The 55,093-nt window shown below is 64.6% G+C and carries 58 protein-coding genes (1 of these 58 cut by a window edge); 28 read left to right on the top strand and 30 right to left on the bottom strand.

Annotation, left to right across the window (positions count from 1 at the left end; genetic code table 11):
* From ptsP to MKI88_RS12740, 3 genes are all read right to left on the bottom strand, one after another.
* Positions 1-2,164 carry the 5' portion of a phosphoenolpyruvate--protein phosphotransferase gene (ptsP, locus tag MKI88_RS12750; RefSeq protein ID WP_241631763.1) on the bottom strand. 320 nt of this gene lie to the left of the window's left edge, so the window shows 2,164 of its 2,484 coding nt (coding positions 1-2,164); it begins with the start codon at positions 2,162-2,164; its stop codon lies off the left edge, out of view.
* On the bottom strand, positions 2,161-4,428 hold the full coding sequence (locus MKI88_RS12745; RefSeq protein WP_241631762.1) for a family 20 glycosylhydrolase: 2,268 nt from the start codon (positions 4,426-4,428) through the stop codon (positions 2,161-2,163). The genes ptsP and MKI88_RS12745 overlap by 4 nt, the downstream gene beginning before the upstream one ends.
* 77 nt (positions 4,429-4,505) lie before the next feature.
* The gene (locus MKI88_RS12740; protein ID WP_241631761.1) at positions 4,506-7,172 is read right to left on the bottom strand and encodes a TonB-dependent receptor; all 2,667 of its coding nucleotides are present in this window, start codon (positions 7,170-7,172) and stop codon (positions 4,506-4,508) included.
* Positions 7,173-7,406: 234 nt separating this feature from the next.
* Here MKI88_RS12740 and MKI88_RS12735 point away from each other — a divergent pair, with 234 nt between their 5' ends.
* From MKI88_RS12735 to MKI88_RS12710, 6 genes are all read left to right on the top strand, one after another.
* The gene (locus MKI88_RS12735) at positions 7,407-8,147 is read left to right on the top strand and encodes a GntR family transcriptional regulator (protein ID WP_241631760.1); all 741 of its coding nucleotides are present in this window, start codon (positions 7,407-7,409) and stop codon (positions 8,145-8,147) included.
* Entirely contained in the window at positions 8,144-9,181 is a 1,038-nt protein-coding gene (locus MKI88_RS12730; protein ID WP_407073350.1) for an SIS domain-containing protein, read from the top strand. The genes MKI88_RS12735 and MKI88_RS12730 overlap by 4 nt, the downstream gene beginning before the upstream one ends.
* Entirely contained in the window at positions 9,181-10,323 is a 1,143-nt protein-coding gene (gene nagA / locus MKI88_RS12725) for an N-acetylglucosamine-6-phosphate deacetylase (RefSeq protein WP_241631759.1), read from the top strand. The genes MKI88_RS12730 and nagA overlap by 1 nt, the downstream gene beginning before the upstream one ends.
* Positions 10,324-10,498: 175 nt before the next feature.
* Positions 10,499-10,897 (top strand): 50S ribosomal protein L21, encoded by a 399-nt coding sequence (gene rplU / locus MKI88_RS12720; RefSeq protein WP_241631758.1) that lies wholly within the window; start codon positions 10,499-10,501, stop codon positions 10,895-10,897.
* 30 nt (positions 10,898-10,927) lie between these two features.
* A complete protein-coding gene (gene rpmA / locus MKI88_RS12715; protein ID WP_119765261.1) occupies positions 10,928-11,197 on the top strand; it encodes a 50S ribosomal protein L27 in 270 nt (89 codons plus the stop codon).
* Between the two features lie 285 nt (positions 11,198-11,482).
* Positions 11,483-12,043: a GNAT family N-acetyltransferase gene (locus tag MKI88_RS12710; protein WP_241631757.1), complete on the top strand. Its 561-nt coding sequence runs from the start codon at positions 11,483-11,485 to the stop codon at positions 12,041-12,043.
* 147 nt (positions 12,044-12,190) lie between these two features.
* On the opposite strand, the gene MKI88_RS12705 is transcribed toward MKI88_RS12710, so the two are convergent.
* Positions 12,191-12,727 (bottom strand): GNAT family N-acetyltransferase, encoded by a 537-nt coding sequence (locus MKI88_RS12705; protein WP_241631756.1) that lies wholly within the window; start codon positions 12,725-12,727, stop codon positions 12,191-12,193.
* 91 nt (positions 12,728-12,818) lie between these two features.
* Positions 12,819-13,679 carry a metal-dependent hydrolase gene (locus MKI88_RS12700; RefSeq protein ID WP_241631755.1) on the bottom strand — a complete coding sequence of 287 codons (861 nt, stop codon included), beginning with the start codon at positions 13,677-13,679 and terminating at the stop codon, positions 12,819-12,821.
* A 43-nt stretch (positions 13,680-13,722) separates the two neighbouring features.
* Here MKI88_RS12700 and MKI88_RS12695 point away from each other — a divergent pair, with 43 nt between their 5' ends.
* From MKI88_RS12695 to MKI88_RS12675, 5 genes are all read left to right on the top strand, one after another.
* A complete protein-coding gene (locus MKI88_RS12695) occupies positions 13,723-14,313 on the top strand; it encodes a TetR/AcrR family transcriptional regulator (RefSeq protein ID WP_241631754.1) in 591 nt (196 codons plus the stop codon).
* Between the two features lie 44 nt (positions 14,314-14,357).
* Positions 14,358-15,410 (top strand): GTPase ObgE, encoded by a 1,053-nt coding sequence (gene obgE / locus MKI88_RS12690; protein WP_241631753.1) that lies wholly within the window; start codon positions 14,358-14,360, stop codon positions 15,408-15,410.
* Positions 15,395-16,537, top strand: a complete 1,143-nt coding sequence (gene proB / locus MKI88_RS12685) for a glutamate 5-kinase (protein ID WP_241631752.1) — start codon at positions 15,395-15,397, stop codon at positions 16,535-16,537. Before obgE ends, proB begins: the two co-directional genes overlap by 16 nt.
* Positions 16,534-17,448 carry an NAD(P)-dependent oxidoreductase gene (locus MKI88_RS12680; RefSeq protein ID WP_241631751.1) on the top strand — a complete coding sequence of 305 codons (915 nt, stop codon included), beginning with the start codon at positions 16,534-16,536 and terminating at the stop codon, positions 17,446-17,448. Before proB ends, MKI88_RS12680 begins: the two co-directional genes overlap by 4 nt.
* Before the next feature lie 75 nt (positions 17,449-17,523).
* Entirely contained in the window at positions 17,524-18,324 is an 801-nt protein-coding gene (locus MKI88_RS12675) for an aspartate/glutamate racemase family protein (protein ID WP_241631750.1), read from the top strand.
* A gap of 16 nt (positions 18,325-18,340) precedes the next feature.
* Here the strand turns inward: MKI88_RS12675 and MKI88_RS12670 are convergent, their stop codons facing one another.
* Positions 18,341-19,288, bottom strand: a complete 948-nt coding sequence (locus MKI88_RS12670) for an EamA family transporter (protein WP_241631749.1) — start codon at positions 19,286-19,288, stop codon at positions 18,341-18,343.
* A 39-nt stretch (positions 19,289-19,327) separates the two neighbouring features.
* Positions 19,328-19,870: a Pycsar system effector family protein gene (locus tag MKI88_RS12665; RefSeq protein WP_241631748.1), complete on the bottom strand. Its 543-nt coding sequence runs from the start codon at positions 19,868-19,870 to the stop codon at positions 19,328-19,330.
* A gap of 104 nt (positions 19,871-19,974) precedes the next feature.
* On the opposite strand from MKI88_RS12665, the gene MKI88_RS12660 reads away from it, so the two are divergent.
* Genes MKI88_RS12660 through MKI88_RS12650 form a run of 3 tightly spaced genes read left to right on the top strand, consistent with a single transcriptional unit; the run spans position 19,975 to position 23,494 of the window.
* The gene (locus MKI88_RS12660) at positions 19,975-20,217 is read left to right on the top strand and encodes an acyl carrier protein (protein WP_241631747.1); all 243 of its coding nucleotides are present in this window, start codon (positions 19,975-19,977) and stop codon (positions 20,215-20,217) included.
* Positions 20,218-20,224: 7 nt separating this feature from the next.
* Entirely contained in the window at positions 20,225-21,427 is a 1,203-nt protein-coding gene (gene spt / locus MKI88_RS12655) for a serine palmitoyltransferase (protein ID WP_241631746.1), read from the top strand.
* 48 nt (positions 21,428-21,475) lie between these two features.
* The gene (locus MKI88_RS12650; RefSeq protein ID WP_241631745.1) at positions 21,476-23,494 is read left to right on the top strand and encodes an ATP-binding protein; all 2,019 of its coding nucleotides are present in this window, start codon (positions 21,476-21,478) and stop codon (positions 23,492-23,494) included.
* On the opposite strand, the gene MKI88_RS12645 is transcribed toward MKI88_RS12650, so the two are convergent.
* From MKI88_RS12645 to MKI88_RS12635, 3 genes are read right to left on the bottom strand one after another with little or no spacing between them, the layout of a single operon-like run.
* Positions 23,451-24,317, bottom strand: a complete 867-nt coding sequence (locus tag MKI88_RS12645; RefSeq protein ID WP_241631744.1) for a hypothetical protein — start codon at positions 24,315-24,317, stop codon at positions 23,451-23,453. The genes MKI88_RS12650 and MKI88_RS12645 overlap by 44 nt on opposite strands.
* Positions 24,314-25,288 carry a diacylglycerol kinase family protein gene (locus MKI88_RS12640; protein ID WP_241631743.1) on the bottom strand — a complete coding sequence of 325 codons (975 nt, stop codon included), beginning with the start codon at positions 25,286-25,288 and terminating at the stop codon, positions 24,314-24,316. Before MKI88_RS12640 ends, MKI88_RS12645 begins: the two co-directional genes overlap by 4 nt.
* 7 nt (positions 25,289-25,295) lie before the next feature.
* Positions 25,296-25,823, bottom strand: a complete 528-nt coding sequence (locus tag MKI88_RS12635) for a DUF2141 domain-containing protein (RefSeq protein WP_241631742.1) — start codon at positions 25,821-25,823, stop codon at positions 25,296-25,298.
* 132 nt (positions 25,824-25,955) lie between these two features.
* Between MKI88_RS12635 and lptF the strand changes: the two genes are divergently transcribed.
* The 4 genes from lptF to MKI88_RS12615 all read left to right on the top strand — a co-directional run bounded on the left by lptF (position 25,956) and on the right by MKI88_RS12615 (position 30,407).
* Positions 25,956-27,161: an LPS export ABC transporter permease LptF gene (gene lptF / locus MKI88_RS12630; RefSeq protein ID WP_241631741.1), complete on the top strand. Its 1,206-nt coding sequence runs from the start codon at positions 25,956-25,958 to the stop codon at positions 27,159-27,161.
* A complete protein-coding gene (gene lptG / locus MKI88_RS12625; RefSeq protein ID WP_241631740.1) occupies positions 27,162-28,256 on the top strand; it encodes an LPS export ABC transporter permease LptG in 1,095 nt (364 codons plus the stop codon). It abuts the gene before it with no gap.
* A gap of 97 nt (positions 28,257-28,353) precedes the next feature.
* Positions 28,354-29,148: a sterol desaturase family protein gene (locus MKI88_RS12620; RefSeq protein ID WP_407073352.1), complete on the top strand. Its 795-nt coding sequence runs from the start codon at positions 28,354-28,356 to the stop codon at positions 29,146-29,148.
* A gap of 107 nt (positions 29,149-29,255) precedes the next feature.
* Positions 29,256-30,407 (top strand): N-acetyltransferase, encoded by a 1,152-nt coding sequence (locus tag MKI88_RS12615; protein ID WP_241631739.1) that lies wholly within the window; start codon positions 29,256-29,258, stop codon positions 30,405-30,407.
* A gap of 40 nt (positions 30,408-30,447) precedes the next feature.
* Here MKI88_RS12615 and MKI88_RS12610 read toward each other — a convergent pair whose 3' ends face one another.
* From MKI88_RS12610 to panB, 6 genes are all read right to left on the bottom strand, one after another.
* Positions 30,448-30,873 (bottom strand): Hpt domain-containing protein, encoded by a 426-nt coding sequence (locus MKI88_RS12610; protein ID WP_241631781.1) that lies wholly within the window; start codon positions 30,871-30,873, stop codon positions 30,448-30,450.
* 90 nt (positions 30,874-30,963) lie between these two features.
* Positions 30,964-31,179, bottom strand: a complete 216-nt coding sequence (locus MKI88_RS12605; RefSeq protein ID WP_241631780.1) for a sulfurtransferase TusA family protein — start codon at positions 31,177-31,179, stop codon at positions 30,964-30,966.
* A 16-nt stretch (positions 31,180-31,195) separates the two neighbouring features.
* Complete coding sequence (der, locus tag MKI88_RS12600) at positions 31,196-32,563, bottom strand: ribosome biogenesis GTPase Der (RefSeq protein ID WP_241631738.1); 1,368 nt, start codon at positions 32,561-32,563, stop codon at positions 31,196-31,198.
* A 110-nt stretch (positions 32,564-32,673) separates the two neighbouring features.
* Positions 32,674-34,047 (bottom strand): PQQ-binding-like beta-propeller repeat protein, encoded by a 1,374-nt coding sequence (locus MKI88_RS12595; RefSeq protein ID WP_241631737.1) that lies wholly within the window; start codon positions 34,045-34,047, stop codon positions 32,674-32,676.
* Positions 34,044-34,745 carry a tetratricopeptide repeat protein gene (locus MKI88_RS12590; protein WP_241631736.1) on the bottom strand — a complete coding sequence of 234 codons (702 nt, stop codon included), beginning with the start codon at positions 34,743-34,745 and terminating at the stop codon, positions 34,044-34,046. Before MKI88_RS12590 ends, MKI88_RS12595 begins: the two co-directional genes overlap by 4 nt.
* Before the next feature lie 67 nt (positions 34,746-34,812).
* Positions 34,813-35,673, bottom strand: coding sequence for a 3-methyl-2-oxobutanoate hydroxymethyltransferase (gene panB, locus MKI88_RS12585; protein WP_241631735.1), 861 nt, complete (start codon positions 35,671-35,673; stop codon positions 34,813-34,815).
* 242 nt (positions 35,674-35,915) lie between these two features.
* Between panB and MKI88_RS12580 the strand changes: the two genes are divergently transcribed.
* On the top strand, positions 35,916-36,932 hold the full coding sequence (locus tag MKI88_RS12580) for a phosphatase PAP2 family protein (RefSeq protein WP_241631734.1): 1,017 nt from the start codon (positions 35,916-35,918) through the stop codon (positions 36,930-36,932).
* Here the strand turns inward: MKI88_RS12580 and MKI88_RS12575 are convergent.
* The gene (locus MKI88_RS12575) at positions 36,892-37,869 is read right to left on the bottom strand and encodes a glycerophosphodiester phosphodiesterase (RefSeq protein WP_241631779.1); all 978 of its coding nucleotides are present in this window, start codon (positions 37,867-37,869) and stop codon (positions 36,892-36,894) included. The two genes, MKI88_RS12580 and MKI88_RS12575, sit on opposite strands and share 41 nt — an antisense overlap.
* Before the next feature lie 158 nt (positions 37,870-38,027).
* On the opposite strand from MKI88_RS12575, the gene MKI88_RS12570 reads away from it, so the two are divergent.
* Both MKI88_RS12570 and MKI88_RS12565 read left to right on the top strand, forming a co-directional pair.
* Positions 38,028-39,002 carry a YeeE/YedE thiosulfate transporter family protein gene (locus tag MKI88_RS12570; RefSeq protein WP_241631733.1) on the top strand — a complete coding sequence of 325 codons (975 nt, stop codon included), beginning with the start codon at positions 38,028-38,030 and terminating at the stop codon, positions 39,000-39,002.
* 130 nt (positions 39,003-39,132) lie between these two features.
* A complete protein-coding gene (locus MKI88_RS12565; protein ID WP_241631732.1) occupies positions 39,133-40,431 on the top strand; it encodes an MFS transporter in 1,299 nt (432 codons plus the stop codon).
* 5 nt (positions 40,432-40,436) lie between these two features.
* Here MKI88_RS12565 and MKI88_RS12560 read toward each other — a convergent pair whose 3' ends face one another.
* Together MKI88_RS12560 and MKI88_RS12555 are read right to left on the bottom strand one after the other, a co-directional pair.
* Complete coding sequence (locus tag MKI88_RS12560) at positions 40,437-40,793, bottom strand: ArsC family reductase (protein WP_241631731.1); 357 nt, start codon at positions 40,791-40,793, stop codon at positions 40,437-40,439.
* A 31-nt stretch (positions 40,794-40,824) separates the two neighbouring features.
* A complete protein-coding gene (locus tag MKI88_RS12555; RefSeq protein ID WP_241631730.1) occupies positions 40,825-41,064 on the bottom strand; it encodes a hypothetical protein in 240 nt (79 codons plus the stop codon).
* A 180-nt stretch (positions 41,065-41,244) separates the two neighbouring features.
* Between MKI88_RS12555 and MKI88_RS12550 the strand changes: the two genes are divergently transcribed.
* Genes MKI88_RS12550 through MKI88_RS12535 form a run of 4 tightly spaced genes read left to right on the top strand, consistent with a single transcriptional unit; the run spans position 41,245 to position 42,969 of the window.
* Positions 41,245-41,568 carry a metalloregulator ArsR/SmtB family transcription factor gene (locus tag MKI88_RS12550; RefSeq protein WP_241631729.1) on the top strand — a complete coding sequence of 108 codons (324 nt, stop codon included), beginning with the start codon at positions 41,245-41,247 and terminating at the stop codon, positions 41,566-41,568.
* Positions 41,569-42,060 (top strand): SRPBCC family protein, encoded by a 492-nt coding sequence (locus MKI88_RS12545; RefSeq protein WP_241631728.1) that lies wholly within the window; start codon positions 41,569-41,571, stop codon positions 42,058-42,060.
* A gap of 29 nt (positions 42,061-42,089) precedes the next feature.
* Entirely contained in the window at positions 42,090-42,764 is a 675-nt protein-coding gene (locus MKI88_RS12540) for a DUF998 domain-containing protein (RefSeq protein WP_241631727.1), read from the top strand.
* Positions 42,754-42,969 carry a DUF4287 domain-containing protein gene (locus tag MKI88_RS12535; protein ID WP_241631726.1) on the top strand — a complete coding sequence of 72 codons (216 nt, stop codon included), beginning with the start codon at positions 42,754-42,756 and terminating at the stop codon, positions 42,967-42,969. The genes MKI88_RS12540 and MKI88_RS12535 overlap by 11 nt, the downstream gene beginning before the upstream one ends.
* A 3-nt stretch (positions 42,970-42,972) precedes the next feature.
* On the opposite strand, the gene MKI88_RS12530 is transcribed toward MKI88_RS12535, so the two are convergent.
* A complete protein-coding gene (locus tag MKI88_RS12530) occupies positions 42,973-43,356 on the bottom strand; it encodes a RidA family protein (protein WP_241631725.1) in 384 nt (127 codons plus the stop codon).
* 289 nt (positions 43,357-43,645) lie between these two features.
* Here MKI88_RS12530 and MKI88_RS12525 point away from each other — a divergent pair, with 289 nt between their 5' ends.
* Complete coding sequence (locus tag MKI88_RS12525) at positions 43,646-44,308, top strand: VOC family protein (protein ID WP_241631724.1); 663 nt, start codon at positions 43,646-43,648, stop codon at positions 44,306-44,308.
* A 76-nt stretch (positions 44,309-44,384) separates the two neighbouring features.
* Positions 44,385-44,864 carry a cupin domain-containing protein gene (locus MKI88_RS12520; RefSeq protein ID WP_241631723.1) on the top strand — a complete coding sequence of 160 codons (480 nt, stop codon included), beginning with the start codon at positions 44,385-44,387 and terminating at the stop codon, positions 44,862-44,864.
* 101 nt (positions 44,865-44,965) lie between these two features.
* On the opposite strand, the gene guaA is transcribed toward MKI88_RS12520, so the two are convergent.
* The 5 genes from guaA to MKI88_RS12495 form a co-directional block, all read right to left on the bottom strand.
* Positions 44,966-46,525, bottom strand: coding sequence for a glutamine-hydrolyzing GMP synthase (gene guaA, locus MKI88_RS12515; protein WP_241631722.1), 1,560 nt, complete (start codon positions 46,523-46,525; stop codon positions 44,966-44,968).
* A 306-nt stretch (positions 46,526-46,831) separates the two neighbouring features.
* On the bottom strand, positions 46,832-47,233 hold the full coding sequence (locus tag MKI88_RS12510) for a hypothetical protein (protein WP_241631721.1): 402 nt from the start codon (positions 47,231-47,233) through the stop codon (positions 46,832-46,834).
* Positions 47,234-47,577: 344 nt separating this feature from the next.
* Positions 47,578-47,835 carry a hypothetical protein gene (locus tag MKI88_RS12505; protein WP_241631720.1) on the bottom strand — a complete coding sequence of 86 codons (258 nt, stop codon included), beginning with the start codon at positions 47,833-47,835 and terminating at the stop codon, positions 47,578-47,580.
* A 154-nt stretch (positions 47,836-47,989) separates the two neighbouring features.
* The gene (locus MKI88_RS12500) at positions 47,990-50,173 is read right to left on the bottom strand and encodes a prolyl oligopeptidase family protein (RefSeq protein WP_241631719.1); all 2,184 of its coding nucleotides are present in this window, start codon (positions 50,171-50,173) and stop codon (positions 47,990-47,992) included.
* Between the two features lie 211 nt (positions 50,174-50,384).
* A complete protein-coding gene (locus MKI88_RS12495) occupies positions 50,385-50,969 on the bottom strand; it encodes a glutathione S-transferase N-terminal domain-containing protein (protein WP_241631718.1) in 585 nt (194 codons plus the stop codon).
* Between the two features lie 287 nt (positions 50,970-51,256).
* Between MKI88_RS12495 and MKI88_RS12490 the strand changes: the two genes are divergently transcribed.
* Entirely contained in the window at positions 51,257-51,787 is a 531-nt protein-coding gene (locus tag MKI88_RS12490; protein ID WP_241631717.1) for a DUF4136 domain-containing protein, read from the top strand.
* A gap of 72 nt (positions 51,788-51,859) precedes the next feature.
* On the opposite strand, the gene MKI88_RS12485 is transcribed toward MKI88_RS12490, so the two are convergent.
* From MKI88_RS12485 to rpsM, 5 genes are all read right to left on the bottom strand, one after another.
* Positions 51,860-52,306, bottom strand: a complete 447-nt coding sequence (locus MKI88_RS12485) for a DUF1508 domain-containing protein (protein WP_241631716.1) — start codon at positions 52,304-52,306, stop codon at positions 51,860-51,862.
* Positions 52,307-52,516: 210 nt separating this feature from the next.
* Complete coding sequence (rplQ, locus tag MKI88_RS12480; protein WP_241631715.1) at positions 52,517-52,939, bottom strand: 50S ribosomal protein L17; 423 nt, start codon at positions 52,937-52,939, stop codon at positions 52,517-52,519.
* Between the two features lie 162 nt (positions 52,940-53,101).
* Positions 53,102-54,163: a DNA-directed RNA polymerase subunit alpha gene (locus tag MKI88_RS12475; RefSeq protein ID WP_241631714.1), complete on the bottom strand. Its 1,062-nt coding sequence runs from the start codon at positions 54,161-54,163 to the stop codon at positions 53,102-53,104.
* Positions 54,164-54,260: 97 nt separating this feature from the next.
* Positions 54,261-54,650: a 30S ribosomal protein S11 gene (gene rpsK, locus MKI88_RS12470; RefSeq protein WP_119765343.1), complete on the bottom strand. Its 390-nt coding sequence runs from the start codon at positions 54,648-54,650 to the stop codon at positions 54,261-54,263.
* Between the two features lie 13 nt (positions 54,651-54,663).
* Entirely contained in the window at positions 54,664-55,032 is a 369-nt protein-coding gene (gene rpsM / locus MKI88_RS12465; RefSeq protein ID WP_241631713.1) for a 30S ribosomal protein S13, read from the bottom strand.
* Positions 55,033-55,093 lie beyond the last annotated feature (61 nt).

The following is a 55,093-nucleotide window of genomic DNA, read 5'->3' as shown; positions in this document are numbered from 1 at the left end:
CGGCGGCAAGCGCGTACTGGGTAAGGTCGTTGGAGCCAATCGAGAGGAAATCGGCCTCGACGGCGATGCTGTCAGCGAGGATCGCCGCCGACGGCGTCTCGATCATGACACCCAGTGGCACGCGCTCGGTCAGCCCCACGGTCTTCGCTGCTTCATCAAAGATCGCGCGAACCGTACGCAATTCCCCCGCGTCGACGATCATCGGCAGCATCACGCGACACTGCGCGGCGGGCACGCCGGCGAGGATCGCGCGGAGCTGCGTCGCAAGCAATTCGGGCTTCTGCAGGCCCAGCCGCACGCCGCGATTGCCCAGTGCCGGGTTGTCCTCATGCGGGAAGGGCAGATAGGGGACGGGCTTGTCGCCCCCGATGTCGAGCGTGCGCACGATCAGCGGTCGCCCCTGAAGCGCCGCCGCGATCGCGGCATAGCTTTCGCGCTGTTCCTCCTCCGATGGCGCGTCGGCGCGGTCGAGGAACAGGAATTCGGTGCGCAGCAGTCCGCAGCCCTCCGCGCCAAAGCGCACGGCGCGCTCGGCCTCCTCGGCGGAGGCGAGATTGGCGAAGATTTCGATGCGCGTGCCATCGGCCATGATGCAGTCGTCCGCCGCGGCCGCGGCTTCGGCGGCATGGCGCGCGCTGTTGGCAAGCAGCCGCTCCGACGTCTGCTGAAGGCGTTCGGAGGACGGATCGCCGTCGAGCGTGCGCGCATCGGCATCGAGGATCGCGGTGCGTCCCTCAGCTATTTCCAGTACGCCCGCGCCTGCCGCGACCAGCATCGGGACACCCGCGGAGGCCGCGAGGATCGCGACATGCGAGGTCGGCCCGCCGCGCGCGGTTGCGACCCCGCCGAGCCGCGCCGCGTCCAGCGCCATGAATTGCGAGGGGAGTAGTTCGTCCGCGATCAGGATCGCGCGATCGGGCAGCCGGGGCATTGCGGGCGCAGTATCGCCCATAAGCCTGGCGATCAGCCTCCGCTCGATATCTATGAGGTCCGCGATACGCTCGATCAGCAACGGATCGCCGGTCGCGCGGATCGCGTCGGACTGCCCGCGCGTGGCCATTCGCCAGGCATGGCCCGCGCTCTTGCCGCGGCCAAGCCAGGTCTGCGCGCTTTCGAGCAGTTCGGGGTCCTCGAGCAGTGCGCGGTGTGCCACCGCGATCTCGCCCGCCGGGCCATTCCCGGCATCGTCGAGCTCAGCCGAAAGCGCCTGCATCGCGCCATCGAGCGCGGAGGCTTCGTGGACAAGTCCCTGCCCCTGTTCGGGCACATCGGCATCGGTCGCGCGGAACTGCACGATGGGACCGATCGCCAACCCCGGCGCCGCGCGCACGCCGCGGAACAGCGGGCCCGTCTGCGCAGACGCTGCAGCGGCGGGACTGGCGGGGACGGCGGCGGGTTCCGCATGCGCCTCACCCATGCCCGTCTCGATCAGGGCCGCAACCGCGGTGACGGCGGCGCGCGCATCGGCGCCCTTGCCCGTGATGCGCACATTGTCGCCATGCTTGAGCGCCAGTGTCATGAGCGCCACCGGGCTGCGCGCATTGGCCTCGCGTCCATGCGCGGCAAAGCTGACCTGCGCCGCAAAGGGCTTCAACGTGGCGGCGATCCGCGCCGCGGGCCGCGCGTGCACACCGTTCGCCATCGGAATGCCGACCTCGAGCACCGCGGTATCGTCACCGACGGGAAGAGTGCCGGTCTCGGTCGCCCTTTCGGCAATCACCTCCATCAGCGCCTCGCCTGCCGCCACCAACCGGTCGCACGCGACCAGCGAGACGCGATAGCCCTCATTTGCGATGACAATCGGGGTGATCAGGCTTTTGGCACCTTCGGCAACGCTGTCGAGATCGAAGGCGATGAGCGCATCGCCTGCCTTCACGTGCGCGCCGTCAACCACCCTGGCGCTGAACCCCCTGCCCCCCAGCCCCACCGTCTCGAGCCCGATATGGATCAGCAGCTCGGCACCATTGGCAAGCCTGAGCGTCACCGAATGGCTCGTGGGGGCGACCGCAATCACCTCGGCATCCGCGGGCGCGCGCAGTACCCCGTCAAGCGGGTCTATCGCGACCCCGTCGCCCATCATCCGCTCCGCGAAGACGGGATCGGGGACCTCGTCGAGACGCGCCGCCCAACCCGCAAAAGGCGCCGCAAGGCGGACCGTCGTCATGGACGCGGGATCAACTGGACCGCGTCGATCGCCCACATCGGGCTCGGTCCTTTCGCGGTGTAGGTGAAGCAAAGGTCATGGCTCCCTGAGCGCGGCGCGACCACCGTCTTGAGCGTGGTCAGCGCGGGATTGCTGGCAGCAGGTTTCAAAGGCAGCACCGCGATGCGCTCGCCCTCGCAGCCATCGATGCGGACCTCGACCTCGCCTTCGGGCGTGGCGGGCGGACGGAAGACGATCTTCTCGATATCCTTGCCGATCTGGAAGTTGAATGGGATCTGCCCGACATCCACTGCGATTTCGGTGATACCGTCAAGCGATGCGTCCTCGTAAATCCAGCAGGGCTTCATGATGTCCAAGAGGAACGCGGCGCGCCGGCCCTGTGCGGGTGCATCGTCTTCGAGCTGGAGCGCGATGTCATTCGAGCACAATTTGAGCTGCGTATCATCCCGGCGGCGCACCGAAAGCGCGTCAACCTTCTGATCGAGGCTGCCGGGCAACGCCATGCTGTGCCTGAAGGACGCCGCACGCAGCCGCGTCGGCATGGCCAGCGTCAGCGGCCCGGCATAGAGCGGCGAACCTGCGCGCGGTTCGCTGCCATCAATGGTGTAGCGGATCTCCGCGCCGATCTGGTTGGCGAGCGTAACCTCGCCCTTTCCGTTGGCCGCCGGCCGTAGCGCTGCGGAAGGCGTGAAGGCGCTGTTCGAAGCATCGAGTCCCATCGGCTTCAGTCGCGCCATTTGCGGTACGAGCCGATCGACAAAACCACCAAAATCGCGTTTGTCTGCCGCCGCCCAGCCGAGTTCGGCGACCGCCGATGCGCGCGGAAAGGCGCTGTAGGCGACGCGCTGCTCGGTCCGCATATGCTCGGTCCACAAATTGGCCTGAAGCCCGAGGATATGACGCTGCTGATCATCGGTCAGCGTGTCGGGTGCGGGATCAAAATCGTAGACGCGCCGGAGCGTCACCTGTTCGCCGCGTCCCGGCGGCTCCGCGGACGTGCCACCCTGACGGTGATTGAGATAGAGCACGGGCTGCGGCGAGAGCACCGCGTCATGCCCCGCCTGAGCCGCCGCGACCGCGCCCTCGATCCCGCGCCACGACATCACCGTTGCGTTGGGCGCGAGCCCGCCCTCCAATATCTCGTCCCAGCCGATCAGGCGGCGGCCCTTGCTCGCAAGAAAGCGCTCCATCCGCTGGATGAACCAGCTCTGCAGCGCATGCTCGTCCTTGATCCCCAGCGCCTTCATCTGCGCCTGGATGCGCGGGCTTGCCTTCCACTGGTCCTTGACCGCCTCGTCGCCGCCGACATGGATGTATTCCGACGGGAAGAGCGCCATCACCTCGGTCAGCACGTCCTGCAGGAATCCGAAGGTCTGGTCCTCGACGTTGAACAGATAGGGGAACACGCCCCAGTCGGACTCGATGCCCCTGGGCGGAACGACGCTGGTCCCGAGTTCGGGATAGGCGCGGATCGGCGCGAGCGCATGGCCCGGCATCTCGATCTCGGGAACGATCGTGATGTGGCGCGCCGCGGCATAGGCGACAATCTCGCGGATCTGCTCTTTCGTATAATAACCACCCGTTTTGGGCAGTATCGGTGCGCCCGGCGCGGATGCGGGCGTCCGCCACGCGCCCGCCTCGACGAGCTTTGGATATTTCCTGATCTCGATCCGCCAGCCCTGATCGTCGACCAGATGCCAGTGGAACGTGTTGAGCTTGTGGAGCGCCATCCAGTCGATGAAGCGCTTTATGAATTCGGGCGACTGAAAGTGCCGCGCGCTGTCGAGCATCAGCCCGCGCCAGCGGAAGCGCGGGGCATCCTCGATACGGACTGCCGAAATGGCCTCCTTGCCGGCTGTCGCGAGTTGCCAGAAGGTGACCGCGCCATAGAACAGCCCGGCATCGTCGCTGGCCGTGATCGTCACGCTGCCCGGGGTCACTTCGAGGCGGTATCCCTCGGCGGAGATGCCCCGCGCGCGGGCAAAGCGGATCGCGTTTTTGGCAGGAGTTTCGACGATCGCGGGCCGAATGCCGCGATTGACGCCGAGCAGTGTGACCAGCCTTTCGGCGGCCGCGCGTGCGCCTGCATCCCCCGGGGGAACCACGACCACGCTCTGGTCCGTCAGACGGAAGCTGCCCTGTGACGGCGCGATGGATTGGGGAAGGGGAAGCAGGGGCGGTGCGGCCGCCGGCGTCGCAACCGCGGCGGAACCGCAGGTTGCAAGCAGGGCACCGGCTACGAGGAAGGTAAAACGCTGGTTCATGACGCTCGCGCCGGAAGTCATTTTGTGTCCCTGGTCAGAAACGGGGCGGGCCTCGGATGCGACCCGCCCCATCCTGGTCAGAACTTCATGCGCGCGCCAACATAGAACTGGCGACCATTGTCGTAGATCGCGCGCGGCTTGTCGGTCGTACCCGAATATTGCTCGATCTTCTCGTTGGTCAGGTTCACCGCATCCGCGGTCAGCGCGATATTCTCGGTGACGTTGACGCTGAATGAAGCGTCGAGCGAAGCCAGCGCCTTCTGGTTGAGCGGGGCCGCACGATCGATGTCGATGAAGAACTTCGAGCGATAATTGTAGGACAGCCGGGCGCTCAGCAGGTCGTCTTCGTAATAACCCGTCAGGTTGAGCGTGTGCTTGCTGTTGCCGGGGATCGGATCGCCGTTGCTCGCCTTCGCATCGGAGAAGGTGTAGTTCGCAGTGGCGCCGAACCCGCCCCAGATCGGACGCGAGATCTGGATCTCGAAGCCCTGGTTGCGCCCACCCGGGCCATTGGAACGGCGGTTGATCTGATACGGACAGTCGAACAGGTTGGGATTGCTCCCCGCCGCCGGCACGCAACCCGCAGGCTGCGAACCCGGTACGAACACGCTGGGCAGGATCTCGGTCGAGGTCGTGTTCACGATGTACGACTGGATGTCCTTGTAGAAGGCGGCCAGCGCGACGATCGTCTCTCGATCGGGATACCATTCGATCGACAGGTCGTACTGGTTGGCGCGGTACGGGTTCAGGTCGGGATCGCCGCCTCGGCCCGTGAGCAGCGTACCGTTGAGATCGACGCCCGGCGTGATGTCGACGAAGTCGGGACGCGTGACCGTCTTGCCCGCGGCGAAGCGCAGTACGACCTGATCCGACAGATCGACCGCAAGGTTCGCGCTCGGCAGGACGTCGGTATAGGAACGCTCCGCCCTGGTCGGGGTGAAGCCGCCAAACGGGTTGGTGAATTCGGGATTGGCGCCCCCGATGATGAAACCTTCCGAGGTCTGGTCGGTCTTCACGACACGCAGGCCGACATTACCGCGCCAGCCCTCGCCCTTGAACTTCGCCATGGCATAGCCGCCATAGGTCTTTTCGTTGATCGAGTAGGTGTTGCCCGGAACGAGGAAGCGCGTCGTGATGGCATCCGACTGCGAGCCGAAGATCGCGCGCAGCTTGCTCGGGTCGACACGCCAATAGTCATCCAGCGTGCCGGGTGCCGAGATATTGTCGAGGAAGTCCTTGGGCATGCCGCCGCCGGTCGCGAAATCGGCGGAGGTGCAGGCCACGCCGTTGCAGCGCAGACCGGGCGTGAACACACCGCCATTGGTCGCGAAACGCTCGGCTTCGCGGTCGTGGTCGGTGTATTTGAGGCCAACCTTGATCGCTTCGAGCGGTCCCCATGCGACATCGTGCTCGAGGTCGAGATAGACGTATTTCTCTTCGTCGTCGTTGGTCACCGACTGCATGCGCGCGAAGTCGGGACGCACGCCCGCCGGGTTGAGCGGATCGGGATTGACGAAGCTTACCTCGGGCACGCCGCTGCGCAGGTCGTAACTGAAGGCGCCGGGCCCGGCGAACTCCATGAAGTTCTCGTTGCTGGTGTCGCCGCTCGCCTTGGTCCAGCCCGCCTTGAAGTGAATGTCGAGCATGTCGGATGGATGGTAGTTCAGGTCGACATCGGCTGAAAACGTCTCCGCCACGGCCTTGCGGTCGATCGCGTCATAGACGACGCCGAAGCCTTCGGTTCCGCCATTGCGCGACGCGATATTGCCCGCGACCGCGACGCCGTTCTCGACGATCGCATTGGTGATGGTGCCGCCGCCTGCCAGCGCCTGCTCGCCCCAGGCGATATAGTTCTGGTTGAAGTTGTCGGCGCCGAAACGCGAATAAAGGCCGGTGACGTTGATCTCGAGCTCGTCCGAGGGGCGGAACTGAACACCGATATTGCCGCCGTAGCGCTCGCGCTCCTGCTTGAACATGGTCGAGCCGATCAGCGTCGGGACGAGCGCATTCTGCCCGCCGCCCACAGCAAAGGAGCGATAGCCGAAGATCTCGAGGCCGTCGCGGCGCGTCTGGCGCTTCTGATAGATGCCACCCACCAGGATACCGAAGGTTTCGTCGGCATTCTTCCAGCTGAACAGACCCGAGACCTGCGGGTCGAACTTGCCCGAAAGATCCGAATAGACGCCCTGGACCGAAGCCGAGATCGACATGGGGTCCAGATCGAGCGGATTGCGCGTGAGCACGTTGATCGTGCCGCCCACGCCGCCCTCCTCGACGTCCGCCTGCGGGCTCTTGTAGACCTCGAGACGGCCGACGATTTCGGCGGGCAGCGTCAGATAGTTGAAGCTGCGCGTCGATGCGACCTGGTCGAGAATGAACCAGTCGGCGGTGGCGACCGAATGGCCGTTGAGCAGCGTCTTGGTCAGGTTGGGCGCGGTGCCGCGCAGCGAGACGCGCTCGCCCTCGCCGAACTCGCGATTGACGACGATGCCCGGGACACGCTGGAGCGCCTCGGCGACGTTCTTGTCGGGAAATTTGCCGATATCCTCGGCCGAGACGACGTCGGCGATGACGTCGGAATTGCGCTTCACGTCGATCGAGGCGGCCTGTGACGCGCGGAAGCCGGTGACGATGATCTCGTCGCCTTCCGCACCAGCCGCAGCTTCCTGCGCCCATGCACCCGAGGCGCCGGCCATGAAGGCAAGCACGCTCGCCGAACCCGCAAGGAATTTATGCAATGTCATCTCAGCGTCTCCCCTTCCCGGCATGCCCTGTTTGAGCTTCATGCCAATCTGTTACCAATGACAGACCAATAACAAGACCATCAACGAGACCAATCCGTCCGTCAAGTGTCTTCATGACAATTTTTTTGCAGTTTTCGAAATTATCTGTTGGCAAGAGGTAATCAATTGGTCTTATATAAAGTGGCAGGGGGCGCTCACGCCCGGAAACGACAAGACACTGGGAGACCCGAGGCGATGAGCCTGGCCGAGCAGATCGGATCGCTGGACAGCAACGGCCATGCGCCGCTTTATCAGCGATTGCAGCAGGCACTTCGCCGCGCGATCGAAACGCAGTTGCTCAAGCCCGAAGAAGCGCTGCCGCCCGAGCGCGACCTCGCGACCGATTTCGAGGTGTCGCGCATTACCGTGCGCAAGGCGCTCGACGGGCTCGTCCAGGAAGGGCTGCTGACGCGCCGCCAGGGCGCAGGGACCTTCGTTGCCGGACGCGTCGAAAAGCAGTTTTCCAAGCTCACCAGCTTTTCAGAGGACATGGCGACGCGCGGCCGCAGCGCGCGCAGCGAATGGCTGAGCAAGTCCGAGGGCGCGGTGACCCCCGACGAATCACTGACACTGGGCCTCAGCCCGGGCACGCGCGTCTTCCGCTTCAACCGCATCCGCTACGCCGACGAGATGCCGATGGCGCTCGAATATTCCACGATCCTCGGTACGGCGCTGCCATCCGTCGATGCGGTCGATGCGTCGCTCTACACGGCGCTCGAAGCCGCGGGCAATCGCCCGGTGCGCGCGCTCCAGCGCCTGCGCGCGGTCCTGTTCAACGCCGAGCAGGCGAAACTGCTCGAAATCGAGCCCGGCGCGCCCGGACTTTTCATCGAACGCCGCGGCTATCTCGAAGATGGCCGCCCCGTCGAGATGACGCACAGCTGGTATCGCGGCGATGCCTATGACTTCGTGGCCGAACTGAACGCACTCGCATGACGATGCCCGTTCCCGAATCCACGAGAATGTTTGCCGAGGCAGGTGAATCCGCGGCAGTGATCGCCGCACAGCGCGCCGCCAACGCCGATCGCATCACCGAACTCGCCCGGCGCCTGCGCAGCCAGCCGCCTGCTGCGGTGCTGACTTGCGCGCGCGGCAGCTCGGATCATGCCGCGACCTTCGCCAAATATCTCATCGAGACGCGACTGGGGGTCGTCACATCGTCTCAGGCGCCTTCGATTGCCTCTGTCTATGGTATCGCTACCCGTGCCGCAGATTCGCTGTGCCTCGCCATTTCGCAATCGGGCAAGAGCCCCGATCTCCTCGCGACGGTGGAAGCCGCCAAGAGCGCGGGCGCCTATGCCGCAGCGCTCGTCAACGTCGCCGATTCGCCGCTCGCCGCGCTGGCCGACGGTGTTCTCCCGCTCCACGCCGGCCCCGAGATCAGCGTGGCCGCAACCAAGAGCTATATTGCGGCGCTTGCCGCACTGGTCGATCTGGTTGCCGCATGGAGCGGCGATGCAGAACTCTCGGACGCGCTCGCCGCGGCGCCCGCACAGCTCGAATCGGCATGGATCGCCGACTGGTCGCCAATGGTCGACCGGCTCAAGGACGTACGCGGCCTGTATGTCATCGGACGCGGCCTTGGCCTTGGCATCGCGCAGGAAGCCGCGCTGAAGTTCAAGGAAACCTGCGGACTCCACGCCGAAGCTTTCAGCGCCGCCGAGGTAAGGCATGGTCCGATGGCGCTCGTCGGCCCCGGCTTCCCGCTGCTCGTCTTCCGTCAGTCCGACCAGACCGAGAGCAGCATCGACGATCTGGTGTCCGAGGTCGTCGGACGTGGCGGAGAGGTGCTCGTTGCCGGCCCCGGTGCAAAGGGGGCGATCTCCCTGCCCTGGGTGTCCGCACATCCAGCGATCGAGCCGATGCTCCAGATCCAGTCATTCTACCGCGCGGCCAACGCGCTCTCGATCGCGCGCGGCTTCAACCCCGACACGCCACCGCATCTCGCCAAGGTTACGGAAACCATCTGATGGTGTTTGCCCTCGTCAATGCCCGCGTGCTTACCGATGCGGGCTTTTCTGAAGACAGCGCGGTACTGGTCGATGGTGCGAAGATCGCCGCCGTCGTGCCAATGGCAGATATTCCCCCGGGCACGGTGTCGCACGACCTTGGCGGACAGGCGCTCGTTCCCGGCTTCATCGATTCGCAGGTCAATGGCGGCGGCGGCGTTCTCTTCAACGATTCGCCGACTGTGGAGGCGATCGCCGCGATCGGCGAGGCACACCGCGCCTATGGCACCACGGGCTTTCTGCCAACGCTCATCAGCGACGACCTCGATGTGGTGCGCCGCGGCGTCGCCGCGGTCGACGCCGCGATCGAGGCGGGCGTTCCCGGCGTGATCGGCATTCATATAGAGGGGCCCTTCCTGAACGTGGCGCGCAAGGGCATCCACGACAGGTCGAAGATTCGCCGGCTCGATGACGAGGGCTTTGCCGCGGTCACCGCGCTGAAGCGCGGCAAGACGCTCGTGACGCTCGCGCCCGAGCAGACGACGCCTGAAATGATCCGGCGGCTCGATGGCGCGGGCGTGATCGTCGCGGCGGGGCACACCAATGGCAGCTATGCGGAGATTCGCTCCGCGCTCGACAGCGGCCTGCGTGGCTTCACGCATTTGTTCAACGCGATGTCTCCGCTCACCTCACGCCAGCCTGGCGCGGTCGGCGCCGCGCTCGAGGATCTGGCAAGCTGGTGCGGCCTCATCGTCGATGGGCGACATATCGATCCCGTGACCATGCGCCTCGCGCTGCGTTGCAAGCCGGTGGACCGGTTCATGCTCGTGACCGATGCGATGCCGAGCGTCGGCATGACCGACAAGACCTTCGTGCTCCAGGGGCAGACAGTGAAGGTCGTCGACGGCGTCTGCGTCAATGCCGATGGCACGCTGGCCGGCTCCGACCTCGACATGGCGGGCGCCGTGCGCAATTCGGTCGCGATGCTGAACATACCGCTGGAGGAAGCAGTACGCATGGCCAGCCGCAATCCCGCCGAGTTTCTCGGCCTGGGCGCCCAGACCGGACGCATCGCCCCGGGGCTCAGCGCCGACCTCGTCGCGCTCGACGCGGCCGGCAATGTCACACAAAGCTGGATTGCGGGCGTCGTATCGGCTAGCTGAGCCGAGTCGTCGAAGTACGGACCCGCCATTGCCGGGAATGTTCGAAATCGGCGGCTATCCGCGGGGATTTTGCGTTGACAGAGACGCACTCCACGGGTAACGGGCCACTTTCCCGCGCGGGGGCTTGACCGTGGTCGATTGCTCGCGTGAACCGAATAGATGAAGAGATAAAGCCATGTTCGCTATCGTGCGCACGGGCGGCAAGCAGTATCGCGTTGCCGCAGGAGACAAGATCGTAGTCGAGAAGCTGGCGGGTAACGCCGGTGACAGCATCGCGCTGGACGACGTCCTGCTGGCCGGCGAGGGCAGCGAGCTGAAGGCCACCAAGGGCCTGACCGTTTCGGCCGAGATCATCGCGCAGGCGAAGGGCGAGAAGGTTATCGTCTTCAAGAAGCGCCGCCGGCACAACTACCGTCGCAAGAACGGTCACCGCCAGCAGCACACGATCCTGAAGATCACCGCGATCGGCGCCGAAAAGGCGAAGGCAGCTCCGAAGAAGGCGGAAACCGCCGAAGCGGCGCCTGCCGAGAAGAAGGCACCGGCCAAGAAGGCCGCCGCCAAGACCGCCGAATAAGTCGCCTGAGCGCCCAAGGAGTTTTGAGAGATGGCACATAAGAAAGCAGGCGGTTCCTCCCGCAACGGTCGCGACTCAGCCGGTCGCCGCCTCGGTGTGAAGAAGTTCGGTGGCCAGGAAGTGATTCCCGGCAACATCCTCGTGCGTCAGCGCGGCACCAAATTCTATCCGGGCCGCAATGTCGGCATCGGCAAGGATCACACGCTTTTCGCGCTCGTCGCGGGCCGCGTGACGTTCCACGATGGCAAGCTTGGCCGTAAATTCTGCTCGGTAGATATTATGGCGGAAGCGGCCGAATAATCGGGCGAACCCATTGACGGGTCGCCCCGGGGGCGACCCGAAGTCCTGCTGCGGCAGGCACAGAGGGAGACGGGATAGCCCCCGCTCCCTTTTTTGTTGTCTCCCTCAAGACCTTGATCGGTTCGGGCTGATATCAAGCCCGAACCGTGAATCAAGGTCTCAACGTTTGAACCGTTCCGTCGTCGGAGCCTCGCGGCCCGTCGCACGGCAACGGATTTTCAATCGGACTGTCGTCGTGTCGTAATTTTGTTGCGGCATGGGGCACACGAAAAAGAGGAGAGACCAATGTTCGTGCGGACCGAAAGATTGCTGCTGCGGCCCGGCTGGGCCGAGGACGCGCCCGCGCTTGCCCGCGCGATCGGCGAAGAGGCGATCGTGCGCAACCTCGCGACCGCGCCCTGGCCCTATGACGTGTCAAAGGCGCGCGCCTTTCTCGCGCAGGAGCGCGATCCGCGCCTGCCAGGCTTCCTGATCTTCGCGCGCACCCACGGTGCTCCGCGACTGGTCGGCGGCTGCGGACTGGGCCACACGCCCGACGGCAAGGACATCGAGCTCGGCTATTGGATCGGCCGTCAGCACTGGGGACTGGGCTATGCGACCGAAGCCGGCCGCGCGCTGGTCGAACTGGCGGACGTGCTCGGCATCCGCGCGTTGAGCGCGGGCCACTTTATCGACAACCCCGCGTCGGGCCGCGTGCTCAGAAAGCTGGGCTTCCGCCCCACCGGGCGCGTCGTCCCGCGCGAAAGCCAGGGTCGCGGCGAAGCGGAGCTGTGCGCACTCTATGTCCGCGACGCCGGGGACGACTCGATGGCCTGCCCCACCTCACCCGTGTCGCTTGCGGCGTGAGCGCGCAACCTGCCGCTCCGGTCCTGTGCCGGGGCGGCGCCAGGGCATTTCCAGAAAAAGTCGGAGTCGGCTTTTTGACGCTCCCAAGATAGTGATTCGAGTTCCTTTCTTATCCAGCAAGGCAGTTCCGCCATGCCGGGAAAGGCTCTAGCGCCTTGCGCGCTTGAACACCCTCGTCGTGCCGCCCGCGAAATCAACGAGCCCCTGCGCAACAAATCCGTTCTTCTCGGCAACTCGGATCGAGGGGACATTGCCCGGATCGATGATGCACGCGGTTTCGGGATGCGGCAGGTTGGCATCCGCCCACCGCGTGATTGCGCCGACGATCTCGGTCGCCAGCCCCTGACCGTGCGCCTGCGGGTGCAGCACCCAGCCCGCCTCGGGGACGCCGCGGATGGAATCGATACCACGCTCAAAATCGGCAAAGCCGATATTGCCCCGATAAGCGCCCGTCGACCGGTCCTCGATCGCCCAATAGCCATAGCCGAGCACCGGCCAAAGCCCCGCATTGCGCAGGAACCGCGTCCAGCTTTCGGTGCGCGTGAAAGGCTTTCCGCCGATGAAGCGGGTCACCGCCGCATCGGCCCAGAGCGTCGCGAAATCGTCGAAATCCTCGGCGCGGTCGGCGCGGAGGATGAGGCGCGGCGTTTCGATGACGGGTGCGGCGGGAAACGGAAAGGGCATCCGCAGACCCAATCACATTCGCCAGTCCGGCGAAAGCGGTTTATCGAGCCAATTCATTGTTATCCCCGCTTTCGCGGGAATGACACAGGGCTCAGGCCGCCACCGCGGCCCTGGGCGTGATCGCCGCTTCATACTCGCTCTCGGCGAGCGCGATGAGCTTGCGGTCGTCATGGTTCCAGGGGTGGAAGCCCGGCAGGAAGAAGGCCGACCATGACGGCAGCAACCGGCGCAGCGCGCCCGGCTTGCCGAGCAGGAACCACGTGATGCGCAGCCACATCCCCGCACCCTCGATGCCATCCTGCTTGAGCAGATAGGCCATGCCCTTGACGCGGTTGATCCAGAAATTCCTGCTGACGAGCAGCATCATGATGCTCTTGACCTTCCACCGCTTCCAGCGCGACCAGTCCTTCGTCGCGTGAAGCCAGGTGTCATAGGCGACGCCCTTGTGCTCGATTTCTTCCATCGCGTGCCAGCGCCACATGTGTACGAGCTCAGGGTCCGCGCCCCTGAACACGCGATCGTCCTGCAGCATCTGCTGCGCCATGATCGCGGTGTAATGCTCGAGAGCCATGGTAACCGCGAGGTTCAGGATCTGCGCGCGATCCTTTGTCATCTCGAGCGAATCGATCACGACCTGCTCGAGATGCCTGATGTCGTAGCCCGCCTCGGTCACGCGCTTGTTGAACGACACATGCTCGCGGCTGTGGTTCACCTCCTGCTTGATGAAGGCGTTGATCTCCTTCTCGAGCTTGGGAGGAGCGCCGTCGCGGTGCGCGCGCACGCTCTCGACGAAAAAGGCCTCGCCGCGCGGAAAGGTGATGGAAAGCGCGTTGTAAAAAGCCGTTGCAATGGGGTCGCCGGCAAGCCACCACCGTTTCTGCGCATGACCTCTGCCAAAGCGGCGGTCGCGCGGGGTAATGGTGAGATCGACGGGGGTCTTGTCCTGGTTCATGCCATTACTCCTCGCCAAACAGGGATGCATTTTGCTTACATAGATGTCAATAGTGAAGAAGAGATTGAGCCCGGAACTGAGCCGGGCGGCGGCATTGCAGGCCGCGCGCGAGCTTCTGATCGAGGCTGGCCCGCAGGCCGTTACCCTCAAGGCAGTGGCGGGACGAATCGGGCGAACGCACGCCAATCTGCTCCATCATTTCGGCTCGGCATCGGGACTGCAAAAGGCGCTCGCCGAACTGATGGCTGAAACGATCACTGCAAAGATCGGCGCGGTCGTGATGAAGACGCGCGCCGAGCATGGCGATCCGCGCGAAGTGGTCGACCTCACCTTCGACGCCTTCGACAAGGAGGGCGCGGGCGCACTCGCGAGCTGGATGATCCTGTCGGGCAACGAGGACGCGCTCGACCCGATTCTCAATGCGATTCACGACCTTGTCGACGATCTCGCGATCGACAATCAGGATGGCCTGATCCGCCAGGAAACGCTCGCGCTGGTTCTGACCGCGCTGGGCGATTCGCTGCTGGGCGGTCCCATGGCCAGCGCGCTCGGTCTGCCGCGGGACAAGGCGCGCGAGATCGCGGCCGAACAACTGCGCAATTCGGTCACGATGCGCCGCGGTGGGGAAGAATAGGCACAAAGGTTTAATTCCGGCGCGATCCGCGCTAAGCGCGCGCCATGCATTTTCTCGATCAAGCCAAGATTTACGTACGTTCGGGCACAGGCGGCCCTGGGGCCGTCAGCTTCCGTCGTGAAAAATTCATCGAATATGGCGGCCCAGATGGCGGCGAAGGCGGCAAGGGCGGCGATATCGTGTTCGAAGCCGTCCCTGGCCTAAACACGCTCATCGACTTCCGCTACACCCAGCATTTCAAGGCGCCACGCGGCAAGGGCGGCGCGGGCTCGAACCGCACTGGCGCAGGTGGCAAGGATCTCGTGATCCGCGTTCCTGTCGGCACACAGGTGCTCTCGGAGGACAGGGAACACGTCCTCGCAGATTTCACCAAGGCGGGCGAAAAAGTGGTCTTCCTGCGCGGCGGCGATGGCGGTCGCGGCAACGCCAGCTACAAGACATCGACCAACCGCGCCCCACGCCAGCACGGTACGGGCTGGCCGGGCGAAGAGATGTGGGTGTGGCTGCGGCTCAAGCTGCTCGCTGATGCCGGGCTCGTCGGGCTTCCCAATGCGGGCAAATCGACCTTCATCAATTCGGTTACCAACGCCAAGGCCAAGGTCGGCGACTATCCGTTCACCACGACGCGTCCCCAACTCGGGGTCGTGCGCCACCGTGACCGCGAGTTCGTCGTCGCCGACATTCCCGGGCTCATCGAGGGCGCCGCCGAAGGCGCGGGCATCGGCGACCGTTTTCTCGGCCATATCGAGCGCTGCAAGGTGCTGCTGCACCTCGTCGATGCCAATGGCGAGGATCCCGCAGCTGCCTATCGCACCGTTCGCGACGAACTTGAAAATTACGGCGCCGGCCTGACCGACAAGATCGAGATCATCGCCCTGAACAAGGTCGATACGCTCGATGACGAGCTGATCGAGGCGCTCTCGGCCGAACTTGCCGCAGAAAGCGGAGCCGAGGTGCTGCCGCTCTCGGGCGCGACCGGTCATGGGCTCGACGCGGTGCTCGACCGTCTGATCACAGCGATCGGACAGCCCGATCCCGTCGCAGAGATCGCGGACGAGGAGGACGAAGGGGGAAGCGGAGAATGGTCGCCGATCTGAGCCAGGACAGCGCCCGCTTCTCTCCTGCCCAGTGCGCGCGGCTCATCGTCAAGGTGGGCTCGGCACTGCTGGTCGATCCCGATGGCGCGATCCGAGGCCGCTGGCTCGGCACGCTTGTCAAGGACATTGCGGCCGCACACAAGGCGGGCCAGCAGGTCGCAATCGTCTCTTCCGGCGCGATCGCGCTCGGCGCGCGCCGGCTGAAGCTGCCCAAGGGTGGCCGCGCAAGCCTAGAGGACGCACAGGCGGCGGCTGCCACGGGCCAGATCGCGCTGTCGCAGGTCTGGGCCGATCTGCTCGCCGCACACGGCATCATCGCTGCGCAGATGCTTGTCACGCTCGACGATCTCGAGGATCGCCGCCGCTATCTCAACGCCAGCGCGACGCTCGATCGCCTGCTCACGCTGGGCGTCGTTCCCGTCATCAACGAGAATGACAGCGTCGCCACCGCCGAGATCCGCTTCGGCGACAATGATCGCCTTGCCGCGCGCGTCGCGCAGGCCGCGGGGGCGCAGGGAGTCATCCTGCTCTCCGATGTCGACGGGCTCTATACTGCCAATCCGGGGCACGATCCGGATGCCACGCTGATTCCGCGCGTCGAAAAGCTCGATGCGCGAATCATGGCCATGGCCGATGGCCGCACGGCCTCGGGCATGGGCTCGGGCGGCATGGTCTCCAAGCTGGAGGCCGCACGCATCGCGAACAGCGCTGGCGCTGCACTCGCCATCGCCACGGGCAAGAATGATCACGCGCTCAAACGCTATCTCGACAGCAGCCACGGCACCGTCTTCCTGCCCGAGCGCCACGCCGGCGCGCGCAAGGCATGGCTCGCGGGCCGGTTGCGCGTGAAGGGCAGCATCCATATCGACGCTGGCGCCGCCGCTGCGCTGGGCAAGGGCAAGAGCCTCCTCGCAGCAGGCGCTACCTCGGTCCAAGGCAGTTTCGAGCGCGGCGACGTGATCGACGTGATCGGTCCCGGCGAACAGCGCCTCGCACGAGGCCTCTCGGAATATGACAGCGCCGATGCCGCGAAGATTATCGGCCGGCGCAGCGATGCGCTCGAAACGATCCTCGGCTATGCACCGCGCACCGCCCTCGTCCACCGCGACCATATGGTGATCCTGTGACGACCACGCTCGCGCTTACCGGAGCGACGGGGTTCGTCGGCAAGACCGTCATCCGCCTCGCACTCGACAAGGGCTTCCAGATCCGCGCGCTGACGCGCCGCCCGCAACCGGCGCGCACGGGCGTGACCTGGATCGACGGTGCGCTTGACCGACCCGAGAGTCTGGCGGAACTCGCTGAGGGCAGCGACGCGGTGATGCACATCGCGGGCGTGGTCAACGCCCCCGATCGTGCGGGTTTCGTCGCGGGCAATGTCGATGGCACGCGCGCCATGGTCGAAGCCGCCGCCGCTGCGCGTGTCCGCCGCTTCATTCATGTCTCCTCGCTCGCCGCGCGCGAGCCGGACCTGTCCGACTATGGCTGGTCCAAGGCCGAGGCGGAGGCGGTCGTCGCCGCCAGCGGACTCGACTGGACGATGGTGCGCCCCCCCGCGATCTACGGCCCCGAAGATACCGAGATGTTCGAGATGTTCCGCATGGCGCGGCGCGGCCTTGTGCTGCTGCCGCCGGGCGGACGTATGTCGGTGATCGAAGTCGGCGATCTGGCCCGGCTGTTGCTCGCGCTCGTTCCCGACCGGACGTCGTTCGGCGCGGTTTACGAGGCCGACGATGGCGTCGCGGGCGGCTGGACGCACAAGGGCTTTGCCGAGGCGCTGGGCTATGCGGTCGATCGCCGCGTCAAGACCTTCGCCGCGCCCAAATCGATGCTCCGCGTCGCGGCGCGGGTCGATCGCACGCTGCGCCGCTCAAGGGCCAAGTTGACCCCCGACCGTGTGAATTATTTCAGCCATCCCGACTGGGTGATCGATCCGGCCCGCCGCCCGCCCGCAAGCCTCTGGGAACCGCAGGTCAACACGCGCGCGGGCCTCAAGGCAACCGCCGCCTGGTATCGCCGCAAGGGCTGGCTCACCTGACCCCGCAACATGCCGATTGACCGTCATTTGTCCGGACAACTTGACGAAGTTTGAGTCCCCGCACATCATGCGGGTATGAAGATCGGTACGCTCGGCACGGTAAAAAATCCCCTTGATCGGCGCGGGGTCGCGCCCGAACTCCGGTCTTCGCTGGCGGCGGACACCACGCTGGTGGGCTTTCCCTCGCGCGTGCCGGCCTTTCCCTTCACGCCCGTCGAGCAGGCGATGCAGCAGCTGGGGCATCTCGATGCCGCCTTCGCCGCGGCCGCGCAGGGCTGCGACGCGGTCGTCATCGACAGCGTCGGCGATTATGGCCTGCCCGCAATTCGCGCGGCGCTCGATATCCCCGCGATCGGCGCGGGGGAAGCTGGAATGATGGCCGCGTCGGCGGGCGGGCGGCGCTTCGCCATCGTCACCGTCTGGCCAGCCTCGATGAACTTCATCGTCAAAGGGTTACTGCGAAGCTATGCGATCGAGCAGTTCTGCACGGCAATCCGCAATGTGGGAGAAGAAGGCGCGCTCGACAGCCTTGCCGGACCCGATGGCTATCTGGCGCAGATCCGCGACGGGCAGGACGGCATCGTCGCGCGCGTTGTTGCCGCCGTCTATGCAGAGATCGCGGCGGGCGCAGAGGCGGTGATGCTCGGCTGCACCTGCATGTCACCCATTGCGGCGCGCGTTCAGGCCGCCTGCGGCGTCCCCGTCATCAATCCGCTCGCCGAAGGTGTCAGACGCGCAGAAGCGCTTGCACGTTCGGATATCCGGACACCGGCCGGGCTCCGGCCGGGCCGCGATGCGCTCGTCGCCCGGATGGTCGATGCGGTCGCCGATGAAACGCCAGAGGATTGCCCGGTCTGCGTGTTCGCGGAAGAGTAACGCGTCAGGGACGAGATCAGACGGGCTCGCCGCGCCGCCAGGGAAAACCCGGAAGACGCGAGGCCATCGGCCAGAGCACGTTGATCGCCAGCCCGCCCATGACCAGCGCGGCCGCGCCCAGCTTCCAGCCGGGCAGTGATTCGCCGAGCAGCAACGCCGAAGCCCCCATGCCGAAGATCGGGATGAGCAAGGCGGTCGGCGTGATCGTCGCTGCCGGATAGCGTGCGAGCAGCCAGCTCCACGCCGCATAGCCGAACATCGTGTTGCCGACCGACTGCCACACGACCGCCGCCCAGGCGTCGCCGCCCGCCGATGCCAGCGCGGCGGCGATCGCCGTCGGCCCTTCGAGCAGCAGCGATGCGATCAGCAGCGGTGGAATCGAGAACAGGCTGGCCCAGACGACATAGGCAAGCATGTCGGTCGTCCCGCTCGACTTGGCGACCTGGTTTCCACCCGCCCAGCTCATCGCGGCGACCAGCGCCAGAGCGAGCCCGAATGCGGTCGTGCTCCCGTCGGTATGCGCCATGATCACGCCGAAGCCGATCGTCGCGAGCAGCAGCGCAACGATCTGGAAGCCGCGCAATCGCTCGCCGCTCAGCCACATCGCAAGGCCGATGGTGAAAAACACCTGCGCCTGCATCACCAGCGACGCGACGCCCGGCGAGATATGACCATCCATCGCGATATAGAGCAGTCCGAACTGGCCGAAGCCGATCAGAAAGCCATAGGTCGCAAGCGATCGCCATGAGACGGCGGGCCGCTTGAGGATGAAGGCCGCGGGCAACAGCGCGATGATGAAGCGCAGGGTCGCGAACAGCAGCGGCGGAAAATCGTCGAGCGCTACGCGGATGACGACAAAGTTGGTGCCCCACACCGCCACGACCGCCAGTGCGAGCAGCGCGTGACGCAAGGACAGTCCGTGCGGGGCCGCTGCGGGGTTGGCGGAAGCACTCATGCCGCGCATGTAGCAGCCCTCGCGGCGGCGTCATCCCGAGAAAAACGATCAGGCCTGCAACAGATGCTGTGCGGCAAAGGTCGCGAAGGTCGTCACCAGCCCGATCAGGAAGGTGCGATAGGCAAGCCCGAGATAACGGTATTTCTTGTTCTGGAGCACCTGCCCGTTCTGATAGACGTCGCGCAGCATCAGCCGGTAAAGCGCCTCCTCGTCGTGCAGCTCCGCAATCACGCGGTCGGCGAACTCGGTTTCGCTCATCTGCGTGAACTGGCCGAAGAACAGGATGTTGGGGTTGGCGCCCGGCCTGGCCTTGGTCGCGGGCAGCACCGCGAATACCGCAAGCATCGCCGATACGAACGAGAAGAACGCCAGCACCATCAGCGGCAAGACGAGCTCACCTCCGCTGCGCGCCTGCCCGATCGAGATGGTGAAGACCACGAATGTCGCCCCCATCAGGATGCTCGCCTTCTGGTCGGCCATCTGACTGAGCTGGACGTTGATCTGCTCGACAGTGCGCACGAGGTGCACCGCGTTGGGCGGGAATTTCTGGCCCGGCATCTTGGCGGGCACGCTGGCTGGTTGATCCCCCATGGCGCGATCATGACACGCCCTCCTGCCCTCGACAAGAAACGCCAACGCCGCTTTTGTGCCGCAATCGCTTGGCAATGGCATGTTCACAGGATTAAGGACCGCAAATGACCGACCGACAGCAGATTTTCGAAACCGTCACGACGCAGATCGAACCCTTCAACAAGAAGGGCGTCGCACTCACCGAAGCCACCACCTTTGCGGGCGATCTCGAATGGGACAGCCTCACCGTGATGGACTTCGTCGCCGCGATCGAGGACGAGTTCGACATCATCATCACGATGAACATGCAGGCCGAGATCGAGAATGTCGGCCAGCTCGTCGACGCGGTCGGCAAGCTCAAGGGCTGATCGCCAGATGACCGACCTCTTCTCCAAGTTCGATCCGCTGATCCAGCAGCGAGAGGCGCTGCTCGCGACCGGGGTCAAGGATCCCTTCAGCCTCGTCATGGAGGCGGTGAAGTCCCCTACCGTCGCGGTCTGCAACGGCAAGGAGACGATCCTGCTCGGCACGTACAACTATATGGGGATGACCTTCGATCCCGACGTGATCGAGGCCGGCAAGAAGGCGCTCGACGAATTCGGCGCGGGCACCACGGGCAGCCGCGTGCTCAATGGCACCTATCAGGGCCACCGGGAGGTCGAGGAGGCGCTGAAGGAATTCTATGCCATGGATCACGCCATGGTGTTCTCGACGGGCTACCAGGCCAATCTCGGCATCATTTCGACGATCGCCGGCAAGGGCGACTATGTCATCCTCGATATCGACAGCCACGCATCGATCTATGACGGCTGCAAGATGGGCGACGCCGAAATCGTCGCCTTCCGTCACAACGATATCGAGGCGCTCGAAAAACGGCTGAAGCGCCTTCCGGCCGATGCAGGCAAGCTCGTCGTGCTCGAGGGTGTCTACTCGATGCTCGGCGATATCGCCCCACTCAAGGAAATGATCCGCGTCTCCAGGGAAGCGGGCGCGATGGTGCTCGTCGACGAAGCGCACTCGATGGGCTTCATCGGGCCAAATGGTCGCGGCGTGGCCGAGGATCAGGGCGTGCTCGACGATGTCGATTTCGTCATCGGGACCTTCTCGAAGAGCGTCGGCACCGTTGGCGGCTTCTGCGTCTCGAACCATCCCAAGTTCGAAATCCTGCGCCTCGTCTGCCGCCCCTATGTCTTCACCGCGTCGCTGCCGCCGAGCGTGGTCGCGACCGCCGCGACCTCGATCCGCAAGCTGATGCACGGATCGAACAAGCGCGCGCATCTCTGGGAAAACTCGAAGCGTCTGCACAAGGGGCTCAAGGAGCTCGGCTTTCAGCTGGGCACAGACGAGCCGCAATCGGCGATCATCGCGGTGATCATGCCCGATCTCGAGCGCGGCGCCGCGATGTGGGAGGCACTGCTCGAAGAGGGGCTCTACGTCAACCTCGCGCGCCCGCCCGCGACGCCTGCCAACATGACGCTGCTGCGCTGTTCGCTGTGCGCCGAGCATTCGGCCGAGCAGGTCGAGCAGATCCTCGGCATGTTCAAGGCAGCGGGCCGTAACGTCGGCGTGATAAGCTAGGCATCGTCTTGCTTTCCTTGGCCGCGGCGATTTGTTAATCCTTTGAGCATGGCGGTCGAGGAAACCGACTTCGGGGGCGAAGAAAGCGCACAACCCGGCTGGCAGCGCTGGCTCGGCTGGATCGGCGCCGGCATCGTCGTCTCGATCCTGATCGCACTGATCGCGATGCTGGCGCTATCGTCGCGTCAGCGCGACACCGCGCTCGAATGGCAACAGCGCAGCTTCGAAGTGATGATTGCGGTTCGCGCGATCGAGGGCCAGATGGCGCAGTCCGAAGCCACGCTCGGCCGCGCGGTGATAGCATCCGACAAGGATGTCGCGCGCCAGTTCTACGACAACTGGCGGCGCACGGGCAGCATGATCACGCGGCTCCAGCGCATCACGCGCAACAATCCCGAGCAGGCTGCGCTCGTGCGCGATCTTCAGGCGCTCTACCGCACGCGCAGCGAAGAGCTCGAGGAAGCCGCGCTCCGGCTCAACTACGACCAGAAGCAGAACGCGCTGTCGGTCTATTTCAATGCCGGCAAGACCGAGACGCTCGACCGTTTGAAGGCAATTTTCCGCGAGATCGTCGCCAACGAACAGACGCTGCTCGCCGCGCGCACGGGTGAAGCCAAGGGCTTCATGGCGCAGTCCAACAAGCTCGCAGCGACCCTGTCGGTGCTCGGTCTGCTGCTCGTCGTCGGCGCGATCGGGCTGGGCTGGACGGCGATAGACGCGATCACGCAGCGACGGCGTGCGCGGCGTACCGCGGAAGTCGAAGCGCACCGGGCCGAGTTGCTCGAAGGCGCGGTCGCCGAACGCACCACCGAACTGCGCCTCGCCAACCAGCGGCTGCTCGCCGAGGCGAGCGAGCGCGCACATGCCGAGGCGCAGCTGCGTCAGATCCAGAAGATGGAAGCCGTTGGCCAGTTGACCGGCGGCATCGCGCACGACTTCAACAACATGCTCGCGGTTGTCGTCGGCGGGCTCGAGCTCGCCAAGCGCAAGCTCCACGATCATGCGGGCGACGCCGAGCGCCATCTCGACAACGCCATGGAAGGCGCCAATCGCGCGGCCGCGCTCACCCGCCGTCTGCTGGCCTTTGCGCGCGCTGAACCGCTGCTGCCGCAGTCAGTGAATCCCGACACGCTCGTGCGCGGCATGAACGACCTTATGGACCGAACGCTGGGCGAGCGCATCCGGCTCGAAGTCGAGAGCGTCGCGCATCCCTGGAGCATCTGGGTCGACCGCCACCAGCTCGAAAACGCAATCCTCAACCTCGCCGTCAACGCGCGCGACGCGATGGACGGCGAAGGCAAGCTCACCATCCGCACATCCAACGTCTCGCTCACCGCAGACGAGGTCGGCGAATCACTGCCCGGCGACTATGTCCGCGTCGACGTCACCGATACGGGCTGCGGCATGTCGCGCGAGGTGCTCGAACGCGTGTTCGAGCCCTTCTTCACCACCAAGCCCGTGGGCAAGGGCACCGGCCTCGGCCTCAGCCAGATCTTCGGCTTCGTCCGCCAGTCGGGCGGGGAGATCAGCATCGCCTCCGCCGAAGGGCTGGGCACGACGGTCTCGCTCTATCTGCCGCGCCACCAGAGCACCGAGGATGCGGACGAGCACGTGGCGGCCCCACGCATCGAAGCCACCGGTAATCTGCCGCAACAGCCCATGCTCACAAGCCGCATCGCGCTGGTCGTCGAAGACGATGCGCGCGTGCTCGCCGCCACCTCGAGCGCGCTTGAGGAGCTGGGGGTCAAGACGATCTGCGCATCATCCGCCGAAGAGGCGATGGCGATGCTCGAGGCCGACAGCGCCATCGACATCATCGTCTCCGACGTCGTCATGCCGGGCATGACCGGCCCCGAATTCGTCGCGAGGGTCGGCCCGCTCTATCCTGATGTCGCGATCCTCTTCGTCACCGGCTATGCCGATGTCGACGATGCCCAGGCCTTTGGGGGGCATGCGGTGCTGAGAAAGCCCTTCACGATCAGTGCGCTCGAAAACGCGATCGAGGGCGCGCTAGCAAATGCGCCTAACGCACGGCGCCGCGCGACAACAGTCGCGGCAGCAGAATAAGCGCGCCGAGTATCGGGAAGCGCCGCTGCCAAGGGCGCACCTCGATCGTGGTGCCGGCATGGCGGTTGATCTTCCACGCGAGATAGTCGATCCCGCCGGCAAAGGTCAGGCTCGCCTTGGCGAGGCGCACCAGCGTCAGCAGCTTGCCGTTGCGCCGCAGCCGCCGCCAGCGCGCATCCAGATCGGGCAAGCTCGCTGGCGGTTCGGCAGCCAGAGCCGCCGAAAGGCGCCGGTAATGGTCGGGGTCGAAATCGACGATGGAGCCCGAGCGGTCCTTGCGCTCGGCGCGAAGCTCGGCGCCATAGGTCAATGCAAAGCCACGCCGCCACAGGTCGAGCGGATCGTCCAGGGCCGCCGCCGGGGTGAGCGTCGCCAGGGTGACGGGCGCCTGGGCAATCGCCGCAATGGCCGCGTTGCGTGCCGCGCCATCGGCCGTCCAGACCAGTCGCGAAGGCTGCGCGAAGCGCGCCCAGACCGACACATTGCTCGCCTCCGGGCGGCACAGCGCGGCGAAGTCGGCTTCGTTCAGGACCGCATATTTGGCGGAAAGCCCGTCATGGCCGAAAGGGAAGACATTGGGCGGAACAAGCCGGTTGGCGGTCGCCAGCCATCGCTGGCCGTAAGCCGCGCGATAATCGGAGACGATCAGGTAAAAATCGAGCATCTGCCCATCGAGTTCGGCAGTGCGCAGGCACGATCCGTAGAACAGCACCGCGCGCGCCGCCACGCCATATCGTGCTGCAATGGCCTCTGCCATTGCGACGACGCGCGGATCGGCGGGCTCGGCCAGCTCGGCCGCGATCAGCGTCTCAAGGTCGGTCACGCCGCCAGGCGGAGGAACGGAACGGGTGCCGTTGAGGTCAGTACGATCGGATGATCGCGCTCCGCCCTGAAGGTCTCACCGTCGAGGATGACGCTCGACCCCTCGCCCTCGATGCGGACGAGGTCGCCGCGCTCGAAATGGACGCCGCTCAGCTTGTCGCGCCCCAGCCGGCCGAAGATGGCGCCGTAAAGCGCACGCACCATCGCAGGGAAGGTCAGCTCGACCGCCATGAACTTCATGCGCCCAGGGACATGCACGCCGCTGTCGGCACGCGCCGCCAACAACATCTTTTCAAGCGTAGTGACGATGAACACCGAGAAATCGCCGAGCGGCTGGCCTTCACGAACAAGCGAAATGCGCACCGGTCTCGGCTTGGGCGGCAAAAAGCTGGTACGCAGCCCGAACAATGCCGAGATGAGCACCGCCAGCGCAGCCAGCACATGGCTGACCCCGTTGGGCAATCCGAGCGGATAGATCTTGGTGCGGCAATAAAGGATCGTATCCGCCAGTCCCGCACCCCCGAGGAACATCCCCAGCGTCGGCCGGGTGCCGGACTGACCGTCGCTGAGCGCGATCAGCTCGCGCACGACGATATGATCGGAAAGATCGGTTTTGCTCAGCTCGACCACGCGTTCGAGCGCCGCGAGCGGATCGCCGGCGGCGCCGAGGTCAAGCGCGATCAGATTGGTCTTGCCATTGGGCAGCACCGCTACGGGGGGCGGCGCATCGCCGAAATGCCCGCCATGATAGAGCTCGGTCAGCGCGGCCTGCACGGTGCCGTCGCCACCGTTGATGACGAGAATCTTGGGCTTCACGCGCGCGATGGTGCGCAACGCCTCGCCGATCTGGCCGACATGCTCCACTTCATAATGGAAGATGTCGGGTCTGCCCGCGCAGAAGCTCCGCACGCGCGGCAACAACGAGCGGTTGCCCGTTGAGCGCGGATTGGAGAGAAGCGCGACGCATGCCATGGTTTTGCTACGCTCCCACGGGCTTGAACGAGAGACCCTGAATATAGTTCAGCGTCACCGGCACCAGGCGTGGCCCCTCGCTCACCGTGAACGCGACGCGGTTCATATCGGGCTTGCGCTTGAGCGCCAGATCACTGATCGAAACGCTTGGATTGCCCGAAAAGCCGCCGCCATCGGTGCGGCTCGTCTTGCCATTTCCATCAAGATCATGGCGCACCGAGATTGCATAGCGCCCCGCCTTGGGCACGGGCACGCAGATGTCCATCACACCGCCGCGCGTCGCCGCGACATCGACGCGCTCGATATACTGCTTCTTCTCTAGGAAGGTCGCCTTGTTGTCGCTGTAGAGCTGGACGCGGACCACGCCGGTGCGGGCCTTGAGGCCGCTCACGCGCGCGATCACCGCGGGTCCGCCCTTCTGGCACGACGCGGCATACGGCCCCAGCGTCGTCGCCCGGGCCGCGGTCAGAGGGGTAACAAAGGGCATCGCGACCGCCACAAGGCCGATCAGCGCGACACCGGAAAGTTTCAACATGACCTCTTCACTCCTGGGCGCTATATCCATCCCCGTTGCCGGACATGGACGGCTGTGTTCGCCCCCGTGTCCTCCTAAAGATCGGCTGTGTTTGCGGCCAAATCATGGTCATGGGACGACTGAATTCTGAAAATGCTCACGTCCACCGACCGTTACCTCGCCAGGCTGATCGCCCTCCCGCTCTTCGGGACGCTGGTGATCGCGGCCATGCTGCTCGTGCTCGACAAGATGCTGCGGCTGTTCGATTTCGTGGCGTCCGAAGGCGGTCCGGTCAGCGTCGTGTGGCGCATGCTTGCCAACCTCATCCCCGAATATCTGTCACTCGGCATCCCGATCGGGCTGATGCTGGGCATCCTGCTAGCATTTCGCAAGCTCGCCACCTCCTCCGAACTCGACGTGTTTCGCGCGGTGGGCATGAGTTACGGGCGACTGCTGCGCGTACCCTATATGTATGCGATCGCACTCGCCTTGGTGAACCTGGCGATCGTCGGCTTCGTCCAGCCCTATGCGCGCTATGCCTATGAGGGGCTTCGCTTCGAACTGCGGTCGGGGGCCCTCGGCGCTTCGATCAAGGTCGGCGAGTTCACCCGGCTTGGCTCCAAGATCACGCTTCGGATCGAACAGAGCCGCAAACAGGGTCGTGAACTTTCGGGCATCTTCGTGCGCGCCGAGAATCGCGACCAGCAATCGGTCTCCGCGACCGCCAAATCGGGTCAGTTTCTCGCAACCGATGATCCCGACACGATCATATTGCGGCTCACCAACGGCGTGCTGATCCACGACGCACCCAATTTCAGGACGCCACGCGTACTCAGCTTCTCCAGCCATGACCTGCCGATCGACCTTCCCAAGATCGAGGCGTTCCGCGGGCGCGGCGGCGCAGATCGCGAACTCACCATTCCCGAGCTCGTCCGCGTCGGCCGCGATTCCACCGCGTCGCAGGAACTGCGCAACGAATCGCGCGCCAATTTCCATTTTCGCATGGTCGAGGTGGCGATGATGCTCCTGCTACCGCTGCTCGCGGTCGCGCTCGCGGTCCCGCCAAAGCGATCGACCTCGGCGCTCGGCGTCTTCATTTCGATCGTGATGGTCGTCACCTATCACAAGATCAACGAATATGGCGAAGGCCTGGGCGCGCTTGGTATCGTCCATCCGATCATCGCCCTGTGGGTGCCTTTCCTGCTGTTCGCGGCGCTGATCATGTGGATGTACCATACCCTCGCAATGGTGCCCGGCGGTCAGCCGATCGGCGCGCTCGAACGCGCCTTTTCCGGGTTGGGCAAGCTCGCGAAGACATGGTTCCGCTTCGGGCAGCGCAAGCTGGAGGCCCGCACTTAAATGCAGACGCAGTTTTTCCCGTCGCGCACGGTGTCGGTCTATATGGCGCGGATGTTCCTGGTCCGCAGCTTCGCGGTGCTGGCCGCGCTGGTGCTCGTCCTCCAGGCACTCGACCTGCTCGGCGAGGCCGACAAGATTCTCGCCTATCCGGGCAACGGCAATGCCGAGCTATGGACCTATGTGACGCTGCGCGTGCCACAGATCGTGGCGCGTTTCCTGCCCTTTTCGGTGCTGCTCGGCACGCTCATCACGCTCATCACGCTCAACCAGAACAGCGAAGTGATCTCGATGAAGGCGTCAGGGCTGTCGGCGCACCAGGTGCTCGCGCCGCTGATCCTCGCCAGCCTGCTGGTCGCCGCCATTTCCTTCACCTTCAACGAACGCATCGTCGCGCGCGCCAGCGACACGCTGGATCGCTGGGAAAAGGCGGATTTCGGACCACTGCCCAAGGACAAAGCGCTCCAGACCAATGTCTGGGTGCGCGATGGCAACAACCTCATTCACGCCGCCGAAGTGCGCGGACGGGGCGCGACCACCCGACTCGACAAGATCACGGTCTACGACCGCGAGGCCGACTCGCTGCTGCAGATCGTCGAGGCCCCCACCGCACGCCTTTCCCCGCAGGGCTGGACGCTTACGGATGCGACGCGCTTCAAGGTGGCGCAGGGGACGAGCGAGCCCATGGGCACGATCACCATCGGCCAGGACATCCGTCCCGATCAGTTCACGCTGGCGCAGGTCGATCCCGACGGGCTGTCCTTCATGGCGCTCCGGGAGGCGATCGCCGACCTCAAGGACGCGGGCCGTCCGACACGCGCGCTGGAGGCCAATTTGTGGCACAAGATCTCCGGGCCAATGTCCTCGGTATTGATGCCGCTGCTCGGCGCCGTCGCCGCCTTCGGCCTCGCGCGCTCAGGCCAGTTGTTCCTGCGCGCGGTGATCGGCATGGCGCTCGGCTTTGCCTATTTCGTCGCCGACAATTTCGGGCTCGCCATGGGCAATCTCGGCGCCTATCCGCCCTGGCTCGCCGCCTGGGGGCCGTTCCTGCTGTTCTTCCTGATCGGCGAGACCGTGCTGGTCAGGACCGAGGAATAGCGCCCGCTCTTGGCCCCATTTGTGCCGTATTGCCCCGGCAGAGCGTGCATCTATATTGCTCGGCCCATGCCCGAAAGGCGGGGCCGACGACCAGTGAATTGAGGGTACGCACGTGAAAACCGCTGAAACGGCGCAGACCGGCTTCTGGAACAAATCGCATCATCTTGACCGGATGACGCTCAAGGAACTCGTCGTCGCCTATTTCCAATATCCGGCGATCATTGTCTATTTGCTCCTCGCCGTAACGTCGATTGGGCTGTGGGTCTGGCGCCCCGCGCCGCTTGTGCAGACGCTCGCTGCGATCGCAGTCGCGGTCTTCATCTATCCGCTCGCCTGGTATGCGCTTCACCGCTGGGTGCTGCACAGCCGCTGGATGTGGAAGCATAAATGGCTCGCGGGCACCTGGAAGCGCATTCATTACGACCACCATCAGGATCCCAACCATCTCGAGATCCTGTTCGGAGCGCTTCACACGACGCTGCCGACGATCGTCATCGCTACCGCGCCGCTGGGCTATCTCATCGGCGGCTTTGGCGGCGCAGCGATTGCAACTGCAACGGGGCTGATCACCACCTGCGTGTACGAGTTCTTCCACTGCATCCAGCACCTGGCTTACAAGCCGAAGAACAAGCTCATTCTCATGATGAAGCAGCGCCACATGGCGCACCACTTCCACGACGAGACGGGCAATTTCGGCATCACCAATTATTTCTGGGATCGCCTGTTCGGCACGCTCTATGACCGCGTTTCGGAGCGCCAGAAGAGCCCCACCGTCTTCAACCTCGGCTATACGCCCGAGGTGGCAGAAGTTTATCCCTATGTCGCTGATCTTTCGGGCGGCGTCGCCACCGGCCATCCAGTCGAGCGGCTTCGCGCGAAGCTGAAAGGCTGATTGTCGCGCGCCCCGGCGAATGCCGGGGCCCCGGTCACGATCAAAAGACACTGGACCCCGGCGTTGGCCGGGGTAAAACCGCGCCCGACATCGGGGAACAATCTGGAATGACCGACATCACCATCCGGCCCGTCGATACCGCGGCCGATCGCAGGGCGTTCGTCGATCTCGCCTACCGGCTCAATGGGAATGATCCCAACTGGGTCGCGCCGCTCAAGGCCGAGGTCCACGGCCTCATCACGCCGGCCAAAAACCCCTGGTTCGGCCATGCCGAGGCACAGCTGTTCCTCGCGGAACGCCGCGGTCGCGTCGTGGGCCGTATCTCGGCGCATATCGACCGTCTTGCGCTCACCCAGCCAGTCGCCCAGGGCATGGGCCCCGGCACGGGCAACTGGGGCATGATGGAAGCCGAAGACGAAGCCGTTTTCAAGGCGCTCATCGCACGCGCCGAAGAATGGCTGCGCAAAAAGGGCATGCACCGTTCACTCGGTCCACTGAGCCTGTCGGTCTGGGACGAACCGGGCTTGCTCGTCAGCGGTTTCGATCACCCGCCAACGGTGATGATGGGGCACAATAGCCCGGCCTATCGCGGCTGGGTTGAGCATGCCGGCTACGCCCCCGCCAAATCGCTCCTCACCTACGACCTCGATATCACCGGCGGCTTTCCGCCGATCGTCCAGCGCATCGTGCAGTCGGGCGAGCGCAACAGCCGTATCGTCATCCGCAAGGTCGACAAGCGCCGCTTCGACCAGGAAGCCGCGCTCATCATGGGCATCCTCAATGATGCATGGTCGGACAACTGGGGCTTCGTGCCGCTGACCGACGACGAGATCGCCTATGTCGGTAAGAAACTGAAGCCCATCGTTCGTGAAGATCTGATCATGGTGGCCGAGGTCGAGGGCGAACCCGTCGCCTTCATGATCGTGCTGCCTGACCTGAACGAGCCGCTGCGCGGACTCAAGGGCTCGCTGCTTCCCTTCGGCTGGGCGAAGCTGCTCTGGTGGCTGCGCAAGCCCGCCTCGCGCACGATGCGCGTGCCGCTGATGGGCGTCGTGAAAAAGCTCCAGTCATCGCGGCTCGCTAGCCAGCTCGCCTTCATGATGATCGAATATATCCGTCGTGAAGCGATAAAGAATTACGGTTCCCAGCGCGGCGAGATCGGCTGGATCCTCGACGACAACCAAGGCATGCGAGCGATCGCGGAGACGATCGAAAGCACGATAAACCGCGAATATGTGATCTACGAAAAGGCGCTTTGACCCGATCCGGCGATGCCGTACCGCAGCGGCATCATTGGTTTCAGATCCGGCCGAAGCCCTGGTTGTTCGCAACGGCCTTCTTGCCGAAAGCCTGCCGGCGTTCGACCAGCGGGTTGCACTCTCTTTCGAGCAGCGACAGCGTCGCTTCGAATGTCGGGCGCAATTGCACGACCTGCTGGAGCACCTCGTCGGGGGCCTCGTGCGTTTCGACGCAGCGGCGCGCCACCGCCTCGATCTGTTCGGCAAGCACCGACAGTGGCTCCGCGCCGAACTGGCGCGATTCGCCCTTGAGCGTATGCGCGGGCAGGATCAGCGCCGTCGCGTTCTTGGCGCGCATGGCTTCCTCGATCGCGGCGACCGATTTGGTACCATCCTCCCGGAAATAGCCGAGAATCCGAATGAAATCCGCGCCAAGTTCCTGCCGCGCAGCAAGAAAGGCCGGCCAGTCGACGAGAGTCTGATCCATCTGGGTCACGAAACCCGATCCTCCAGTATCTGAAACACTTGTTCCCGGATCGGAAAATACGGCCCAAGCGGTAAACAGAGCGTTGACGCGTCAGGTTACGATCTCGAAACCTTCCCCGATTTCGGTTAAAACGGGGGCAACGGTCCAGCCGCGCTCCTCGGCAAGCGCGGCGATTTCACCGGGCGCGATCGGATCGTCGGCGACGATGCGCACGCATTGCCCGGCGCCGGCCTCACGCGCCGCGCGCGCCAGCCGCAGCACCGGCCACGGGCAACGCATCCCGCGCGCATCGACAAGTGGTGTCATCGCCTCACCGCGCAATTCACTTCCCGTAAGGGTTCTTCGGCGCCCGCAATGTCAGCCGCACGGGCACCGCGCCGAAGCCCAGTTCGCGGCGTATGCCGTTGACCAGATAGCGGCGATAGCTTTCGGGCAGCTGGTCGACACGCGTGCCGAACAGCACGAAGCCGGGAGGGCGCGTCTTGGCCTGCGTCACATAGCGCAGCTTGATGCGTTTGCCGCCGGGTGCCGGCGGCGGATTGGCCTCGATCGCGCGCTCGAACCAGCGGTTGAGCTGCCCTGTCGACACACGCTTCGACCACGCCTCGCGCGTTTGGAAGGCCACGTCGATCAGCTGGTCGAGCCCCTTGCCCGTCGCGGCGGAGACCGCGATCAGCGGCACGCCCTTCACCTGCGCCAGACCCTCGTCCAATGCCTTGCGCACGCCCTGGAACAGGCTCGACGGATTTTCGGCCACGTCCCATTTGTTGATCGCGATGATCAGGGCACGCCCCTCTTCGAGCACGCGGTCCGCGATCCGCAGATCCTGCACCTCGAGCCCCCGCGTGGCATCGAGCAGCAGCACGACGACCTCTGCGAAATCGACCGCATGGAGCGCATCGGCGGCCGAGAGCTTCTCGAGCTTGTCCTGCACCTTGGCCTTTTTGCGGAGCCCGGCGGTATCGATCAGCCGCAGCGGGCGTGTGCCCTCCTCATGCGGCCAGGCGAGATCGATCGCGATCGAATCGCGCGTGATCCCCGCCTCGGGCCCGGTAATCATCCGGTCTTCGCCCAGGATCCGGTTCACGAGCGTCGATTTGCCCGCATTTGGCCGCCCGACGATCGCCAGCTTCAGCGGACCGTCTTCGTCCTCCTCGCCATCGTCCTCCTCACCTTCGCCCTCTTCACGGTCGATATGCGGCAGCAGCGCCTCGAACAGGTCGGCGATGCCTTCGCCATGCTCGGCGCTGAGCTGGACGGGATCGCCGAAACCCAGTTCGAGCGATTCGAGAATCCCGCTTTCACCCGCGCGCCCCTCGGCCTTGTTGGCCACGAGGATCACGGGTGTCGTGCTCCCGCGCAGCCATCGCGCGATCTCGGCGTCGAGCGGGACGATCCCTGCGCGCGCATCGATCAGGAACAGCGCGACATCTGCCTCGGCAACCGCGGCCTCGGTCTGCACGCGCATCCTTCCGGGAAGGCTCTGCGGATCCTCATCCTCGAAGCCCGCCGTGTCGAACAGGCGGAAATCGAGGCCGAGCAGATGCGCTTCCCCCTCACGGCGGTCGCGGGTCACGCCGGGCATGTCGTCGACCAGCGCGAGCTTCTTGCCGACCAGCCGATTGAACAGCGTCGACTTGCCCACATTCGGCCGCCCGACAATGGCGACGACGGGCAATCTCCTGGCCATCTGGCCTTCTCCATAAGCAATCGAGGACGACCCGCCCAAAATGGGGCGGATCGTCCTCTCGATTCAACCAAATTATAGCGATGCGCGCGCCGTGTCGGCGCGGGCCCACATCAACGCCAGGCGGTCAGCCTGCCGCTGTCATCGAGAATGTACAGCGTGTTGTTCGCCACGATCGGGGGCAGGTTCACCGCCGATTTCAGCTCGCGCTGACCGCGGATCGCGCCATCGGTGGGCGAGACTTCGGCGAGCATGCCATCGTTGCTCACCAGCACCAGCCGGTCGCCCGCGAGCACGGGGCCCTGCCAGCTGATCGGCCCTTCCTTCTTCTTGGGATTGCGATAGCGCGTCAACTGCGCCTGCCAGCGCACCTTTCCGCTGACGCGCGACAGGCAGAGCAGCTTCGCTTCATCGGTGACGACGAAAACCCATTCGCCCGCGACCCAGGGGGTCGAAATGCCTGCGATGTTGATTTCCCAGAGGCGCTGGCCCGTGACGAGTTCGAGCGAGACCATGCGCCCGCCCTGCCCGACCGCAAAAACGCGGCCCTGGTCGATCACCGGATCGGCGTCGATGTCGGACAGGATGCCGACCGCGGTCGCGATGCTGGTGCGCGAGAGCGCGTCCTGCCACACTTCCTGGCCGTTTTCGTAACGATAGGCGCTGAGCTCACCCGAGGAATAGCCGCCGACCACCGTGCCCTGCGCGATTGCGGGGCTGGCGACGCCGAACACGCCTGCGGTCTCGAGCGTACCCGCGCGCGTCCACTCCTGATTGCCGTCGCTCATGCGCAGCGCGAAGATCTGGTTGTCCTGGCTCATCACATAGACATTGCCGTTGCCCACGCCGGGAGCGCCGCGCAGCGGTCCGCCCGGACGCTTCTTCCAGAGCTGCGCACCCGTCTGCGCGTTGAAGGCCGCGACGTCGCCAATGCCGTTGGTGGCATAGAGCATGCCATTGTCATAGCTGACGCCACCACCGAACAGCAGTCCGACATTGCCCGACAATTCGCCCGACCAGAAGCTCCGCCCCCCCTCGACATCCTTGGGGTCGCCGATCTGGACGGTCCAGACTTCGGCACCCGTCTGCGCGTCATAGGCACGCAGCTTGGCGCGGCTGTCGACCGCATAGACGCGCCCTTCAGCCACGATCGGCGTGGATGCGAGCCGCTCATATTTGCTGCTGCCCGCCATCTCGGCGGTCCATGCCGGCGAAAGCGATGCGCCGAGCGCCAGATGCCCCATCGATTTCGAGGCGTTGCCGCCCGGCTGCGTCCATTCGGCATTGACCGCCGCCATCGGCAGCAGAACCGCCACATCGGCGAGCGCTGGGTCGACCTCGACCCCGCTCTCGGCGGTCAGCACGGGGACGCGCTTGCCCACCGTAGGCGTCTTGGGCTTGTTATCCTCGCCACCCCCGAGAATGCTGCAGCCGCCAAGCAGGATCGCGGAGACCGCAACCAGAACTCCATTCCTCACCAAGGTCATTCCTTCTTTTCCCCACGCGGTTGCACCACCGCATCGACCCCCAATACCCCCGCCATCTGGACCGCGCGTGAACGGATCGATTCCGGAACGCCTTCATCCTTGGCAATTGCGGCGAAAAGCGGGCCGGCCAGATCGGGTTTGTTCATGTTGAGATAGGCAATCGCAACCATCTCGCCCGCGCTGCCGAACCACGGCCCGCCTTCGATCGCGAGCGGCTTCAAGCGCGCGACGACATCCGCGGGCTTCAGGCTGTCATATTCGGCTGCGGTCTGACGAACCAGCGCCAGGTCTCGAAACGGCTTGGCGACGTTCGCATCCTCGGCAATCGCCTTGTAGCCCGCGGCGGCCGCCTTGGCGTCGCCTGCCTGCAGCTTCATGCTCGCGAGCGTGAGCCGTGCGGTCGTGCTATAGCCGTCGTTCTTGCTTTCGGTGAGCGGCTTGAGCTTCGCCTCGATGCCCTGCTTGCGCCCGGCCTCGAGATCGTCGAGAATCTGGATCAGCGCCTCGCCCTCGGCTTCGGACGCCTTGGTCTGCTCATGGCTCCACCACAGCCAGCCGCCAAATGCGGCAAGCGCGATCACCACAGCGACGATCGCTGCCTTGCCCCAGCGCCTGGCCGCGCGCGCGACCTGGTCGCGGCGCAGTTCCTCGTCCACCTCGCGCAGGAATGCTTCATTGGTCGGGGGCGTCGATGCCAAGTTGAATTCTCCGGAAATGCAAAATTGGCGCGGACCTTAGCCGCGCACGATCAGAAACGAAAGCGTCTCAATCTTTCGGCTGGTAGGTCTGTTCGAAGCCGGGGAAAGTGCGCGTGCGGACTTCCTCGGCATAGCGCGTCGCGGCCTCGTCGATCCGTGTCGCCAGATCGTCATAACGCTTGACGAAACGCGCGGTGCGCTCGAACATGCCGAGCATGTCGTCGATCACCAGCACCTGACCGTCGCACTGCGCAGACGCGCCGATCCCGATCACAGGGCACGACACTTCGGCGGTCACCGCCTGCGCCAGCGGCTCGAGCACGCCCTCGACCACCATCGAGAACGCGCCCGCATCGGCGATCGCGCGCGCGTCGGAGATGATCTTGGCGTGTTCGGCATTGGTCCGTCCGCGCGCGCCATAGCCGCCCAGCGCGTTCACTGCCTGCGGGGTCAGCCCGATATGGCCGACCACCGGGATCCCGCGCGACGACAGGAAGTTGACCGTGGGCGCCATCGCCTCGCCGCCCTCGAGCTTGACTGCGGCCGCTCCCGTTTCTGCAAGCACGCGCGATGCCGCGCGGAACGCGTCCTCGGGACTCGCCTCATAGCTGCCAAAGGGCATGTCGACGACGACCACCGAATGATAGCTGCCGCGCACCACCGCCGCGCCATGCGCGATCATCATGTCGAGCGTCACGGGCAGGGTCGAAGGCAGGCCGTATATCACCTGCCCCAGGCTGTCGCCCACCAGCAGCATGTCGCAATGCCGGTCGAGCAGCTGCGCCATGCGCGCCGTATAGGCGGTGAGCATGACGATCGGATCCTTGCCCTTGCGCGCCTGAATCTGAGGCACGGTCATGCGCTTCATCGGTGCGGGCGTCGGATGCGCGCGGCTGGTTGAGGTGTCGAGCGTATAAGTTGTGGACATGGGAGGCTTCTTAGCCGCTCATTGCCGCATCCGCCAGACCGCGGACATATCGGCCTGTATTCCCGGCTGCCGCAACGGTGGAGCGGGGCGACATGGCGACAGTGCGCTTCGTCGCCCCTTGTTCGTCCGTCCGCCTTTGCTAAAGCCTTGGCGATAGCGGGCAGAGTGGCTGCGCCGGGTCGAATAAAGGCGAGTCATTGACGGAGCGGAATGGGGCAAGGACCAGGGCAGGCGTCGCACGCATGATCCTTGATGTGCCCGCGCATCAGCGGCGGAGCATGGGGCGCCTGCTGGGCCTGATCGGATTTGCGGGCATCCTGCTGCTCAACCTGACGCCCGCAGGCTATGCCGATTTCCTTCTCTACCTCACCTTCTACATCCTGCTGTCGGCGGGTGCGGCATTGTGCATCGGCTTCACCAGTCACCGTTTCCGCCTGAAGCGCGGTCCGGTCGACATCGAACCCTTCGACTATGCGCCCTGGCTCGGCGTCGCCGCGATTGTCACCGGAACGACGATCACGTCGTTCATGATGTTCAAGCAGTTCGTCATGCCCCCGCGCGGTTTTCCGCTCGATCCCGCGCTCGCTGCCTTCGATCGCTGGCTGTTTCTCGGCCGCGATCCGTGGACGGTCACGCACAGCCTGATCGGCGGCTGGCCGGCGGCCAAGCTGCTCGACATCCTCTATAGCCAGTTCTGGTTCATCCTGATGTACTGTTTCCCCGCGATCGCGATCGCGTTGGCCAAAAGCTACGAGATCCGTCTGAGGCTCGTGAGCTGCTGGCTCGCGTCATGGATACTGATCGGGAGCGTCGCGGCCTGGATCCTCGGATCGGCGGGGCCCTGCTATTACAACGCACTGGTCGGCCCCGACGCCAGCTTCGCGCTACTCAACCAGCGGCTGGCCGAACTGGGCCGCAGCGCCGAGGCGGCGGGCGTTACGATCCACACGCTCGGCTATCAGCCGCAGCTGCTCTCCACCTTCCTCAATCCGCGGCTCGAGGCGGTTGGCGGTATCTCGGCGATGCCCTCGATGCACGTCGCGATGGCCGCGCTGTTCGCGATTGGCGGCTTCCAGATCCGCCGCTGGCTTGGCTGGGCGATGACAGGTTTTGCGGTCGCGATCTGGATCGGATCGATCCATTTCGGCTGGCATTATGCGAGTGACGGCGTGGTCGGCGCCGCTATGATGGTCGCGCTGTGGAAGGCGACCGCGCTGCTTACTCGAGCGCGGCCAGCGCCTCACCGGGATTGTCGCTGAACACGCCGTCGACGCCGAGTTCCACGAACAACCGGATCTCGGCCGCCATATCGCCACGGCCGCGCGGATTGAGCCCCTTGCGCATGTCGGCGGGCAGAAAATAATTCTCGACGCGAAAGGTCCAGGCATGGACCTTGAGCCCTGCGGCATGCGCATCGGCAACGAAGCGCGTGGGCGCCTCGCGCTTGCCAAGCTTCGACACGGGCACGATCAGCGCCTTGGCGGGCCCGACGCCATCGGCATAGGTCGCCACGCTCTTCAGACCCTCCGGCGTCGTCATCGCAGCGAAATGCGGTTCGGCACCCATCAGTTGGATCAGCCTTAGCTTTGTCAGCCCGCGCAATTCCTTGAGATTTTCCGCCTCGAACGACTGGATGAACACGGGATCGCCGGCATGCGAATAGCCATTCTTCTCCAGCATCGCGACGAGCGGCCGCTCCATCGCCAGCCCTATCCCCTGGAAATAGCCCGGGTGTTTGGTCTCGGGATAGAGGCCGATCCGCCGCCCCGCCGCAGTCTCATTGGCGCGGACAAGGTCGATGATCTCCTGAAGCGTCGGGATCTCGAACTGGCCGTCATATACGGTGTTCTGCGGCCGCAGCTTCGGCAGGCGCTCGCGCGCGCGCAGCGTCTTCAGCTCGGCGAGCGTGAAATCCTCCGTGAACCAGCCAGTGACCGCCTCGCCGTCGATCGACTTCGTCGTCTTCCGGTGCGCGAACTCCGGCCGCGCGGCAACATCGGTCGTGCCCGAAATCTCGTTCTCGTGCCGCGCCACGAGCACGCCGTCGCGGGTCATCACCAGATCGGGCTCGACGAAATCGGCACCGAGCGCGATCGCGCGTTCATAGGACGCAAGCGTATGCTCGGGGCGTTCACCGCTCGCGCCGCGATGCGCGATCACGATGGGCTTGGCGACGGGCTCGGCGGACAGCGGCATGGCGGCGCCCAGCGTAGCGACCAATGCGGCAAGCGCCAGTCCCTGCCTCGGCAAAACAACCCTCCCCCGTTGCAAAGGCGTTCTCCCTGAATGGCGCGCGTTACGCCTCGATGACAAGCGCGATTTGGTGTGCGTCGGCGTTGTGCTACGCCATATCCATGCTCCCGACGGCCGCCATCTTCGTGCTGGTCTTCATCGCCGGCTATGCGACGCAACGCGGCTCGGTGTGCGCGGTCGGAGCAATACAGGAAATTGTCGACGAACGCAGCGCGGGCAAGCTGCTCGGCTTCCTTTTCTGCGCGGGCTGTGCGCTGATCACGATGGGCGTCGCTGGTCTTGCGGGGGTGGACGCGATCAGCCGCCACCGCGACCTTGCGATCGGCACCACCACGATCGCGGGCGGCATGGTCTTCGCGCTCGGCGCGCACATCAACGGCAAATGCGCCTTCGGCACCGTGGCGGCGCTTGGCGCGGGCGATCTCGCCTATGGCGCGACGATCCTCGGCTTTGTCGCGGGTGTGGCGACGATGTTCGCCAGCGGCGCGATGCACCCCGCCGACCTCAATGGTCCGGTCGCGTCCCCACTGCTGGCTCTCGACGCGGCGCTCGTGGCGGTGCTGGCGCTTGCCCTCACGGGGGCGCTGGCCATAGCGCACTGGCGACAGGGTGGCGGTGCCGTGACTGCGGGCGGCTGGTCGACGTTCAGGGCCATGGTGGTGATCGGTCTCGTCAACGCACCGCTGCTCGCGATGTTGCATGGCTGGCCCTATACGCGGCTGCTCATCGACCTGGTCGGCGCACATGCCGAGGAGATACCCCGCCGCGTCACGATCACCGCGATCTTCGTGCTTGGTTCGGTCGGTGGTGCGGTCGTTGGTCGTCGCTTTGCCTGGCGTCGCGGCACGGGAGGACGCTGGCTGCGCGCATCGGCGGGCGGATATGTGATGGGGTTGGGCGCGGTGCTTATTCCCGGCGGCAACGATACGATGCTGATGGTGGGTCTTCCGCTGCTGCTCCCCAATCTCAGCCTCGCTTATGGAGTGACGCTGGTGACGCTTTACGCGCTTGAGACCGTATCGGCCCGATGGACGGGCGGTGCCATCCGATGGCCGTTCCGCAAGCGTCGCGCCTGAAGCCGATGGCGCAAAACAACGCGCCGCCTTTTGGCCGCGCCAAAAAATGAGACTGGTTCCTTTTTCGAGCGGAGCTGATTAGAGAATGGAAAAAAGCACAAGCGCATCGACGATGCGGATGGGGGATTTGATGCCGATAGCTGATCGCACCGCCGGCGCCGAGTGGCGCCGATACCATATGCTGCCGATCGCGGCGGCACTGGGATATGCGACCAGCGTCATCCATATTTACGGGCTTGGTCCCTATATCGCGCCGATCAGCGAGTCTTTCGGCTGGTCGCGCACGCAGACCACGATCGGCCTGACGATCGCGACGCTCGTCCAGGCGCTTTTCTCGGTGCCGATCGGATTGCTGGTCGACCGGCTGGGGCCGCGCGTTTTCGGCGTCGTCGGCGTGCTGCTCACCACCGGTGCATTCGCGCTGCTCAGCACCGCAACCGGCGACAAGACCCAGTGGTATTTCCTCTGGGGGCTTCTTGCTGTCGCCACCTTGCCGGTGCAGGCGACGATATGGACCAGCGCCGTCGCAACGCGCTTCGAGGCGTCTCGCGGGCTCGCCTTCGCGATCACGCTCTGCGGCGCATCTCTCGCGGCAGCCATTTTCCCGCTGCTGGGCACATGGCTCATCGGCAACTATGGCTGGCAGAGCGCCGTGATGGCGCAGGCGGCCATCTGGGTCGCAATCGCCTTTCCAGTGATCCTGATCTTCTTCCGCGGTGCCAAGGACAGGCAGGTCAGGCCCGCGCCCGCCGATCAGCCGGTGGCGCAGGAACTGGAGGGCTCGAGCCTGTCGGAGGGCCTGCGTTCCTCGATCTATCACCGGCTATTGCTCGCCAGCCTGTTGTTCACCTTCACCATCATCGCGCTCGTCGTGCACTTCGTTCCGATATTGACCGATCGCGGCGCCGATCCGCTCAAGGCAGCGGGCATAGCGTCGCTTGTCGGCATTTTCTCGATCGTCGGGCGCCTCGGCACGGGACTGCTGCTCGATCGCTTTCGGGGATCGCTCGTCGGGGCTGTGGCTTTCCTGCTTCCCGCTATCGGATGCCTGTCGCTGCTGCTGGCCGGAGACGAATTTCTGGGGCAGGCCGTCGCGGCCGCGCTGATCGGGCTGACGCTGGGCGCGGAGGTCGACGTGATCGTCTATCTGACGACGCAGCATTTCGGGCTCAAGACCTTCGGCGGTCTCTATGGCGGGTTGCTCACCGCGCTGTCGATCGGGACCGCCACGGGACCGCTCGGCGCGGCAGCCATCTTCGATGAGTTTGGCAACTACACGATTTTCCTCTGGCTCACGATCGCGTTCATGGTCGCCAGCAGCATCGCCCTCGCCAGCTTGCCGCGCCCGGCCTATGCACGCCGGCCGGGCTCTCGCCAGACCCAAATCGAACCGTCGGATCCAGCCTCCGATGGGATCGGGCCAGCATAGGACGCTTATCCGGTGGAGGCGAACGCTGCCTCATACTGATCGGGCTTGAAGCCCACCAGCCGGCGCGCCCCCAGGTCTAGGACGGGGCGCTTGATCATCGAGGGTTGCGCCAGCATCAGCGCGATAGCCTTGTCCGCGTCCAGCCCCTCGCGATCGGCATCGGGCAGCTTGCGGAAGGTCGTGCCCGCGCGGTTGAGGATTGTCTCCCACCCGTGCTCGTCCACCCAGCGACGCAGTTGCACCTCGTCCGCCCCCACGGCCTTATAGTCGTGGAAGTCATAGCCAATTCCGCGATCTTCCAGCCAGGTCCGCGCCTTCTTGATCGTGTCGCAATTCTTGATGCCGTACATGGTGATGCTCATGCGCGGTGTGTGGCGCGCGCCCGTCGCGGGGTCAATCCTCGTCGAGCCGCACGAACTCGGCGACAATATGCCCGCCGCCAGGAAGCAGCTTGCCGCCCGCATGCTGGTCGCACGCCGCCTCCGCCTCTTCCAGCGTTGGATAGGTGCCGAGCGGAGCCCAGCCGAACAGGCGCTTGCGCTGCGCGATGTACCAGTCGGTATAGCCGCGCCCGCTGAGCAGTGCGGCGATCGCCGATTTCCGTTGATGGATGACGCGATAACGGACCTTCATGCCCCCTTCCTAGCCGCGCCCGCGATGCGAGACCAGCGGTGACCTGCGGGTGCCGTCAGGGACTGTGACAACGAAGAGGCTCCATCCAATACTTAGGTATTGACCTAAGTATTGGATGGAGCTAGATCGCGTCACATGTTCCCGCACGCTTCGATTCCTGCACCCCCATCACCCCCGCCGATGATCGACGGCGTCTTTCGCGCGCTCGCCGATCCCACGCGGCGCGACGTGCTCGAACGGCTGAGCGCGAAGCAGGCGTCGGTCAGCGAGCTTGCTGCGCCGTACAAGATGGCGCTGCCCTCGTTCGTCGAGCATCTGAAGGTTCTTGAAAGCTGCGGTCTCGTTGCCTCGCGCAAGATCGGCCGCGTCCGCACCTACCGGCTCGAGCCCGATTGCCTGAAGCTCGCCGAGGACTGGCTCGGCCGCCAGCGCACGCTCTGGGAACGCCGGCTCGACCGGCTCGACAGCCATTTGCTGAAAATGAAGGAAGAGGAGAATCCCTAAATGACGTTCCCCCTCGGAAAGCCCGACCCCAAGCTCGACCTCGTGCTGGAACGCGAACTCGACGTGCCCGTCGAGCTCGTCTGGAAGGCCTGGACCACGCCCGAGCATCTGCGCCAATGGTTCGTCCCCAAGCCCTGGACGATCACGTCCTGCGAGATCGATCTGCGCCCCGGCGGCATCATGAGCACGACGATGCGTTCGCCCGAGGGTCAGGAATTTCCCAATGCCGGCTGCTATCTCGAGGTCGTGCCCCATGAGCGGCTGATCTGGACCGACACCTTGCTCCCCGGCTACCGCCCCGCCCCCAAGCCGTTCTTCACCGCCGCGCTGCTGCTCGCGCCGACCGAAACGGGCACGCGCTACACCGCGATCGCGATCCACGGCAACGAGGAGACGCGCAAGAACCATGAGGACATGGGCTTCCACGATGGCTGGGGCACGGTCGTCACCCAGATGGTCGAATATATCAAGGCGGGCAGCCTCGCGCGCTGATCCGGCGCCTGTGAACGGGAGTTCTCGATATGACCGAATCGTACAGCAGCAATGACGCCCGGTTGCTCCGGGCGGGGATTGTGGCCGGCGTGGTCTTTCTCGGTGTCTCGACCGTGGAGATCTTTGCACGTCCCGGATTCGACATCATGCGCCACGCGATCAGCGTGCTCAGCCTGGGCGAGCGTGGCTGGCTGATGGTGGCGACCTTCATCCTGTCCGGGCTTCTCGTTCTGGCGTGCGCGATGGGCTTGCGTCGCGCCTTGCCGGGTAGCCGTTGGGTACCGATCCTGATCGGCCTGTACGGGCTGGGACTGATCCTTGCCGGGATCTTCCCCGCACCGCCGGGAATGGGTTTCCCCCCGGGCACGCCCGACGACCAGATGCCCGTGATGACGCCCACGGCGATCATCCACTCGATCGCCTTCATGCTGGCATTCGGTTCGCTGATTGCGGCGTGCTTTGTCCTTGCGCCGCGATTGGCCGATGGCTGGTCTGCCTTCTCGCTGACTGCGGGCATCGTCATGCCCGTGCTCATCATCATTGGCATGGCTGGCGTCATTCCACCCGGCATCGCCTTTTTCATTGCGGCCGCGCTGGGCTGGATCTGGCTCGGGGCGATTGCGCTGCATCTCTCCTCGCCGGCTGATGCCCCGACGCCCCCTGCGGCGCTGACGCGCGCGCCCGGAGGAACCCATGTCCTTTGAAGCCTATATTAGCAACATTCACGCCAAAACGGGCAAGATGCCCGAGGATTTCCACGCGATTGCGGCCGAAAAGGGCCTGACGGGCCCGCACATCAAGGCCACGCAGATCGTCAACTGGCTCAAGGCGGATTTCGGCCTCGGCCATGGCCACGCCCAGGCGATCTGGGCGGTGTTCAAGCGAAGCGGCTGGGTGGGAGGGCCCTGAGCGTCAGCCCCGCCGCATCGCGGTCACCTCGATCTCGAGCTTCATCTCGGGCGCGACGAGCCCGACGATGAGGCCGGTTGCGGCGGGGCGGATATCGCCAAGGGTTTCGGCGAAGACGGGCATCGCCTCGTTCCACCACGCCATGTCGGTGGCATAATAGACCACGCGCACGATATCGGCCATTTCGAAGCCCGCCTCGGCCAGCGCTCTCTCGATCACGCGAAACGCGTTGCGCGCCTGATCCGCTGCACTGTCGGGCATGATACGCGTGTCCGGGTCATAACCCGTGCAGCCCGACACGAAGCAGAAATCCCCCTGCACGACCGCACGCGAATAGCCGATCGTCGCCTCGAACGGGGAACCGCTGGAAATGAGCCTGCGTGTCATGCGTGATCCTCTTCAGATATGTGGCGCAACCGTGCGTTGCGTAAGAAACGGAGGCTGCCCCGGACGGCTCGCCCTCTATCGGCCCGCGCAAGAGACGGAAAGAGGCTGTCGACCAACGGCACAATTCGGCCGCCTATTTAACACGCAAGCGATTAAATCGGACACATATTGACACGGGAGCGCGACTCGCTTATTTAAATCGCATACGATTAAATCGCGTACGATTACAAAACATAAGAGGCGCGCATTGCAGGCGCCGGTGCAACTCAACCCTATCAAGGAACATGTCATGACCAATGCAAGCACAGCTCCCGCCGTCGATTTCAAGCTCGAGATCGTCGTCATCCCCGTGTCGGATGTCGATCGCGCAAAGGCGTTCTATGAGAAGCTCGGCTGGCGCCTCGATGCCGATTTCGCGGGCCCCGATGACTATCGCGTGATCCAGTTCACCCCGCCCGGATCGGGCGCTTCGGTGATCTTCGGCAAGAATGTGACGGCAGCCGCGCCCGGCTCCGCGCAGGGGCTCTATCTGATCGTCTCCGATATCGAGGCCGCCCGCGACGAACTGCTCGGCCGCGGCATCGCGGTCGGCGAGCCCTTCCACGCCGAAGGCGATGCCCATGAGGGCACAGACGAGCCCTATCTGTTCGGGCGCCGGCGTTTCCCCGGTGTCGATCCGGAGCGCGGCACTTATCGCTCCTATGCTTCCTTCAGTGACCCCGACGGTAACGGCTGGCTCCTCCAGGAAATCACCACGCGCCTGCCCGGCCGCATCGATGCCAACGGCGCGAGCTTCACTTCGCCCGCAGACCTCGCCGCCGCTCTGCGCCGCGCCGGTGCCGCCCATGGCGAGCATGAAAAGCGCAACGGCGGCAAGCACGATGAGAACTGGGCCGACTGGTATGCCGAATATCTCGTCCGCGAACAGACCGGCGAACCGCTTCCCGAATAAACGTTATCGCATAGACACCGGGTCTTAGGCAGGCCCGGTGTCTTTGACCAGACGCAGCACATTCAAGGAGATCCACATGCGGTTGCGCCCCAGACGGCCTTACTTCAGCCGCGCAACGGTGTTTGCGCTGACCATGGCCTTACCCGCCACGAGTGCAATCGCCGAAGCGCCTGCCAGCCCGGTTGCCGCCGCGCCCGCACAGGCACCTGACGCGCTCGCGGGCAAGCTCACACGTCGTGTGATCCAGCGTGCTCCTTCCTCAACCCCGGGTCGCGAGATCGTGCAGGTCGAAACCGAAATTCCGCCCGGCGTCGAATCGGGATGGCATATTCATCCGGGCGAGGAAGTCGGCTTCATCATCGCCGGCGAGGTCGAAATGCACGTGCAAGGACGCCCGACCATCATCCTGCGCGCGGGCGACGGCTTCCTCATCCCTCCGCGCACGCCCCATAATGCGCGCGATATCGGTCCCGAGACCGGACGGATGCTGTCGACCTATATCGTCGAGCCCGGCCAGCCGCTTGTCACCCTGGTCGATCCGCACGCGCACAAATAGGCGCAGTCGGGCGGCTCTGTTGAGTGACAAAAAAAGGCGTCCCCCCGGACGCCGCTTTTCGAGTGAGGAAATCTTCCCGTCCCCCGGACAGGATGATTTCCTCACTCCCATTCGATCGTGCCCGGCGGCTTCGAGGTATAGTCGTAGACCACGCGGTTGATGCCCTTCACCTCATTTACGATCCGCGTCGCGACGCGCGTCAGAAAGCTGGCATCGAAGGGATAGACGTCGGCTGTCATGCCGTCGGTTGAGGTGACCGCGCGCAGCGCGCAGACCGAGTCATAAGTGCGTCCATCGCCCATCACGCCCACCGTCTTGACGGGCAGCAGCACCGCGAAGGCCTGCCAGGTCGCGTCATAGAGCCCAGCGTTGCGGATCTCCTCGAGGTAGATCGCGTCGGCCTTGCGCAATATGTCGCACTTGTCCTTGCTGACCTCACCCGGAATGCGGATCGCGAGCCCCGGCCCCGGGAACGGGTGCCGGCCGACGAACACCTCGGGCAGCCCGAGTTCGCGGCCCAGCGCGCGGACCTCATCCTTGAACAGCTCGCGCAGCGGCTCGACGAGCTTCATGTTCATCCGCTCGGGCAGCCCGCCGACATTGTGGTGGCTCTTGATTGTTACCGAGGGCCCACCGGTGAACGAAACCGATTCAATCACATCGGGATAGAGCGTGCCCTGCGCCAGGAACTCGGCGCCACCGATCTTGCGTGCCTCCTCCTCGAACACGTCGATGAAGGTCTTGCCGATGAATTTGCGCTTCTTCTCGGGGTCGGTCTCGCCCTTGAGTCCCGACAGGAACAGCGTCTCGGCGTTCACATGGACGAGCGGGATGTTGTAGTGTCCACGGAACAGGCTCACCACCTGATCGGCCTCGCCCGAGCGCATCAGCCCGTGATCGACGAAAACGCAGGTCAGCTGGTCGCCGATCGCCTCATGGATCAGCACCGCTGCGACCGCGCTGTCGACGCCGCCTGAAAGACCGCAGATCACCTTGCCCTTGCCGACCTGCGCGCGGATCTCCGCGATCTTGGTCGCGCGGAACTCTGCCATCGTCCAGTCGCCCTTGAGCCCGCAGACATGGCGCGCGAAGTTGGCGATCAGCCGCGCGCCATCGGGAGTGTGGACAACTTCGGGATGGAACTGCACGCCATAGAAGCGCCGCGCCTCGTCAGCCGTCGCCGCAAAGGGCGCACCATCCGACTGCGCAATCGTGCGAAAACCCGGCGCGGGCTGGGTGACGCGGTCGCCATGGCTCATCCAGACCTGGTGCGTCTCGCCCTCGGCCCACAGCCCGTCGAAGATCGACGAACGATCGGCAATGTCGATAAAGGCGCGGCCGAACTCGGCATGGTCGTGCGCTTCGACCTTGCCACCCAGCTGCTCCATCATCGTCTGCTGGCCGTAGCAGATACCGAGGATCGGCACGCCCGCCTCAAAGAAATGCTGCGGCGCGCGCGGGCTCTCTATATCGGTCACGGACGCCGGCCCTCCCGAAAGGATGATGCCCGCCGGCTTCATCCGTTCGAATGCCTCGGCGGCCGCATTGAACGGCGCGATCTCGCTATAGACCCCCGCCTCGCGCACGCGCCGGGCGATCAACTGCGTCACCTGGCTGCCGAAATCGACGATAAGGATGGAGTCCTGCGGCTGTACGGTCATCGAGTCGCCCGAATGTCTGGAATGAGGAGATGCGCGCCGGTTAAAGCGCGCGGGCAGGCCTGTCCAGTTTTGCAGCGCATCCGGTGGGGTCAGCTATAACAAATGTCGCGAGAGAGAAGTGCCGCCGGCCTTGCAAGGGCAGCAAAATGGCCGGCGGCTAAGGTATCGAGAAAACTCGAACAGGACGGGGAGAGGGAGCCGCCTGTGTCATTCTTAAAGCATATCTGATAATGACTCGCACGAGCAATTAATGACAAGCAATCCCCTGCCCGGCCGAACCAAGGCTCCCGATCGTCGGCAGCATTCTTAGCCCGCTTCAGATCCATCCTCGATGCGCATGCTTTCGACACGGCCATTACGCGCGAAACACGTGAACACCGTCTCGTCGCGGAACAGGCCCAGGAGCCCGCGGCCGGTCTCGACGACACCCTCGACCTCCCAGCCGCCGCCGGTCTGGCGCACCTGCCCGATCGCGTTGACGCGGCCGCGATGCCCCTCCAACGTCGCCTCGCGCTCGGCGGCGAGGGCGCACAGGTCAACCGCCGCATCCTCCGCACTGGAAGGCGCCTCCTCAGCAATTTCCTCTTCGCCCGACGAGACCTCGTCATCGTCAGTAGACTGGATCTGGTGGCCCTTGTTCTGATAGTTTTGCCGCTGCGGCGGATCGAAAGCCAGCGCCGGCTCCGTCGACAAGAACAGCGCCGCCACCAGAACCGCGGATCCGCTGAGAGCCCTGATACCCGACATACGCGCAAACCTTTCGTGACGATGGAAGATCAGCGCTATCGGGCGCGCGCTTTCGCGGCAATGAACGGCACCATCGAGCTGACATGTCGATCCCGATATCCCGTCACTTCATCGCGCCGACACACCGCGGAGCTCCGCGCGCAACACTGTCGGCAGTGCAAGCTGCGATGCCCATGGCCTCGCGATATGATGAATACGCAAAAACGCGCCCACCCTTCCGTCAAGGAAGGTTGGCGCGTCTCGAGGCTGATGAATCTGTTGCCGCCTTCATGCGGCGGCAACAGTCTCAGTATATGCGCGGTGGCTCAGGGGCTCGAAGGCTCATCATCGTCATCGGCAATCAGGATGATGCCGACGATCACGGCAACTGCGCCAAGACCGATCCAGATCCAGCTGCTCTCGCCCTCTGCCCGGTTGGCACTGGCAAGGGGAGCACCTGTACGTTTGGCGGCATTGACGACCGACAATTTGGATGCTGGCGACTGCGGTGCCGCTGCAATCGCGGGCGTTGCAGCCATCATTAGTGCCGCCATAGTCGCGGCAACGGTTCCCAACTTCTTCATCGTTGTTCCCCTTTCGTGGAGGGCATTATGGCCCATAGCATAGAACAGACGATGGTCGAAGCAGTTCCCTATGCGTAAAAATTCCTGATTTCGCATAGCCGCTTAGGGCGCGAACGTCGTCAATTCGACGCCGCGCCCGTAATCGCAATCGCAATCAATTCGCGACCGTACCGATCTTCAGCCCCGTCCATTTCGCCGTGAAGGCATACATGTCCGCGGATTCCTCGATGATCTTGTCGGTGGGCTTGCCGGAGCCATGGCCGGCGCGCGTTTCGATCCGGATCATGTGCGGTCTGGATCCGATGTCCGCTGCCTGGAGTGCCGCTGTATATTTGAAGCTGTGCCCTGGCACCACGCGGTCATCGGTGTCCGCGGTCGTCACCAGGATCGCCGGATAATCGACACCCGCCTTGACGTTGTGATAGGGCGAATAGGCGCGCAGCGCCTTGAAATCGGCCTCCTTGTCCGGATGGCCATAGTCATCGACCCAGTAACGTCCCGCAGTCCAGCGGTCGTAGCGCAGCATGTCCATCACGCCCACCGCGGGCAGCGCGGCTGCGAACAGGTCAGGGCGCTGGTTAACGACGGCGCCCACGAGCAGCCCGCCATTGGAGCGCCCCTCGATCGCCAGCTTGTCCTTCGAAGTGATCCCCTGTGCGATCAGATATTCGCCCGCACCGATGAAGTCGTCGAACACATTCTGCTTGTTCTGGAGGCGGCCAGCGTCGTGCCACGCCTTGCCATATTCGCCGCCGCCGCGCAGGTTGGCGATCGCCAGCACGCCGCCCTGCTCGAGCCAGGCGAGCCTCGTCGCCGAAAAGCTCGGCGTTACCGAGATGTTGAAGCCGCCATAGCCATAAAGCAGGGTCGGTGCCCCACCCGCTGGCAGCGGCCCCTTCTTGCGGACGATGAAGACAGGGATCTTCGTCCCGTCCTTCGATGGATAAAACTGCTGGAGCGTCTCATAGGCCGTGGGGTCGAACGCCACCTTGGGCTGCGCAAATACACTCGCTTCACCCGTGGTCGTATTGAAGCGGTAAACCGTGGGCGGGGTTGCGAAGCTCGAGAAGGTGTAGAAGGTCTCGGGGTCGCCCGCCTTGCCGCCAAAGCCCGCCGCGGTGCCAATGCCGGGCAACGTGACGACGCCACCGGGCTTGCCGTCCAATGTCACCAGCTCGGCCTCGGACTTGGCGTCGCCCAGATAGGCGAGCACGATCTTCTCGCCCACCATCGACGCGCCGACCAGCGTCTCGGCGCGCTCGGGGACGATCTCGACGGGCGCTGCCTTGGGTTTCGCGACGTCGAGGGTCACCAGCCGCTGCCGCGGCGCGCCCTTATTGGTGAGAAAATAGAAGCGTGTGCCGATATTGCCGACCAGTTCCCAGTTGTTCTCAAGCCCCTTGACGAGCGTCCGGGGCAGCGCGCCTGGCTTGCCGAGGTCGAGCACGTGGAGCTCATAGCGTTCGTCGGTGCCAGCCGAAGAGATGATGAGCAGAAATTTCCCGTCATCGGTCACCTGCGCGGTATGGCCGAGCGCAGGTCGGTCGGGGGTCTCGTAGACCTGCGTATCGGCGTCCTGCGGCGTCCCGATGCGGTGAAAATAGACCTTCTGGTTCGACGTGATCGACTGGAAAGCCTGGCCGTCCGCGGGCGCCGCGAAACGCGAATAGTAAAAGCCGCTGCCGTCGCCGGCCCAGCTCAGTCCCGAATATTTGACCCACTTCACCTCATCGTCGAGCACCTTGCCCGTCGCGGCATCGAGCACCTTGACCGTGCGCCAGTCGCTGCCCCCGTCCTGGATGGCGTATACGAGCTTGCTGCCGTCATCCGAGGGTGTCCATTCGGCGAGCGCGGTCGCCCCGTCCTTCGCCCAGCCGTTCGGATCGATCAGCACGCGTCGCGCTCCGGTCAGCCCGTCTTGCGCATAGAGCACCGACTGGTTCTGCAGGCCGTCGTTGCGCGTGTAGAAATAGCGGTTCCCCGCCTTGCGCGGCACACCGAGGCGTTCGAAGTTCATCAGCTTGGCCATCCGCGCCTTGAGCACGTCGCGCCCGGGCAGCGTGTCGAGATAGGCATCCGTCACGGCATTCTGCGCATCGACCCATGCCTTCACCTTCGCGTCGCCGCGCACGTCGTTCTCGAGCCAGCGATAGGGGTCCGCCACCTTGATGCCGAATTGCTCCTCGACCGGCCCGGAAGCCTCGCTCGCCGGATAGCTAAAGGCAGGTGCGGGCGCCTTGCCCGCAATCGGGGCGGCGTCATCGGCGGGGGTTTGTGCGTTCAGCATCATGGGGATCGCGATAAGCGGAAGGCTCAAAAGAACAAGCGCGTGGCGCATCGGGCTTCGTCTCCGTACGGGCAGATTGTGTTGCGGCGAACCGTAGCGCCCGCGCGACCGATCGCAAATCCGACTCGACGAACGACATCTTCGCCGCTTCAAAAGATGATGATGGCAAGGACGCCATCGGTGAACGCTTCAAGCCTGCCCGACTTCATGGCGTTTCTCCCCGATTCTAAGCCTGTGCGATCGCGGGCCGTCTCGTGTTCGGCTAGGCCAGACCCTCCGCCTTGAGCGTCGCCTGTACCGCCGGTCTCGCCGTCAGACGCTCATAAACGGCGTCGAGTGGGGCCGGGACGCTCACCCCGAAACGCTTCGCCCACAGCAGCGTCACGAACAGGTAAAAGTCGGTGACGCCCGGCTGGTCGCCGCGCAGAAAATCGCCCTTGATGGTGTCGGCGAGATATTGCAGCCGCCTGGTGATGTACGCGCTGGCAGTCGCCTTCTGATCTTCGTGGCTATCGTGCCAGAATGGCTTGAAGCTCTTGTGGATCTCGGTCGAGATATAGGCCAGCTGCTCGAGCAGACGCGTGCGCGCGAGCGGACCATCGAACGCGAACTGCGGGTACAGCGACGCAAGGTAATCGAGCACCGCGATGTTCTCGGTGACGAGCTGACCATCGTCCAGCTGCAACGCGGGGACATAGCCCTTGACCGTCACCGAGTTGAAATCCGTGCCAGTCGCGGTCTGTTTCGTCTTGAGATCAACGCTTTCGCTCTCGAAGGGCATGCCGGCTTCGTGCAGGGCGATATGTCCGGCGAGGCTGCAGGCTCCGGGGCAGTAATAGAGTTTCATCGGGCGATCCTCTTCGCGTGGGTCGAGCAGTTCGGTATAATCGCGCGCCTTTGATAGCACACTCCCATAGTGGCCAGACCTCGCGCAGCGCGCGCAATGCATGTGCCGGCCGACCGTCGACCTCGGGGATTTCCCCGATTTGATTCAAGGGGAAGCCCCGATATCCCGCCCGTCGCGCAGCGCCTATGACTGGCCGCGACCTTCGGCGTTGATCTGCACCCGCACCCGATGCTCCAGAACGGACAAGCGCGATTGCGGGCGGCCGAAACGGAACGGGAGAACCAACCATGCGAAAGCTCGTCCTTGCCCTGCTCGTCGCCAGCTGCGCCCTCTCGGTGGCGAGCGCGAAGGTGACGACCGATGCAGATCCGTCGGCGGTATTCAGTTCGTACAGGACTTATCATTGGGAGATGAAGCCCGAGGGCGGTTCGCCATTGATGCAGCAGCGCATCGTCGATGGCATCAATGCGCGGCTGCAGGCCAAGGGGTGGACGCTGGCCGACAAGGGTGATGTCGCGCTGGCCGCGCATGTTTCGTCGTCCCAGAAGCAATCGCTCGACACATTCTATAGCGGCAGCGCAATGGGCGGCTGGAGATGGCGCGGCTGGGGAGGGATGGGAACCGCGACCACCACGGTTCGCACCTATGACGTGGGCACGCTTGTCGTCGACATGTTCGACGCCAAGACACAGCAGGCCATATGGCGCGGGACCGCTTCGGAGACGCTTCCCTCGTCGCCGGAAAAGGCAACCAAGGTGCTGAACAAGAGCCTCGACAAGATGTTCGCCAAATTCCCGCCGGGTAGCGCGGCGCAGTGACGAACCGCGCCGAGACGGCGTCGTCGCCTGGGCACTCTCCTGCTCTCGCCGGCGCCGGTCGGCCCTCCCCGTTCAGTGCGTGGCGGAACTCGGGCGGATGTCGGCGCCGGTAGCGAAGTGCTTGAGCTGCTCTACCGCCGCGGTGCATTCCCCTTCGGTGCGATAGCCGCGTCCCGAAGCGAGGATATGATCGGGCGCGGTGCAAAGGCGCCACCGCCAATCGCCCCCCGACCGAAGTGTCGACGTCAAACTGACCTCTTGCGCCCGATAGATTTCGAAATAGGCGTCCGTGCCCGGGTTCGTCTTGCTCGGCACCCAACAGGATACCAGCCGCCAGGGGTGTTCGTTTGTCAGTCCGCTCGCCCGGATCGCTGTCGGGGGCGCCGCTTCCGGATCGGAGTTCGCCGCGCCGGCATGCACATATGCGGACAGGATATCCGCACGGAGTTCATCGGGTGCTGAAGCCGCGGCACTCAGCGCCCCGCGCCACTGCGGCGGCATGTTATGATTGACCGGCATGTGTCTGCTCCCATCGGCAAGCGGGAGCAGCGTGTGTCTCTCAGTCGTCGCGAGCCTGCTAAATGATACGGAAGCGACGATGCCACACCGTACACGCAAATGCGGCCGGCGAACAGGGATGCGATGCCCGCCCCGCCAGCTTGACCGCCAACAAAAAAGGCCTCGCGTTTCCGCGAGGCCTTTCTAAGTATTCCTGGCGGAACCTGAGCCTCAGGCCGCTTCGTCCATGTCGTCGTCACCGGCGACCGGACCCGAATCCTGGCCCTTGGCGCTGACGTCGCGGTCCACGAGCTCGATGTACGAGACTGCCGCCGCGTCCGAGGCGCGGAAGCCGGCCTTGATGATGCGGGTATAGCCGCCGTTGCGGTCCTTGTAGCGCTCGGCCAGTACGTCGAACAGCTTCTTGAGCTGCGCGTCGTCGAGCAGGCGCGCATGCGCGAGACGACGGTTCGAAAGGCCGCCCTTCTTGGCGAGCGTGATCAGCTTTTCGACATACGGGCGAAGTTCCTTCGCCTTGGCCGTCGTGGTCATGATCTGCTCGTGCTTGATCAGTGCTGCCGCCATGTTGCGGAACATGGCTGTACGGTGTGAACCGGTACGCTGCAGTTTGCGGCCGCCTACGCGATGACGCATTGTCTTCTTCCTTCAGTTCGTTCGGGGGCCGTATAGCGGGTCCCATCAAAGTAGTACTTTGATGGGGTCCCACTGGTACCCCGGACCAGGCGGTGAAAACGGGGCACCGCCGCGACCCCTTCAAATATTTCTCCCCGGACATGCCGGGGAGAAACGAAGTGCTTAGCCCAGGATTTCCTGTTCCAGCTTCTTGGCCATTTCCTCGATATTCTCGGGCGGCCAGCCGGGGATCTCCATGCCGAGGCGCAGGCCCATGCTGGAGAGGACTTCCTTGATCTCGTTGAGCGACTTGCGGCCGAAATTCGGCGTGCGCAGCATCTCGGCCTCGGTCTTCTGGACCAGATCGCCGATATAGATGATGTTGTCGTTCTTGAGGCAGTTGGCGCTGCGCACCGACAGCTCGAGCTCGTCGACCTTCTTGAGCAGGTAACGGTTGAGCTGGTTGGTGTCGCTCTCGCTCTCGGCAGCCGCGGGGGCCGCCATGCCGATCGGCGCCGAGGCCTGCACCATCTGGTCGTCGAAGTGGACGAACAGCTGGAGCTGGTCCTGCAGGATGCGCGCGGCATAGGCCAGCGCATCGTCAGGCGTGACGGTGCCATCGGTCTCGATGGTGAGCGTCAGCTTGTCATAGTCGAGCTCCTGCCCGACGCGGGTGTTCTCCACCTTGTACGCAACCTGGCGGACCGGCGAGTAGAGCGCGTCGATCGGGATCAGCCCGATCGGCGCGTCGGCCGGACGGTTCGCAGCGGCGGGGACATAGCCCTTGCCGGTATCCGCGACCAGTTCCATGTTGAGCGTGGCCCCCTCGTCGAGGTGGCAGATCACGAGATCCGAGTTGAGGACTTCGATGTCACCCGACACCGAGATCATGCCCGCGGTGACTTCCGCAGGGCCGGTCGCGGAAAGCTGCAGACGCTTGGCGCCCTCGCCTTCCATCTTGAGCGCGATCTGCTTCACGTTGAGCACGATATCGGTCACGTCTTCGCGGACACCCGCGAGCGACGAGAACTCGTGCAGCACGTTCTCGATCTTTATCGAGGTGACCGCAGCGCCCTGAAGCGAGGAGAGAAGAACGCGGCGCAGCGCGTTGCCGAGCGTCAGGCCGAAACCGCGCTCGAGCGGCTCGGCGACGAAGGCCGCCTTGCGCTTGGCGTCGCCGCCAGCTTTCTTCTCCAGGCCATTGGGCTTTTTCAATTCCTGCCAGTTCTTGACATTGACAGACACGGGCTTCCCCTTGGCGTTGGGCGGGAGCCAGGCGGCTCCGGCCGATAACAATAGGTCGAAGGGCCGCCCTCAAAAGGGCAGCCCGTCGGGGATCACATCAGACGCGACGACGCTTGGAGGGGCGCACGCCATTGTGCGGGATCGGCGTCACGTCGCGGATCGACGTGATGTTGAAACCGACCGCCTGCAGCGCACGAAGCGCCGATTCGCGGCCCGAACCCGGGCCCTTGACCTCGACCTCGAGCGTGCGGACGCCGTGCTCGGCGGCCTTCTTGCCCGCGTCCTCGGCCGCGACCTGCGCGGCGTAAGGGGTCGACTTGCGGCTGCCCTTGAAGCCCATCATGCCCGCCGAGGACCAGCTGATCGCATTGCCCTGCGCGTCGGTGATGGTGATCATGGTGTTGTTGAAGCTGGCGTTCACATGCGCGACGCCTGCGGTGATGTTCTTGCGTTCGCGCCGGCGAAGGCGCTGCGGTTCACGTGCCATTATCTAGCGCCCCTTACTTCTTCTTGCCGGCGATCGGCTTCGCCTTGCCCTTGCGGGTACGGGCGTTGGTGTGCGTGCGCTGGCCGCGGACGGGCAGGCCCTTGCGATGACGCAGGCCGCGATAGCAGGCCAGGTCCATCAGGCGCTTGATGTTCATCGCGGTCTCGCGACGAAGATCGCCTTCCACGGTGTGGCTGGCGTCGATCGTCTCGCGGATCTGGAGCACTTCCTGATCGCTCAGGTCCTGCACGCGACGCTCAGGCGTGATGCCGAGCTGCGTGATGATCTGCTGGGCCTTGGCCGGTCCGATTCCGTGAATATACTGCAGCGCGATCAGAACGCGCTTGTTGGTCGGGATGTTCACACCCGCAATACGTGCCATCAATCTTCCTCCTGCTCCACAGGCGGCCCTGGCAGACCGCCCATCTCATCGCGTCAGTTCC

This window comes from Sphingomonas sp. LaA6.9 (assembly GCF_022601895.1).
GTDB lineage: Bacteria > Pseudomonadota > Alphaproteobacteria > Sphingomonadales > Sphingomonadaceae > Sphingobium_A.
Note: the sequence above shows the minus strand (reverse complement) of the source record. Positions and strands in the feature narration are given on the sequence as shown.

What these genes read in the sequence shown, in the direction of transcription:
- MKI88_RS12745 (WP_241631762.1), bottom strand. Translation starts at nt 4,428, where the DNA reads ATGAACCAGCGTTTTACCTTCCTCGTAGCCGGTGCCCTGCTTGCAACC.
- MKI88_RS12740 (WP_241631761.1), bottom strand. Translation starts at nt 7,172, where the DNA reads ATGACATTGCATAAATTCCTTGCGGGTTCGGCGAGCGTGCTTGCCTTC.
- MKI88_RS12735 (WP_241631760.1), top strand. Translation starts at nt 7,407, where the DNA reads ATGAGCCTGGCCGAGCAGATCGGATCGCTGGACAGCAACGGCCATGCG.
- MKI88_RS12730 (WP_407073350.1), top strand. Translation starts at nt 8,144, where the DNA reads ATGACGATGCCCGTTCCCGAATCCACGAGAATGTTTGCCGAGGCAGGT.
- nagA (WP_241631759.1), top strand. Translation starts at nt 9,181, where the DNA reads ATGGTGTTTGCCCTCGTCAATGCCCGCGTGCTTACCGATGCGGGCTTT.
- rplU (WP_241631758.1), top strand. Translation starts at nt 10,499, where the DNA reads ATGTTCGCTATCGTGCGCACGGGCGGCAAGCAGTATCGCGTTGCCGCA.
- rpmA (WP_119765261.1), top strand. Translation starts at nt 10,928, where the DNA reads ATGGCACATAAGAAAGCAGGCGGTTCCTCCCGCAACGGTCGCGACTCA.
- MKI88_RS12710 (WP_241631757.1), top strand. Translation starts at nt 11,483, where the DNA reads ATGTTCGTGCGGACCGAAAGATTGCTGCTGCGGCCCGGCTGGGCCGAG.
- MKI88_RS12705 (WP_241631756.1), bottom strand. Translation starts at nt 12,727, where the DNA reads ATGCCCTTTCCGTTTCCCGCCGCACCCGTCATCGAAACGCCGCGCCTC.
- MKI88_RS12700 (WP_241631755.1), bottom strand. Translation starts at nt 13,679, where the DNA reads ATGAACCAGGACAAGACCCCCGTCGATCTCACCATTACCCCGCGCGAC.
- MKI88_RS12695 (WP_241631754.1), top strand. Translation starts at nt 13,723, where the DNA reads ATGTCAATAGTGAAGAAGAGATTGAGCCCGGAACTGAGCCGGGCGGCG.
- obgE (WP_241631753.1), top strand. Translation starts at nt 14,358, where the DNA reads ATGCATTTTCTCGATCAAGCCAAGATTTACGTACGTTCGGGCACAGGC.
- proB (WP_241631752.1), top strand. Translation starts at nt 15,395, where the DNA reads ATGGTCGCCGATCTGAGCCAGGACAGCGCCCGCTTCTCTCCTGCCCAG.
- MKI88_RS12675 (WP_241631750.1), top strand. Translation starts at nt 17,524, where the DNA reads ATGAAGATCGGTACGCTCGGCACGGTAAAAAATCCCCTTGATCGGCGC.
- MKI88_RS12670 (WP_241631749.1), bottom strand. Translation starts at nt 19,288, where the DNA reads ATGCGCGGCATGAGTGCTTCCGCCAACCCCGCAGCGGCCCCGCACGGA.
- MKI88_RS12665 (WP_241631748.1), bottom strand. Translation starts at nt 19,870, where the DNA reads ATGGGGGATCAACCAGCCAGCGTGCCCGCCAAGATGCCGGGCCAGAAA.
- MKI88_RS12660 (WP_241631747.1), top strand. Translation starts at nt 19,975, where the DNA reads ATGACCGACCGACAGCAGATTTTCGAAACCGTCACGACGCAGATCGAA.
- spt (WP_241631746.1), top strand. Translation starts at nt 20,225, where the DNA reads ATGACCGACCTCTTCTCCAAGTTCGATCCGCTGATCCAGCAGCGAGAG.
- MKI88_RS12650 (WP_241631745.1), top strand. Translation starts at nt 21,476, where the DNA reads ATGGCGGTCGAGGAAACCGACTTCGGGGGCGAAGAAAGCGCACAACCC.
- MKI88_RS12640 (WP_241631743.1), bottom strand. Translation starts at nt 25,288, where the DNA reads ATGGCATGCGTCGCGCTTCTCTCCAATCCGCGCTCAACGGGCAACCGC.
- MKI88_RS12635 (WP_241631742.1), bottom strand. Translation starts at nt 25,823, where the DNA reads ATGTTGAAACTTTCCGGTGTCGCGCTGATCGGCCTTGTGGCGGTCGCG.
- lptF (WP_241631741.1), top strand. Translation starts at nt 25,956, where the DNA reads ATGCTCACGTCCACCGACCGTTACCTCGCCAGGCTGATCGCCCTCCCG.
- lptG (WP_241631740.1), top strand. Translation starts at nt 27,162, where the DNA reads ATGCAGACGCAGTTTTTCCCGTCGCGCACGGTGTCGGTCTATATGGCG.
- MKI88_RS12615 (WP_241631739.1), top strand. Translation starts at nt 29,256, where the DNA reads ATGACCGACATCACCATCCGGCCCGTCGATACCGCGGCCGATCGCAGG.
- MKI88_RS12610 (WP_241631781.1), bottom strand. Translation starts at nt 30,873, where the DNA reads ATGGATCAGACTCTCGTCGACTGGCCGGCCTTTCTTGCTGCGCGGCAG.
- MKI88_RS12605 (WP_241631780.1), bottom strand. Translation starts at nt 31,179, where the DNA reads ATGACACCACTTGTCGATGCGCGCGGGATGCGTTGCCCGTGGCCGGTG.
- der (WP_241631738.1), bottom strand. Translation starts at nt 32,563, where the DNA reads ATGGCCAGGAGATTGCCCGTCGTCGCCATTGTCGGGCGGCCGAATGTG.
- MKI88_RS12595 (WP_241631737.1), bottom strand. Translation starts at nt 34,047, where the DNA reads ATGACCTTGGTGAGGAATGGAGTTCTGGTTGCGGTCTCCGCGATCCTG.
- panB (WP_241631735.1), bottom strand. Translation starts at nt 35,673, where the DNA reads ATGTCCACAACTTATACGCTCGACACCTCAACCAGCCGCGCGCATCCG.
- MKI88_RS12580 (WP_241631734.1), top strand. Translation starts at nt 35,916, where the DNA reads ATGATCCTTGATGTGCCCGCGCATCAGCGGCGGAGCATGGGGCGCCTG.
- MKI88_RS12575 (WP_241631779.1), bottom strand. Translation starts at nt 37,869, where the DNA reads ATGCCGCTGTCCGCCGAGCCCGTCGCCAAGCCCATCGTGATCGCGCAT.
- MKI88_RS12570 (WP_241631733.1), top strand. Translation starts at nt 38,028, where the DNA reads ATGCTCCCGACGGCCGCCATCTTCGTGCTGGTCTTCATCGCCGGCTAT.
- MKI88_RS12565 (WP_241631732.1), top strand. Translation starts at nt 39,133, where the DNA reads ATGCCGATAGCTGATCGCACCGCCGGCGCCGAGTGGCGCCGATACCAT.
- MKI88_RS12560 (WP_241631731.1), bottom strand. Translation starts at nt 40,793, where the DNA reads ATGAGCATCACCATGTACGGCATCAAGAATTGCGACACGATCAAGAAG.
- MKI88_RS12555 (WP_241631730.1), bottom strand. Translation starts at nt 41,064, where the DNA reads ATGAAGGTCCGTTATCGCGTCATCCATCAACGGAAATCGGCGATCGCC.
- MKI88_RS12550 (WP_241631729.1), top strand. Translation starts at nt 41,245, where the DNA reads ATGATCGACGGCGTCTTTCGCGCGCTCGCCGATCCCACGCGGCGCGAC.
- MKI88_RS12545 (WP_241631728.1), top strand. Translation starts at nt 41,569, where the DNA reads ATGACGTTCCCCCTCGGAAAGCCCGACCCCAAGCTCGACCTCGTGCTG.
- MKI88_RS12540 (WP_241631727.1), top strand. Translation starts at nt 42,090, where the DNA reads ATGACCGAATCGTACAGCAGCAATGACGCCCGGTTGCTCCGGGCGGGG.
- MKI88_RS12535 (WP_241631726.1), top strand. Translation starts at nt 42,754, where the DNA reads ATGTCCTTTGAAGCCTATATTAGCAACATTCACGCCAAAACGGGCAAG.
- MKI88_RS12530 (WP_241631725.1), bottom strand. Translation starts at nt 43,356, where the DNA reads ATGACACGCAGGCTCATTTCCAGCGGTTCCCCGTTCGAGGCGACGATC.
- MKI88_RS12525 (WP_241631724.1), top strand. Translation starts at nt 43,646, where the DNA reads ATGACCAATGCAAGCACAGCTCCCGCCGTCGATTTCAAGCTCGAGATC.
- MKI88_RS12520 (WP_241631723.1), top strand. Translation starts at nt 44,385, where the DNA reads ATGCGGTTGCGCCCCAGACGGCCTTACTTCAGCCGCGCAACGGTGTTT.
- guaA (WP_241631722.1), bottom strand. Translation starts at nt 46,525, where the DNA reads ATGACCGTACAGCCGCAGGACTCCATCCTTATCGTCGATTTCGGCAGC.
- MKI88_RS12505 (WP_241631720.1), bottom strand. Translation starts at nt 47,835, where the DNA reads ATGAAGAAGTTGGGAACCGTTGCCGCGACTATGGCGGCACTAATGATG.
- MKI88_RS12500 (WP_241631719.1), bottom strand. Translation starts at nt 50,173, where the DNA reads ATGCGCCACGCGCTTGTTCTTTTGAGCCTTCCGCTTATCGCGATCCCC.
- MKI88_RS12495 (WP_241631718.1), bottom strand. Translation starts at nt 50,969, where the DNA reads ATGAAACTCTATTACTGCCCCGGAGCCTGCAGCCTCGCCGGACATATC.
- MKI88_RS12490 (WP_241631717.1), top strand. Translation starts at nt 51,257, where the DNA reads ATGCGAAAGCTCGTCCTTGCCCTGCTCGTCGCCAGCTGCGCCCTCTCG.
- MKI88_RS12485 (WP_241631716.1), bottom strand. Translation starts at nt 52,306, where the DNA reads ATGCCGGTCAATCATAACATGCCGCCGCAGTGGCGCGGGGCGCTGAGT.
- rplQ (WP_241631715.1), bottom strand. Translation starts at nt 52,939, where the DNA reads ATGCGTCATCGCGTAGGCGGCCGCAAACTGCAGCGTACCGGTTCACAC.
- rpsK (WP_119765343.1), bottom strand. Translation starts at nt 54,650, where the DNA reads ATGGCACGTGAACCGCAGCGCCTTCGCCGGCGCGAACGCAAGAACATC.
- rpsM (WP_241631713.1), bottom strand. Translation starts at nt 55,032, where the DNA reads ATGGCACGTATTGCGGGTGTGAACATCCCGACCAACAAGCGCGTTCTG.